The organism is Ramlibacter albus, assembly GCF_014297445.1.
Lineage (GTDB): Bacteria > Pseudomonadota > Gammaproteobacteria > Burkholderiales > Burkholderiaceae_C > Ramlibacter > Ramlibacter albus.
Genome location: NZ_JACORU010000012.1, coordinates 114,034 through 170,427 on the forward strand (window position 1 = coordinate 114,034; position 56,394 = coordinate 170,427).

General features: G+C 68.1%; 47 protein-coding genes, 1 tRNA gene and 1 riboswitch (2 of these 49 cut by a window edge). Of the genes, 12 read left to right on the forward strand and 36 right to left on the reverse strand.

Features of this window, described 5'->3' with window-relative positions; all coding sequences use genetic code 11:
* From pssA to H8R02_RS25030, 4 genes are all read left to right on the forward strand, one after another.
* Nucleotides 1-531 carry the 3' portion of a CDP-diacylglycerol--serine O-phosphatidyltransferase gene (gene pssA / locus H8R02_RS25015; RefSeq protein ID WP_187084233.1) on the forward strand. Its footprint begins 288 nt before the window's first position, so only the last 531 of its 819 coding nucleotides appear in the window; its start codon lies beyond the left edge, outside the window; the stop codon is at nucleotides 529-531.
* A 151-nt stretch (nucleotides 532-682) separates the two neighbouring features.
* On the forward strand, nucleotides 683-2,362 hold the full coding sequence (gene leuA / locus H8R02_RS25020; RefSeq protein ID WP_187084286.1) for a 2-isopropylmalate synthase: 1,680 nt from the start codon (nucleotides 683-685) through the stop codon (nucleotides 2,360-2,362).
* Nucleotides 2,347-3,885, forward strand: a complete 1,539-nt coding sequence (locus H8R02_RS25025) for a 2-isopropylmalate synthase (protein WP_187084234.1) — start codon at nucleotides 2,347-2,349, stop codon at nucleotides 3,883-3,885. The genes leuA and H8R02_RS25025 overlap by 16 nt, the downstream gene beginning before the upstream one ends.
* Before the next feature lie 113 nt (nucleotides 3,886-3,998).
* Nucleotides 3,999-5,036 (forward strand): serine hydrolase, encoded by a 1,038-nt coding sequence (locus H8R02_RS25030; protein ID WP_354004972.1) that lies wholly within the window; start codon nucleotides 3,999-4,001, stop codon nucleotides 5,034-5,036.
* Between the two features lie 46 nt (nucleotides 5,037-5,082).
* Here the strand turns inward: H8R02_RS25030 and H8R02_RS25035 are convergent, their stop codons facing one another.
* The 15 genes from H8R02_RS25035 to H8R02_RS25105 form a co-directional block, all read right to left on the reverse strand.
* Nucleotides 5,083-5,880 carry an IclR family transcriptional regulator gene (locus H8R02_RS25035; protein WP_187084235.1) on the reverse strand — a complete coding sequence of 266 codons (798 nt, stop codon included), beginning with the start codon at nucleotides 5,878-5,880 and terminating at the stop codon, nucleotides 5,083-5,085.
* A gap of 26 nt (nucleotides 5,881-5,906) precedes the next feature.
* Nucleotides 5,907-6,656 (reverse strand): arginyltransferase, encoded by a 750-nt coding sequence (locus tag H8R02_RS25040; protein ID WP_187084236.1) that lies wholly within the window; start codon nucleotides 6,654-6,656, stop codon nucleotides 5,907-5,909.
* Nucleotides 6,653-7,399, reverse strand: a complete 747-nt coding sequence (aat, locus tag H8R02_RS25045) for a leucyl/phenylalanyl-tRNA--protein transferase (RefSeq protein WP_187084237.1) — start codon at nucleotides 7,397-7,399, stop codon at nucleotides 6,653-6,655. Before aat ends, H8R02_RS25040 begins: the two co-directional genes overlap by 4 nt.
* Before the next feature lie 65 nt (nucleotides 7,400-7,464).
* A complete protein-coding gene (locus H8R02_RS25050) occupies nucleotides 7,465-8,505 on the reverse strand; it encodes a hypothetical protein (protein WP_187084238.1) in 1,041 nt (346 codons plus the stop codon).
* 68 nt (nucleotides 8,506-8,573) lie between these two features.
* The gene (locus H8R02_RS25055) at nucleotides 8,574-10,955 is read right to left on the reverse strand and encodes a type IV pilus assembly protein FimV (RefSeq protein WP_187084239.1); all 2,382 of its coding nucleotides are present in this window, start codon (nucleotides 10,953-10,955) and stop codon (nucleotides 8,574-8,576) included.
* A 1-nt stretch (nucleotide 10,956) separates the two neighbouring features.
* Nucleotides 10,957-11,352, reverse strand: coding sequence for a surface-adhesin E family protein (locus H8R02_RS25060; protein ID WP_187084240.1), 396 nt, complete (start codon nucleotides 11,350-11,352; stop codon nucleotides 10,957-10,959).
* Nucleotides 11,353-11,425: 73 nt separating this feature from the next.
* Nucleotides 11,426-11,501: transfer RNA gene (locus tag H8R02_RS25065), tRNA-Asn, on the reverse strand.
* Nucleotides 11,502-11,541: 40 nt separating this feature from the next.
* The gene (locus tag H8R02_RS25070; RefSeq protein ID WP_354004971.1) at nucleotides 11,542-13,668 is read right to left on the reverse strand and encodes a TonB-dependent siderophore receptor; all 2,127 of its coding nucleotides are present in this window, start codon (nucleotides 13,666-13,668) and stop codon (nucleotides 11,542-11,544) included.
* Nucleotides 13,669-13,701: 33 nt separating this feature from the next.
* Nucleotides 13,702-13,802, reverse strand: a riboswitch (TPP riboswitch).
* 25 nt (nucleotides 13,803-13,827) lie between these two features.
* The gene (locus tag H8R02_RS25075; protein ID WP_435531303.1) at nucleotides 13,828-14,898 is read right to left on the reverse strand and encodes an NAD(P)/FAD-dependent oxidoreductase; all 1,071 of its coding nucleotides are present in this window, start codon (nucleotides 14,896-14,898) and stop codon (nucleotides 13,828-13,830) included.
* Nucleotides 14,841-15,185, reverse strand: a complete 345-nt coding sequence (fdxA, locus tag H8R02_RS25080; RefSeq protein ID WP_187084242.1) for a ferredoxin FdxA — start codon at nucleotides 15,183-15,185, stop codon at nucleotides 14,841-14,843. The genes H8R02_RS25075 and fdxA overlap by 58 nt, the downstream gene beginning before the upstream one ends.
* A 93-nt stretch (nucleotides 15,186-15,278) precedes the next feature.
* Nucleotides 15,279-16,577, reverse strand: coding sequence for a sulfate adenylyltransferase subunit 1 (locus H8R02_RS25085; RefSeq protein ID WP_187084243.1), 1,299 nt, complete (start codon nucleotides 16,575-16,577; stop codon nucleotides 15,279-15,281).
* Nucleotides 16,577-17,509 (reverse strand): sulfate adenylyltransferase subunit CysD, encoded by a 933-nt coding sequence (cysD, locus tag H8R02_RS25090; protein WP_187084244.1) that lies wholly within the window; start codon nucleotides 17,507-17,509, stop codon nucleotides 16,577-16,579. The genes H8R02_RS25085 and cysD overlap by 1 nt, the downstream gene beginning before the upstream one ends.
* Entirely contained in the window at nucleotides 17,506-18,234 is a 729-nt protein-coding gene (locus H8R02_RS25095) for a phosphoadenylyl-sulfate reductase (RefSeq protein ID WP_187084245.1), read from the reverse strand. Before H8R02_RS25095 ends, cysD begins: the two co-directional genes overlap by 4 nt.
* Before the next feature lies 1 nt (nucleotide 18,235).
* A complete protein-coding gene (locus tag H8R02_RS25100; RefSeq protein ID WP_187084246.1) occupies nucleotides 18,236-18,622 on the reverse strand; it encodes a DUF934 domain-containing protein in 387 nt (128 codons plus the stop codon).
* A gap of 1 nt (nucleotide 18,623) precedes the next feature.
* Complete coding sequence (locus H8R02_RS25105; protein WP_187084247.1) at nucleotides 18,624-20,453, reverse strand: nitrite/sulfite reductase; 1,830 nt, start codon at nucleotides 20,451-20,453, stop codon at nucleotides 18,624-18,626.
* Nucleotides 20,454-20,582: 129 nt separating this feature from the next.
* Between H8R02_RS25105 and H8R02_RS25110 the strand changes: the two genes are divergently transcribed.
* Nucleotides 20,583-21,344: a response regulator gene (locus H8R02_RS25110; protein ID WP_187084248.1), complete on the forward strand. Its 762-nt coding sequence runs from the start codon at nucleotides 20,583-20,585 to the stop codon at nucleotides 21,342-21,344.
* A 4-nt stretch (nucleotides 21,345-21,348) separates the two neighbouring features.
* On the opposite strand, the gene mnmC is transcribed toward H8R02_RS25110, so the two are convergent.
* Complete coding sequence (gene mnmC / locus H8R02_RS25115) at nucleotides 21,349-23,178, reverse strand: bifunctional tRNA (5-methylaminomethyl-2-thiouridine)(34)-methyltransferase MnmC2/FAD-dependent 5-carboxymethylaminomethyl-2-thiouridine(34) oxidoreductase MnmC1 (protein WP_187084249.1); 1,830 nt, start codon at nucleotides 23,176-23,178, stop codon at nucleotides 21,349-21,351.
* Nucleotides 23,179-23,451, reverse strand: coding sequence for an oxidative damage protection protein (locus tag H8R02_RS25120; protein WP_187084250.1), 273 nt, complete (start codon nucleotides 23,449-23,451; stop codon nucleotides 23,179-23,181). It lies immediately after the preceding gene.
* Between the two features lie 80 nt (nucleotides 23,452-23,531).
* Between H8R02_RS25120 and H8R02_RS25125 the strand changes: the two genes are divergently transcribed.
* A complete protein-coding gene (locus H8R02_RS25125) occupies nucleotides 23,532-24,539 on the forward strand; it encodes a sulfate ABC transporter substrate-binding protein (RefSeq protein ID WP_187084251.1) in 1,008 nt (335 codons plus the stop codon).
* 55 nt (nucleotides 24,540-24,594) lie between these two features.
* Nucleotides 24,595-25,182 (forward strand): NADPH-dependent FMN reductase, encoded by a 588-nt coding sequence (locus H8R02_RS25130; RefSeq protein ID WP_255429547.1) that lies wholly within the window; start codon nucleotides 24,595-24,597, stop codon nucleotides 25,180-25,182.
* Nucleotides 25,183-25,216: 34 nt separating this feature from the next.
* Here the strand turns inward: H8R02_RS25130 and H8R02_RS25135 are convergent, their stop codons facing one another.
* Nucleotides 25,217-25,867, reverse strand: a complete 651-nt coding sequence (locus H8R02_RS25135) for an FMN-dependent NADH-azoreductase (protein WP_187084252.1) — start codon at nucleotides 25,865-25,867, stop codon at nucleotides 25,217-25,219.
* A gap of 104 nt (nucleotides 25,868-25,971) precedes the next feature.
* Between H8R02_RS25135 and H8R02_RS25140 the strand changes: the two genes are divergently transcribed.
* Complete coding sequence (locus H8R02_RS25140) at nucleotides 25,972-26,910, forward strand: LysR family transcriptional regulator (RefSeq protein WP_187084253.1); 939 nt, start codon at nucleotides 25,972-25,974, stop codon at nucleotides 26,908-26,910.
* On the opposite strand, the gene glgA is transcribed toward H8R02_RS25140, so the two are convergent.
* Genes glgA through glgB form a run of 6 tightly spaced genes read right to left on the reverse strand, consistent with a single transcriptional unit; the run spans nucleotide 26,858 to nucleotide 40,661 of the window.
* Complete coding sequence (glgA, locus tag H8R02_RS25145) at nucleotides 26,858-28,366, reverse strand: glycogen synthase GlgA (RefSeq protein WP_187084254.1); 1,509 nt, start codon at nucleotides 28,364-28,366, stop codon at nucleotides 26,858-26,860. The two genes, H8R02_RS25140 and glgA, sit on opposite strands and share 53 nt — an antisense overlap.
* A gap of 12 nt (nucleotides 28,367-28,378) precedes the next feature.
* Nucleotides 28,379-33,418, reverse strand: a complete 5,040-nt coding sequence (locus H8R02_RS25150) for a malto-oligosyltrehalose synthase (RefSeq protein ID WP_187084255.1) — start codon at nucleotides 33,416-33,418, stop codon at nucleotides 28,379-28,381.
* A complete protein-coding gene (gene treZ / locus H8R02_RS25155; protein ID WP_187084256.1) occupies nucleotides 33,415-35,250 on the reverse strand; it encodes a malto-oligosyltrehalose trehalohydrolase in 1,836 nt (611 codons plus the stop codon). The genes H8R02_RS25150 and treZ overlap by 4 nt, the downstream gene beginning before the upstream one ends.
* A gap of 2 nt (nucleotides 35,251-35,252) precedes the next feature.
* On the reverse strand, nucleotides 35,253-37,427 hold the full coding sequence (gene glgX, locus H8R02_RS25160; RefSeq protein ID WP_187084257.1) for a glycogen debranching protein GlgX: 2,175 nt from the start codon (nucleotides 37,425-37,427) through the stop codon (nucleotides 35,253-35,255).
* Nucleotides 37,424-38,710 (reverse strand): glucose-1-phosphate adenylyltransferase, encoded by a 1,287-nt coding sequence (glgC, locus tag H8R02_RS25165; RefSeq protein WP_187084258.1) that lies wholly within the window; start codon nucleotides 38,708-38,710, stop codon nucleotides 37,424-37,426. The genes glgX and glgC overlap by 4 nt, the downstream gene beginning before the upstream one ends.
* Nucleotides 38,697-40,661, reverse strand: coding sequence for a 1,4-alpha-glucan branching protein GlgB (gene glgB, locus H8R02_RS25170; protein WP_187084259.1), 1,965 nt, complete (start codon nucleotides 40,659-40,661; stop codon nucleotides 38,697-38,699). Before glgB ends, glgC begins: the two co-directional genes overlap by 14 nt.
* A 183-nt stretch (nucleotides 40,662-40,844) precedes the next feature.
* Here glgB and H8R02_RS25175 point away from each other — a divergent pair, with 183 nt between their 5' ends.
* Nucleotides 40,845-42,815, forward strand: coding sequence for a hypothetical protein (locus tag H8R02_RS25175; protein ID WP_187084260.1), 1,971 nt, complete (start codon nucleotides 40,845-40,847; stop codon nucleotides 42,813-42,815).
* A 3-nt stretch (nucleotides 42,816-42,818) separates the two neighbouring features.
* Here H8R02_RS25175 and H8R02_RS25180 read toward each other — a convergent pair whose 3' ends face one another.
* From H8R02_RS25180 to H8R02_RS25215, 8 genes are all read right to left on the reverse strand, one after another.
* Nucleotides 42,819-43,532: an ABC transporter ATP-binding protein gene (locus H8R02_RS25180; RefSeq protein WP_187084261.1), complete on the reverse strand. Its 714-nt coding sequence runs from the start codon at nucleotides 43,530-43,532 to the stop codon at nucleotides 42,819-42,821.
* Entirely contained in the window at nucleotides 43,525-44,280 is a 756-nt protein-coding gene (locus tag H8R02_RS25185; protein WP_187084262.1) for an ABC transporter ATP-binding protein, read from the reverse strand. The genes H8R02_RS25180 and H8R02_RS25185 overlap by 8 nt, the downstream gene beginning before the upstream one ends.
* A complete protein-coding gene (locus H8R02_RS25190) occupies nucleotides 44,273-45,265 on the reverse strand; it encodes a branched-chain amino acid ABC transporter permease (protein ID WP_187084263.1) in 993 nt (330 codons plus the stop codon). The genes H8R02_RS25185 and H8R02_RS25190 overlap by 8 nt, the downstream gene beginning before the upstream one ends.
* Entirely contained in the window at nucleotides 45,262-46,125 is an 864-nt protein-coding gene (locus tag H8R02_RS25195) for a branched-chain amino acid ABC transporter permease (protein ID WP_187084264.1), read from the reverse strand. The genes H8R02_RS25190 and H8R02_RS25195 overlap by 4 nt, the downstream gene beginning before the upstream one ends.
* A gap of 9 nt (nucleotides 46,126-46,134) precedes the next feature.
* Complete coding sequence (locus tag H8R02_RS25200; protein WP_187084265.1) at nucleotides 46,135-46,761, reverse strand: LysE family translocator; 627 nt, start codon at nucleotides 46,759-46,761, stop codon at nucleotides 46,135-46,137.
* Nucleotides 46,758-47,945 carry an ABC transporter substrate-binding protein gene (locus tag H8R02_RS25205; protein ID WP_187084266.1) on the reverse strand — a complete coding sequence of 396 codons (1,188 nt, stop codon included), beginning with the start codon at nucleotides 47,943-47,945 and terminating at the stop codon, nucleotides 46,758-46,760. The genes H8R02_RS25200 and H8R02_RS25205 overlap by 4 nt, the downstream gene beginning before the upstream one ends.
* Before the next feature lie 84 nt (nucleotides 47,946-48,029).
* Nucleotides 48,030-49,601, reverse strand: coding sequence for a benzoate-CoA ligase family protein (locus tag H8R02_RS25210; protein ID WP_187084267.1), 1,572 nt, complete (start codon nucleotides 49,599-49,601; stop codon nucleotides 48,030-48,032).
* 33 nt (nucleotides 49,602-49,634) lie between these two features.
* Complete coding sequence (locus tag H8R02_RS25215; protein ID WP_187084268.1) at nucleotides 49,635-50,108, reverse strand: flavodoxin domain-containing protein; 474 nt, start codon at nucleotides 50,106-50,108, stop codon at nucleotides 49,635-49,637.
* Nucleotides 50,109-50,206: 98 nt separating this feature from the next.
* On the opposite strand from H8R02_RS25215, the gene H8R02_RS25220 reads away from it, so the two are divergent.
* Genes H8R02_RS25220 through boxB form a run of 3 tightly spaced genes read left to right on the forward strand, consistent with a single transcriptional unit; the run spans nucleotide 50,207 to nucleotide 54,186 of the window.
* Nucleotides 50,207-51,070 (forward strand): helix-turn-helix transcriptional regulator, encoded by an 864-nt coding sequence (locus H8R02_RS25220; RefSeq protein ID WP_187084269.1) that lies wholly within the window; start codon nucleotides 50,207-50,209, stop codon nucleotides 51,068-51,070.
* Nucleotides 51,067-52,758: a 2,3-epoxybenzoyl-CoA dihydrolase gene (boxC, locus tag H8R02_RS25225; protein ID WP_187084270.1), complete on the forward strand. Its 1,692-nt coding sequence runs from the start codon at nucleotides 51,067-51,069 to the stop codon at nucleotides 52,756-52,758. Before H8R02_RS25220 ends, boxC begins: the two co-directional genes overlap by 4 nt.
* 3 nt (nucleotides 52,759-52,761) lie before the next feature.
* Nucleotides 52,762-54,186 carry a benzoyl-CoA 2,3-epoxidase subunit BoxB gene (boxB, locus tag H8R02_RS25230; protein ID WP_187084271.1) on the forward strand — a complete coding sequence of 475 codons (1,425 nt, stop codon included), beginning with the start codon at nucleotides 52,762-52,764 and terminating at the stop codon, nucleotides 54,184-54,186.
* Here boxB and H8R02_RS25235 read toward each other — a convergent pair whose 3' ends face one another.
* The 4 genes in view from H8R02_RS25235 to H8R02_RS25250 are tightly spaced (at most 39 nt apart) and all read right to left on the reverse strand, a layout consistent with a single transcriptional unit that may run on beyond the window.
* Nucleotides 54,187-54,519, reverse strand: coding sequence for a type II toxin-antitoxin system RelE/ParE family toxin (locus H8R02_RS25235; RefSeq protein ID WP_187084272.1), 333 nt, complete (start codon nucleotides 54,517-54,519; stop codon nucleotides 54,187-54,189). It lies immediately after the preceding gene.
* Complete coding sequence (locus tag H8R02_RS25240; RefSeq protein ID WP_187084273.1) at nucleotides 54,516-54,791, reverse strand: type II toxin-antitoxin system Phd/YefM family antitoxin; 276 nt, start codon at nucleotides 54,789-54,791, stop codon at nucleotides 54,516-54,518. Before H8R02_RS25240 ends, H8R02_RS25235 begins: the two co-directional genes overlap by 4 nt.
* A gap of 39 nt (nucleotides 54,792-54,830) precedes the next feature.
* Complete coding sequence (locus H8R02_RS25245; protein ID WP_187084274.1) at nucleotides 54,831-56,306, reverse strand: TRAP transporter large permease subunit; 1,476 nt, start codon at nucleotides 56,304-56,306, stop codon at nucleotides 54,831-54,833.
* Nucleotides 56,299-56,394, reverse strand: partial view of a C4-dicarboxylate ABC transporter substrate-binding protein gene (locus H8R02_RS25250; RefSeq protein WP_187084275.1) — the final stretch only. The gene runs 345 nt beyond the window's last position; only the last 96 of its 441 coding nucleotides appear in the window; its start codon lies beyond the right edge, outside the window — the gene reads right to left on this strand; the stop codon is at nucleotides 56,299-56,301. Before H8R02_RS25250 ends, H8R02_RS25245 begins: the two co-directional genes overlap by 8 nt.

Genomic DNA, 56,394 nt, shown 5'->3' on the forward strand with positions numbered 1-56,394 from the left:
GCGGCGCCGGCGCTCATCGCGTACGAATGGGCGCTGAAGGGCATCGGGCGCTGGGGGTGGATCGCGGCGTTCGTCTATTGCGCCTGCGCGGCGCTGCGGCTGGCGCGCTTCAACGTGAACACCGGGGTCGTGGACAAGCGTTACTTCCAGGGCCTGCCTTCGCCCGCGGCCGCCGCGCTCGTGGCCGGGTTCATCTGGCTCATGAACGACCTGGAGTTCAAGGGCTACGAGGTCGTGTGGCCGATGTTCTGCATCGCGCTGTACGCAGGGCTCACGATGGTCACCAACGTGCCGTTCTACAGTTTCAAGGACGTGCAGATGAAGAAGACGGTGCCGTTCGCGGTGATCGTCGCCATCGCGCTGGGCATCGCGGTGATCAACATCCACCCGCCCACGGTGCTGTTCGGGCTTTTCGTGGTGTACGGCCTGTCGGGGTACGCGGTGTATGCCTGGAAGCGCGCCCGCGGCAAGCCGGTGAGCATGATCGCAACCTCCACCGACGAACCGGACGAGCGCGGGTTGCACAAATAGTGTGATACATTGATCGCCATGAACATCCGTTCGCTGGCCCTTCTACTGCTATCCCCCCACGGGCGGAGACGGTAGCGCGCGCGCGAATTCCCGAATCACGGCCCGTTTGCACCCGCAACGGGCCGTTTTCTTTTGGAGCCCTGAAATGCCGATGTTGAAGAACCCCGCCGCCAAGTACCGCGCCTTCCGCCCGGTCGGCCTGAAGGACCGCACCTGGCCGGACGCGGTGCTGACGAAGCCCCCTGTGTGGTGCAGCGTCGACCTGCGCGACGGCAACCAGGCGCTGATCGAGCCGATGGACATCCCGCGCAAGCTGCGGATGTTCGAGGCGCTGGTGGACATCGGCTTCAAGGAGATCGAGGTGGGGTTCCCCTCGGCGTCCCAGATCGAATACGACTTCGTGCGCAAGCTGATCGAGGAGGACCTGATCCCCGCCGACGTGACGATCCAGGTGCTGACGCAGGCGCGCGAGGAGCTCATTCGCAAGACCTTCGATTCGCTGCGCGGCGCACGCCGCGTGATCGTGCACCTGTACAACGCGACGGCGCCCGTGATGCGCAAGGTGGTGTTGGGGCTGGACGAAGACGGGATCGTGCAGCTCGCCACGTCGCAGGCGAAGCTGTTCCAGGAACTGGCGGCGCAGCAGCCCGGGACCGAGTGGGTGTTCCAGTACTCGCCCGAAATGTTCTCCGGCACCGAGCTTACCTTCGCCAAGCGCGTGGTCGATGCCGTCACCGAGGTGTGGCAACCGACGCCGCAGCGCAAGTGCATCGTCAACCTGCCGTCCACCGTGGAGCATTCGACGCCCAACATCTTCGCGGACATGATCGAGTGGATGCACCGCAACCTCGAGCGGCGCGATTCGATCGTGCTCTCCGTGCACCCGCACAACGACCGTGGCACGGGCACCGCAGCAGGTGAATTCGCCGTGATGGCGGGGGCCGACCGCCTCGAAGGCTGCCTGTTCGGCAACGGCGAGCGCACCGGGAACCTCGACCTCGTGAACGTCGCGCTCAACCTCTACAGCCAGGGCGTCCACCCGGGCCTGGACTTCTCGGACATCGACGAGATCCGCCGCACGGTCGAACACTGCAACCAGATCCCCGTGCACCCGCGCCACCCGTATGTCGGCGACCTCGTGTACACGTCCTTCTCCGGCTCGCACCAGGACGCGATCAAGAAGGCTTTCGCCGCGCGCAAGGAAGACGACATCTGGGACATGCCCTACCTGCCGCTGGACCCGAAGGACCTCGGCCGCAGCTACGAGGCCGTGATCCGCGTGAACAGCCAGTCGGGCAAGGGCGGCATCTCCTACCTGCTCGAGGCCGAGTACGGGCTGGAGTTGCCGCGCCGGCTGCAGATCGAGTTCAGCCAGGTCGTGCAGCGTGCCATGGACGCGACCGGCAAGGAGTTCACGGCCGCCGACCTCTGGCAGGTGTTCGAGACCGAGTACGGGCTTGCCACCAACGGCGTGCCGCAGCATCACGTCACGGAAGAGGGCGGCGGGCAAGTCTCCATTGCCGCGCAGGTGCAGATGGGTGGCCGCGCCTTCGGCGTGCGCGGCATCGGCAACGGCCCGATCGACGCCTTCGTGGCCGGGCTGTCGCACGTCAGCGGCCAGCCGATCCGCGTGCTGGACTACCATGAGCACGCCATCGCGTCCGGCGCCAACGCGCGCGCGGTGGCCTACCTGGAACTGCGCATCGGCGAGCAGACGCTTTTCGGCGTGGGCACGGATGCGAACATCGTGTCGGCGTCCCTCAAGGCGATCGTTTCGGGCTTGCAGCGGGCGAGCGTGGAAAGCAAGGAGCAGGCATGGCAGACCAACTGATCATCTTCGACACGACGCTGCGCGACGGCGAGCAGTCCCCCGGCGCCTCGATGACCAAGGACGAGAAGCTGCGCATCGCGCGCCAGCTCGAGCGGCTGAAGGTCGACGTCATCGAAGCCGGCTTCGCGGCCAGCTCCAACGGCGACTTCGATGCGGTGCAGGCCATCGCCGCGGCGATCAGGGACTCGACGGTGTGCTCGCTCTCGCGCGCCAACGACAAGGACATCGCGCGCGCCGCCGAGGCGCTCAAGCCGGCGGCGCGGGCGCGCATCCACACCTTCATCGCGACTTCGCCGCTGCACATGGAGAAGAAGCTGCGGATGACGCCCGAGCAGGTGCTGGAGCAGGCGAAGCAGTCGGTGCGCTTCGCGCGCAACCTCTGCGGCGACATCGAGTTCTCGCCGGAAGATGGCTACCGCAGCGAGGTGGACTTCCTCTGCCGTGTGCTGGAGACGGTGATCGACGAAGGCGCCACCACGATCAACGTGCCCGACACCGTGGGCTATGCGGTGCCCGAGCTCTACGGGAACTTCATCAAGACGCTGCGCGAGCGCGTGCCGAATTCCGACAAGGCCGTCTGGTCCGTGCACTGCCACAACGACCTCGGCATGGCGGTGGCGAACTCGCTGGCCGGCGTGAAGATCGGCGGCGCGCGCCAGGTCGAGTGCACGATCAACGGGCTCGGCGAGCGCGCGGGCAACTGCTCGCTGGAAGAGATCGTGATGGCCGTGAAGACCCGCAAGGATTACTTCGGCCTCGACGTGCTCATCGACACCAAGCACATCGTGCCGGCCTCGCGCATGGTGAGCCAGACGACCGGCTTCGTCGTGCAGCCCAACAAGGCCGTGGTGGGCGCGAACGCGTTCGCGCACGCGAGCGGCATCCACCAGGACGGCGTGCTCAAGGCGCGCGACACCTACGAGATCATGCGGGCCGAGGACGTGGGCTGGTCTGCCAACAAGATCGTGCTGGGCAAGCTGTCGGGCCGCAACGCCTTCAAGCAGCGCCTGCAGGAGCTGGGTGTCCAGATGGATAGCGAGGCCGACGTCAACGCGGCCTTCGCGAAGTTCAAGGAACTGGCCGACCGCAAGAGCGACATATTCGACGAGGACATCCTGGCGCTGGTCAGCGACGAGAGCCTGGCCCACGAGCCGGACACCTACCACTTGATCTCCCTCAAGCAGCACAGCGAGACGGGGGAGCGGCCGCACGCCGAGGTGGTGTTTACTGTCGAGGGGCGGGAGGTCAAGGGTGCGTCGGACGGCAACGGGCCGGTGGACGCGTCCCTCAAGGCGATCGAGAGCCAGGTCAAGAGCGGGGCGGAGATGGTGCTGTATTCGGTCAATGCGATCAGCGGCTCGACCGAGAGTCAGGGCGAGGTGACCGTCCGGCTGCAGAACTCGGGCCGGGTGGTCAACGGTGTCGGCGCGGACCCGGACATCGTCGTTGCATCTGCAAAGGCTTACCTCAGTGCCCTCAACAAGTTACAAAGTAAAGCTGATCGGGTAGCTGCGCAAGGCTGAGGGTATCTACCTATAATTCGCGCGGTGGCTTAGGTTACCTTTCTAAGCTGTTGATTTTGTTTGTATCGCCTGCGTTCAGGACGTTGTTTGGGATTGAACGAGCTTTGAACCGCATCCTACATACCGTTGCACTGGGGGCCTTCGTTCTGGCGTTGCTGCCGAACGTGGCCGAGGCCGCCCCTGCCAAGCGCGTCGCGAAGAAGGCGGCCGTCACCAAGACGGCGCGCGTTTCGAAGACGTTCGCCAAGGGTGCCCCGCGCATGGTGGCCGCCGGCAAGCGCCGCTCGGTCATCGTGGCCGCGCCGCCCAAGCCCTCGTTCGGCCAGCTCGCCGGCCTGCACTCGGTGCAGGACGACCTGGATTTGAAGTCCAGCGTCGCTTTCGTGATCGACCAGGACACCCGCGAGGTGCTGGTGCGCAAGAACGACAGCGCCGTGCTGCCCATCGCCTCCATCACCAAGCTGATGACCGGCCTGATCGTGAGCGAGGCCAAGCTGCCGCTGGACGAGCAGGTCACCATCACCGAGGAAGACGTCGACACCGAGAAGCACAGCAGCTCGCGCCTGAAGGTGGGCACCACGCTCACCCGCCGCGACCTGATGCACCTGGCGCTGATGTCCAGCGAAAACCGCGCGGCGCACGCGCTGGGCCGCACCTACCCGGGCGGCATGAGCGCCTTCGTGAGCGCGATGAACAACAAGGCCCGCGAGCTGGGCATGCGCGACACGCAGTACGTCGAGCCGACGGGCCTGTCCAGCCGCAACCAGAGCAGCGCGAAGGACCTCGCCACGCTGGTCAACATCGCCTATTCCGACCCGATGCTGCGCGAGTTCTCCACCTCTCCCGGCACGCACGTCGAGGTGGGCAACCGGCTGCTGGCGTACAACAACACCAACCGGCTCGTGCACAACCCCAACTGGGAGATCGGCCTGCAGAAGACCGGCTACATCTCCGAGGCGGGCCAGTGCCTCGTGATGCAGGCCAAGGTGGCCGGCCGCAAGCTGATCATGGTGTTCCTGGACTCGGCCGGCAAACTGAGCCGCATCGGCGATGCCGAGCGCGTGCGCAAGTGGCTGGAAACGCATGGCGTGCCGACGCATGCGCCGGTGGTGCCCAGCGGCAACACGGTGATCCGGCAAGTGTCCGGCTAACGACTCTGCCCAAACAAAAAAGCCGGCTTCGAGCCGGCTTTTTGTTTTACGCCGCCAGGCGCTGCAGCGAGGGCTTGTGCCCCAGCGCCGACGAAATCTCGTTCGCCGTCGCCTGCAGCTTCGGCAGCCAGTTCTCGTCCAGCCGGTCAGCCGGCGCCGAGATCGACAGGCCGGCCACCAGCTTGCTCTGGTCGTCGTAGATGCCGGCCGCCATGCAGCGCACGCCCAGCTCCAGCTCCTCGTTGTCGCGCGCGATGCCGTACTGGCGCGCCTTGGCGAGTTCGCGCTCCAGCACCGGCAGCTGCGTGATGCTGTTGCGCGTGTGGCCCGCAAGGCCGGTGCGCGTCGCATACGCGCGCACGCGCTGTGGATCGTCCACCGCCAGGAACAGCTTGCCGGTGGACGTGAGGTGCAGCGGCGCCCGCCCGCCGATGGCCCGCACCACTTGCATGCCCGAGCGCTCGCTGTACGCGCGCTCCACGTAGACGATCTCATCGCCTTGCCGCACGCTCAGGTTCACCGGCTGCTGGATCTGCTTGTGCAGCTCGCGCATCGGCGTGAGCGCCGCGTCGCGCACGTTCAGCCGCGCCTTCACCAGGTTGCCCAGCTCCAGCAGGCGCATGCCCAGGCGGTAGCTGCCGGCCTCGGGCCGGTCGACGAAGCGGCCCGTGGCCAGGTCGTTCAGGATGCGGTGCGTGGTGGAAGGGTGCAGGCCGGTCTTCTCGCTGATTTCCTTCAGGGAGACCGCGTCCTCACGAGAGGCCAGGACGTCGATCAGCGCGAACATGCGCTCGATGACCTGGATGGTGGGCGTGGTGGGGGCGTTGGGGTCTGTTTTTCTCATGGCGCGAAATTTCCGGTCGCGCCATTTTACCTAGTGAAATGTGCTCCCGCCACCCACTGGCCGTCCACCAGGGTCTCGTGTGGGGTGAATCGCGCCTTGTAGCTCATCTTGGGGCTCTGGGCGATCCAGTAGCCGAGGTACACGTGCGGCAAGCCGAGCTTGCGGGCCTGCTCGATCTGCCAGAGCACGCTGTAGGTGCCGTAGCTCGCGTCCGGGTCCGGGTCGTAGAACGTGTAGACGGCGGAGATGCCGTCGTTGAGCACGTCGAGGATCGACACCATGCGCAGCGGGCCGGGCGAGCCGTCCGGCAGCGTCTCGCGGAACTCCACCAGCCGCGAGTTGACGCGCGTCTGCAGCAGGAACTGCGTGTACTGGTCGATGCTGTCGTGGTCCATGCCGCCGCCCGCGTGGCGGCCGGTCTGGTAGCGGAGGTACAGGTGGTAGTGCTCCGGCACGAAGCACAGCTTGAGCACGCGGGCCTGCAGGTTGCCGTGCTTCGCCCAGGCACGGCGCTGGCTGCGAGTGGGGCGGAACGGGTTCGCCAGTACGCGCAACGGCACGCACGCGCGGCAGCCGTCGCAGTAGGGCCGGTATGTGAACATGCCGCTGCGGCGAAAGCCGCTCGTGACGAGGTCCGAGTACGCGTCGTTGTGGATGAGGTGGCTCGGCGTGGCCACCTGCGAGCGCGCCTGCTTGCCGGGGAGGTAACTGCAGGGGTAGGGAGCCGTCGCGTAGAACTGCAGCGTCTGGAGCGGTAGGTCCTTGAGGTGCGTCACGCGTGCATCGAGGGCTGCAGGAGTTGCGTCCAGTATACGGGGTCGAAGCGCCACTGCGCTGGCGGCAGGGCCGCCGCGGCCGCGACATGTTGCACGAATTCCGCACGCGGGATCTCGCGCGCGCCCAGCGACGCGAGGTGGCGGGTGTTCTGCTGGCAGTCGATCATCGCCACGCCCTGCGCACGGCCGAGCGCGACGAGGGCGGCCAGGGCGATCTTGGAGGCGTCGGGTTGCCGGGTGAACATCGACTCGCCGAACACCGCGCGGCCGATCCCGACGCAGTAGAGGCCGCCCACGAGGCGCCCTTCGACCCAGGTTTCCACGCTGTGTGCGTAGCCGGCGCGGTGGAAGGCCTGGTAGGCCCGCACCATGTTCGGCACGATCCAGGTGCCCGACTGCCCGGGCCGCTCGCTCGACGCACACGCACGGATGACTTCGTCGAACGCGCTATCGATGCGGATCTCGCACCTGGGGTCCGCCGCGAATTTCGCGAGCGTCTTGCGCAGGGACCGGTGCAGCTTGAACTCGCGCGTGAACAGCACCATGCGCGGGTCCGTGCTCCACCACAGGATGGGCTGCCCTTCGCTGAACCACGGGAAGATGCCGCACGAGTACGCGCGGTGCAGCGTGTCGACGTCGAGCGCGCCGCCGGCCGCCAGCAGGCCGGGTGCGGGCTGGCGTGCGTCCCACGCGGTGGACGCATCGGGGAACGGGTCGCCGGGGTGCAGCCAGGGCAGATGCATGCAGCTAGGAGATTACCGTGCGGCGGCCTTGCCGTGCCGCGCGGCGTGCATGAACCTGGAGCGCCCTAGCTGGAGCGCCGCCGCATCTCGAGCGGTGCCGGTGCGGTCAGCGCATGCGCGCGCGCCTGCGGGCCGGAGGCCAGCGGGGCCGCGGAAGCGGCGGCCTCGCTGTCGAAGAGCGAAGGCGTGAGCACCGAATCAGGATTGCTCTCCGTCCGGGCCGCCTTGGAATGCGCTCGTGGCTCCCACGCCGTCTTGCCCGGGTGCGTGGTGATGCTGCCGCCCAGGTAGAGCGCGGCGAGCGCCTGCACGAGTTCGCGCTCGGACAGGCCCGTGTGTTCGAGCAGTTCGGGCAATGTCTGCGGCGCCGCGGCAAGCATGCTCAGGCAGAGCATGTGCGTGTCGCGGACGAGCCGCTGGTCCACGCGCGGCGCGCCGCGGAAGTAGATGGTGGCGTGGCGATAGCGCTCGGGCAGCAGGTCCTCGCCCGTGCGCATCACGTACTGCCACATGATCTGCGAGATGGGCGTGCGCGCGAAATGCTCGGGGATCGCGTGCGCGGCCGGCGGGCGCCCGCCCCATTCGGCCGCCGCGGCGTCCCGCGGCGTGAGGTTCGGGTGCAGGCCGACGTCGCCGTTGAGGTCGATCACGCCGACGAGCTGCCCCTGCAACTGCAGGTGGTAGACCGCCGACGTGAGCTGGTAGCGCCGCTGCGCGAGCGAGCGCGCGATGGAAAGCTCGGTCGCAAGCGGGCGCAGCCAGCCCTCGAAGTTGTCGAAGATGGCGGCAACGCCTTCGGGCGAGGCGGGGTTGAACAGGTACTGCGGCTGGATGTTGGGGCTGGGCAATGGCAGGGTGAACGCGATCGGGCGATCGACGTCCTTCAGGCTCAGCACCGTGGCCGGGCGGCCCTGCTCGTACGACGGGATGCGCACGATGCCCGGCCGCACGAGTTGCGCGTGCTCGCCGTTCACCCACAGCGCATCCGCCTCGGTGAACGGGCCGCGCTCCCAGGCGACGAGCCCCTTGCGATTCGAAAGAAGCGTGCACAGGTGGCTGTCGCTTTGAAAGCCGATCAGCCCCATGCGCATCACCGGATCCGCCATGACACCTCCGTCCCGCTCCTGCCTCATTTCAGAAACAGTTTGTCACAAGTCCGCTAGGCTTGCAACACCTACAGGATCGTCTGGCCACCGCCTTTGCGCGCCCGGGGTTCGAAGTCGAAATCGAACTCGATGCCTTCCGGGGCCGGGGTGGGCGCGGGCGCCGGGGCTTCGGGGTCGGCGGAAGGCGCCACTTCAGGAAGCGGCGCCGTGATGAACGACAGGTCGATGTCCGGGCTGACGGCCACGGGCGGAAGGTCCTGCGCGGGCTCGTCCAGCGTCGCCAGCGGAACCGGCTCGGTGCTGCGGCCGGGCTGCGCGGCGCCGCCCTCGGGGACTTCGGGGAAGTCGAGTGCCGCCGCCAGGTTCGGCATCGCCGGCACCATCGAAGTCCGGATGAACTCCGTGTAGTCGTCTTCCGGCGAAGGCACCGGGCCTTCGGCGCCGGGCACCGTTTCGCGCGCGATCACGTAAAGCAGCAACAGGTCCCGAGACGCGTGCAGGTCGAACGTGATCGAGCCGGGCGCATGGCCGTCCTCGGCGAGCGCGTCCTCGATGACCTGCAACACGCGCGGCGAGCCCCACAGCTGCTCGATGCGTGAGAGCGCGCGGGGATGGTCCTCGAGCCCGCCCGAGTCGGGCCGGTTGGCCTCGAACGCGGGCAGCCGCGCATTGAACTCGCGCTGGAACTCCTCGCGGATGCGCTCGTACTGCTCGCGCTTGCCGTGCTGGTGGCACAGGTCCAGCAGGTCCAGCCACAGCAGCGGGCTGCTGCCCAGGTAGTCGTGGACCTGCTGCTCCAGCAGCTCGATCGCGCGCTCGTGCTGGCCGATCGCGAGGAAGAACTCCACCTTCTGCTGGATGTCGATCAGCTCCTGCGGCTTGGGCAGGCGCGACTGGCCGACCTGGCTCTCCGCGAACTCCGACATCGGGCTCGACACGGCCGGCTTGTTGCGCCGCAGGTCCACGTCCTCGTCCGACGAATTGCCGCCGGAGGAGTTCACCTGCGAGATGCCTTCCCAGCCGCTGTCGACCTCGGACACCGGGCCGCCGTGCGATGCGCGCCCGGCCGATGCCGCGCCTTCACGTGCGCGCAGGTCCGCGGCTGCGGGCGGCGCCGCGGCCAGCTGGCGCCAGCGCGATTGCTGGTCGGTGCTTTCGCGCGAGCGCAGCCACAGCATCGCCACGCCCCCGGCAATCAGCAGGCCGGCGATGACCGCGAGCAGGGTGCTCGCGAAATCGCGCTCGCCGCGCACCTTGTCGAGCTGCTCGGCGAGTTGGGCGGTGGCCGCGGTGTGCTTTTGCATCGCCTCGCGCAGCGCCTTGACCTCGGCTTCCACCGCGGCGGAGCGCTGCACCTGGCCGGCCAATTCTTCCTGGGCCTTCGTCGCGAAGCGCTCGGGCATCGAGGTTTCCGCGCGCAGTTGCACGGGTGTGCCCGATGCAGCGGGGGCGGCGGCTGCGGCGGGGGCGGCGGACGCTGCCGATGCGGCGGCGACGGCGGCCGTCGCGGTCGAGCCTTCGATGGCGGGTTTGCTGCCGGGCACGGCGCCCACGACTTGCGTGCGCGACGCGCTGCCCAGGTTGGGCGTGAGCTTCAGCGGTGCTGCCTGTTCCACCGCGAAGTCGATCGAAGCGCCGGCCGCTTCCAGTCGCAGGCGTGGGGCGCCCGTGCGCGCGGCCTGCGCACGCGGTTCGCCGGCCACGCGCGGTTGCGCGCGCGCTTCGCCGGCAACGCGAGGCTGTGCGCGCGGGCGCGCAGCGGCCGCGGCTTCCCCCGTCCTCGCAGCCGTCCTGCCGGCCGCGGCCTGCCGCGCCGGTGCCGAAGGCTGCGCAGAGGGTGGCCGCGTCGTCGAGGCCGATGCTTGCGCGCCTCCACCCGGCTGCGGCGAGCCGCTCCAGGTCGACGACGTGGAAGGTTGCAGCGAAAGCGGTGCTTCGCCCGGTGTGGCGGGCGCCGTTGCCTGCTGCACCTGCTGCGCATCCGACAGCCGCGGCGCCATCGTCAACCCGGTGCTCGGCGCCAGTGCGATCGGGGACGAAGGCTGGTCGACAACCTGTTCGGCCAGCATCACGAAGCTGCGCGTGAACTGCTGCGCGCAACCCACCCGCAGGTAAATGGTGATGACGGGTTCGTCGACCGACGCGGGGGAAAGCACGCGGATCGCCCGCGCTCCCCCTTCGGCCTGCACGATCGACACGTCCAGCGGGCCGGTGCGCGTGTCGCCCTGGAAGAGTTCTGCCTGCACGCACGGCTCGGCTTCGCCGGCCTCGAGCGTGAGGGGGATGGTGACGGAAAGCGGCTTGCCGATGAGGACCGCCCCGCGCGGGCGGCCGAGCGTCATCGCGTCGGCGGAAAGCGAGCCGCAGAGCGCGGCCGCGCCAAACGCCAGCGCAGCAACAGTACGGCTGAGCCAGTGCGCGTTAGTCGTTTTGGGTACTGCCGGCGCCATGTCAGCACACCAGCTTGGCCAGGTGGCCGATCATCGTGCCGGGTGCCACGAACTCGGCGGCCTGCTCTTCGCCGCCGCCCAGGTAGGTGCCCTGGCCCATCGTGCCGGAGTATTGCAGCGTCTTGAGGTAACGGTACTTGCCGGCCTTGCAGTCGATCTCGATGAGCGCCTTGCCGGACTTGATGCCGTTGCCCACCTGTGAGCGCCGGTCGATGAGCCGCCACACGCGTTTGCGGTCGCCTTCGGCGCGGATGGAGGTGGGGTCGTAATAGTGGACCCCGACCTCGCTTTCGCCATAGTTCACCCAGTCCTGCGCAGCGGCATGCGGTGCCGCACACGCAAGCACGAGCCCCAACGCGACGATTGCCGGCCGCTCCAACTCCAACTGCGCCCCCATCTTTATGGTGGCAATCATAGGGCCGGGCACAAAGAAAAAGCCAGCAGGTTTTTGCCTGCTGGCTCTGGAGTTTTGGCTCCCCGACCTGGGCTCGAACCAGGGACCTACGGATTAACAGTCCGGCGCTCTACCGACTGAGCTATCGGGGAACAAGCCTTTGATTATAGCGTCTTTTTTCGGGCTGCTTTTCTACAGCGCGGCGCTCAGGCCGACGCGCAACGTGCGCGGTGCGCCCGGGTAGAGGTACACGTGCCCGAACTGGTAGGGCGACTCGCGCCAGTAGCGGCGGTCCAGCAGGTTGTCCACGCCGAGGGTCCACGTCGTGTCGACGCTGCCCATGCGGCGCTCGTAGCGCAGCGCGGCATCCACGCGCGTCCACGACGGCAACGTGATCGAGGCATCGGGCAACACGGGCCGCGAGCCTTCGTGCGAGACGCGGCCCTGCAGTTCGAGGCCCGGCACGCTCGCGATTCGGTATGCGGTGTTGGCACGTAGCACGAATTCGGGCACGTTGACCGGGCGCTTGCCGTTGGTGGCGGGCTCGGCCGTGCTGCCGCGGCGCTCGGCGTCGAGCAGCGTCACGCCGCCGTCGAGCCGCAGGCCGCCCTGCGACCAGCGGCCCGTGAGCTCCAGGCCGCGATGGCGCTGGTCACCGTCGTAAGCGCCAAGGCACGGCGTGATGAACAGGCGCGCGCATGCATCGAGGTTGCTCACCGGGCGCGTGACCTGGAACAGCGCGGCTTGCCAGCCGAGCGTGTCGGTGCCGCCCTTCGCACCCAGTTCCCACTGGCGCGACTTGAGCGCGGGCAGCGCGACGCCGGCATTCGTGTACTGCGAAGGACGGTTCGGCACCACCTGCGACTCGACGCCTTCGCCCCAGTTCGCATACGCCGTGACCGCCGGCGTGAGCTTGTAGCTGAGCGCGGCCCACGGCGTGGTGATGCCCTGGTCGTACGAGCTGCGGCGGGTGCCGTTGGTGCGCACGCTGTCGCGATCGAGCTGCGTGTGGCGCACGCCGAGCCATCCGGTGAGGCGATCGTTGAACCTGATCGCGTCCTGCACCGAGAACTCCAGCGATCGCTCGTCGCGGTTGGTGTTGGTGTCGGTGAGCGACGGATCAGCCGGCGTGAACAGCGTGCCCTGCACGCTGCCGGTGCCCACGTAATTGAACGCCGCATCCTGGAACCGGTTGCGCACGCGGCTTGCGAGCAGGCCGACGCCCAGGTCGTGCTGCACGCCGCCCGTGGCGAACTTGCCCTTCAGGTCGATGGCCGCGGCGTCCTGCCGGCGCTTCTCGTTCTCGCTGCGGAAGTCGTACAGGTCGTAGGTGCCGTCGCTGCAGTAGCGGTCGAAGTTGTTCTCCGCGCTGCAACCGAAGGGGAAGGCGATGCGGTCGTCGGTCTTGAGCTGCTGGGTGCCGAGCTTCGCGGACCAGCGCCATGCCGTATTGATCGCGCGCTCGTAGCGCAGCGTGCCGCTCGCGGCTTCGAACACATTGGGCAGCGACCACGGCTGGTTGTTCAGGTTCAGGCGCGGGTCGGGCGCGGCGGGCAACCGCGAGCCGAGCAGGCTGAAGCCGGCCTGGCTGGGCTGCGTGCGGCGGCTCAACTCGAATTCGCCTTCGAGCACCGAGCTGCGGTCGATGCGCCAGTCGGCCGCCACTGCAAACAGGTGGCGCTCGCCACCGAGGTTGCGCATCAGCGGGCGCAACTGCTCGTACGCCGCGTTGATGCGGTAGCCGAATGCGCGCTCGTTGCCGAAGCGGCCGCCCAGGTCCACCGCGCCGAGCAGGCTGGCGCGCTGCGTGGCCTCGATGCGTACCTTGCGCAGGTCGTTCTCCGTCGGGCGCTTGACGACGTAGTTCACCAGCCCGCCGGGCGCGCTGGTGCCGGCCTGGATGCCGCTCGTGCCCTTGAGGATCTCGACACGTTCCTTGTTGTCCAGCGGCACGGAAGTCTCCGCGCTGACCGGCAGGCCTTCGCGGCGGTAGTTGAAGCGGTTGTCGAGCGTGAAGCCGCGGATCGACAGGAAGTCCCAGTAGCCCGGCGAGTTGTACGCATCGGTCACCGACGGGTCGAACTGGGTGAGGTCCGCGAGGCGGCGCGCGCCCGACGACTCGATGCTGCGGCTGTCGATGACGGTGGCCGAGACGGGCACGTCTTTCAGCGGGACATCGCCGAAGCCGGTCACATCGGCCGTGGGGGCCGCGCTGCGGTCGGTGATGACGACAGGCCTGAGCATGGTCGTCGTCTGTGCATGCGCGGAGAGTGCGGCCACGAGGGCTGCGGCGAGAACGGAGGGCTTGAATGGCGCCACGACTTTTCCTTCGGTGTCATGGCGCAGGAAGGCGCGCTGTCATGCATGCTTCCCTGCGCGAGGATTACCTCAATCAGGTTCAAAGGGACTTTCTCAGTCGCCGCGGCAAAGCGGCAACACCCCTAGCGAGTGCGCTCCCGGACGGAACGCGTGTGGATTTTAACCGGACACGCCGAGCAGCCGATGCAGCTTCGTCGACGTGGTCGTGTATTGAAGGTGGATTTCCTTGCCGGGAAACACGATGGCCGCTGCGCCGAAGGCGGCGAGCGTGGCTTCGTGGAAGCCGCACAGGATCAGCTTCTTCTTGCCCGGGTAGGTGTTGATGTCGCCGACGGCGAAGATGCCGGGCACGCTGGTGGAGAACTGCTCGGTGTCCACCTTCAGCTGCTTGCGCTCGAGGTCGAGGCCCCAGTCGGCGATCGGGCCGAGCTTCGGGGAGATGCCGAGCATCACGAGCACGACGTCGGTGGGAAGCGCGCTCACGGTCGCGTCGGGCGCGGCGACTTCGACGGCTGCAAGGCGCCCGCCGGCTTCGCGCAGGCCGGTCACTTGCCCCACCTTGAATTGCATCCTGCCTTGGGCCACGAGCTCGCGCATCGCGGCCACGCGCGAAGGATCGGCGCGGAAGCCGTCCCGCCGGTGCAGCAGCGTCACTCGCGCGGTTGCGGCAAGGTCACAGGCCGCTTGCAGCGCCGGGTCTTCGTCGCCCAGCACCAGCACGTCGCGACCGGCGAACTGCGCCGGGTCCTCCACACGGTAAGCAACCTGCGACGCGAACTTCTCGATGCCATCGACCTTCAGCATGCGCGGCTGGAACGCGCCCACGCCCGCCGCGATGAACAAGGTCTTCGTGAGGAACTGCGTGCCCTGCGACGTGGCGACACGAAAGCGGCCGTCCGCCTGCCGTTCGACTTCCGAGACGACCTGGTTGAAGTGAAGCGTGGGGGAGAAGGGCTCGACCTGCTGGAGCAGCCGCTCGGTCAGTTCGCGGCCGGTTGCAACCGAGATGCCCGGGATGTCGTAGATCGGCTTGTCGCCATACAGCTCCACGCACTGCCCGCCGGCGTACGGCAGCGAATCGACGACGTGGGCGCGGATTTCCTGCAGCCCGAGCTGGAACACCTGGAACAGGCCCACCGGGCCTGCGCCGACGACGAGCGCGTCGGTCTCGGTCAGCCCTTGCTCCATTCCTTCTGGAGCTGCGGCAGCTTGTTCGGCTTGTCCTTCCAGTCGTCGGCGTCGGGCAGCGCCGGCTTGCGCTTGGTGATGCTCTTCCAGCCGGCCGCCTTGGCCAGGTCGGCGTTGATCTGGATGAACTGCAGCTGGTCCGGCGGCGTGTCTTCCTCGGCGTAGATGGCGTTGACCGGGCACTCTGGGATGCACACGGCGCAGTCGATGCACTCGTCGGGGTCGATCACCAGGAAGTTGGGGCCCTCGCGGAAGCAGTCCACCGGGCACACGTCCACGCAGTCGGTGTACTTGCAGCGGATACAGGATTCGGTGACGACGTGGGTCATGGGAATGCGGTTTGCGGGGAAACCGCCGATTTTAGGGAATTCAGCGCGGGGCCCGGGCGCACGCCCGCAAGACCCCGAGGGCTTTGATGCCGGTCAACGCACCAGGACGGCGGCAGAAGTCTTCTGCGTGGCGGTGTCGACGAGCACCAGCGAGCCCAGCGTGCGCGAGCGCGCGAAGGGCAGGGTGGCCAGCGGCTCCTGCAGCGCGAACTCCACGTGGCCGATGCCGTTGGGGTCCAGCTGCGTGGCCTCGTGCTCCTCGAGCGTGTTCACGTCCAGCTTGTGCACGATGCGCTTGACCCGCGCCTTCACCCAGCGGTGGCCATGCAGCGCCCAGTAGGCGCGGCCGGCCACGAGCGGCTCGTCGTCCAGCCACGCGACCGTGGCGGAGACTTCGCGCGAGGGCTCGATGGCGCCGGGCGCCAGCAGCCAGTCGCCACGCGACACGTCGACTTCGCGATCGAGCACGATGCCGGCCGAGTGGCGCGCGGGCACGGCCTTCGCCTCCCGCACGTGGTTCAGCACCTGCGCTACCTTTGCGGTCTGCCCGCTGGGCAGCACGGTGATTTCATCGCCGGGCTCGACCACGCCGGTGGCCACGCGGCCCCAGAACACGCGGCGGCCCTGCGAGGTGTCGGACGAAGACGAGAACTTTTCAACCCATTGCACGGGGAACGCGAACGCCTCTTCGGTCTCGGCAGGCGTCACGTCCAGCTGCTCCAGCAATTGCAGCAACGACAGGCCCTCATAGCCGCACCAGCCGGGTTGCGCCTCGACCACGTTGTGGCCCTTGAGCGCGGAGATCGGCACGATGGCCCGTGCTTCGACGCCGGCGGCGGCAACGAACTTCTGCAGCGCACCGCGGATGTTCTCGAAGGCGACCTTCGAGTCCTCCACCGCGTCGAGCTTGTTCACCGCGAACACGATCGCCGGCACGCGCAGCAGGTTCACCAGCAGCGTGTGGCGGCGCGTCTGCGGCAGCAGGTCCATGCCGGGGTTCTGCCATTGCAGCTTGGTGGCGTCCACCAGCACCACGGCGGCATCGGCGCTCGAAGCGGCCGTGACCATGTTGCGCGTGTACTGCTCATGGCCGGGCGCGTCGCCGATGATGAACTTGCGCGCGGGCGTGGCGAAGTAGCGGTAGGCCACGTCGATGGTGATGCCTTGCTCGCGCTCGGCGGACAGGCCGTCCGTCAGCAGCGCCAGGTCGGCCTCGCCGGACTTGGAGACGGACGCCAGCTGGTCCTGCAGCACCGCGCGGCTGTCCACCAGCAGGCGGCCGATCAGCGTGCTCTTGCCGTCGTCGACCGAGCCGCACGTGATGAAGCGAAGCGCGGCCTCGTGGTCGTGCTGCGCGTGCGCGCGGATGTCTTGCGTGTCGGCCAGCGTCATCAGAAATACCCGTCCTTCTTGCGCTTCTCCATGGAAGCGTCGGATGTCTTGTCGTCCATGCGCGTGGCGCCGCGCTCGCTGACCTCGGCCAGCAGCGTCTCGGCCACCACGTCGCTCGCGTTGGCGGCAGGGCTGGCGACCGGGCAGGTGCAGGTGATGTCGCCGACGGTGCGGAAGCGCACGGTGCGCGTGACGACCTCTTCACCGGCCTTCGGCGGCGTGAGCTCGGTCACCGGCACCAGCAGGCCCTTGCGCTCGATCACTTCGCGCTCGTGAGCGTAGTAGATCGACGGGAGCTGGATGTTCTCGCGCTCGATGTACTGCCAGACGTCCAGCTCGGTCCAGTTGGAGATGGGGAACACGCGGAAGTGTTCGCCGGGCTGCAGGCGCGTGTTGAACAGCGTCCACAGCTCGGGGCGTTGCGCCTTCGGCTGCCACTGGCCGAAGCTGTCGCGGTGCGAAAAGATGCGCTCCTTGGCGCGCGCCTTTTCCTCGTCGCGGCGGGCGCCGCCTATCAGCGCGTCGAAGCGGAATTCCTCGATGGCTTCGAGCAGCGTCACCGACTGGTGGGCATTGCGGCTCTCGCCGGGGTGCGCGAGGCGCACCGTGCCGCGGCGCATGGAGTCTTCCACGCTGCGCACGATCAGCTCGGCGCCCAGCTCCTGCGCGCGGAAGTCGCGGAAGTCCGTCACCTCGGGGAAGTTGTGCCCCGTGTCGATCATCAGCAGCGGGTAGGGGATGCGGCCCTTGCCGAACGCCTTCTCGGCGCACTTCAGGATGACCAGCGAGTCCTTGCCGCCCGAGAAGAGCAGCGCGGGGCGCTCGAACGCACCGGCGACCTCGCGCAGGATGAAGATCGCCTCTTCCTCCAGCGAGTCGAGGTGGCGGTTGCTGACCTGCCGCAGCAGCTGCGGCTCCGTACGGGCGTTCATGCCGTCTCCCCGAGCGTTTGTTCCTTGACGTGCAGGCCGCATTCCTTGGCCTTCTCGTCCTCCCACCACCAGCGGCCCGAGCGGAAGTCCTCGCCCACCGCGATGGCGCGGGTGCACGGCTCGCAGCCGATGCTGGGGTAGAACTCGTCGTGCAGCGGGTTGTAGTCGACCTTGTGCAGCTTGATGTAGTGCCACACGTCGTTCCAGGTCCAGTTCGCCAGCGGGTTGAGCTTGACACGCGGCTCGCTCTTGTCCACCAGCGGCACGTCGGCACGCGCGGCGGACTGTTCGCGGCGCAGGCCGGTGATCCACGCCTTCTTGCCTTCCAGCGCGCGCTGCAGCGGCTCCACCTTGCGGATGTGGCAGCAGGCCTTGCGCAGCTCGATGCTGCGGTACATCGGCTCCTTGCCTTCGCGGGCGACGAAGTGCACCACCTGCTCGCGCACCGGGCCGTAGACGTGGATGGGCGCGCGGGAAGTCGCCTTCGTGCGCTCCAGCAGTTCCAGCGTCTGCTGGTGCAGCATGCCCGTCTCCAGCACGAACACCGGGATGTCCAGCTCGAGCGAGTTGATGATGTGCGTGATGACCACGTCCTCGGCGCCGAGGCTGGAGGCCTGCGTGATCGGGTAGTGCTCGCGCGCGGCGCGGATCAGCAGCGCCTGCGTCTCCGCGAGCTTCGCGTCGAAGTCCTTCGAGGGACGGGCGTACAGGTCGATGGCACCCATGTCACGCCACCTCGAGGAAGCGGGGCTTGGAAGCGACGTCGCCCTGGTAGTAGTGCGCGTAGCGCTCGAACTGGCGCGGGATGTCCGCGGCGTCCTTGCCGTCCTTCAGCACGGCGCTGGAGAAACCGGTGCGCTGCATCTGCACGACCTGGTCCACCAGCACGTCGCCGGTGGCGCGAATGTCGCCCTTGAAGCCGCGGCGGCGGCGCAGCAGGTAAGCCTGGCTGTACGCACGCCCGTCGGTGAACTTCGGGAAATTCAACTCGATGCGCTCCACGCCTTCGAGCGACACGCCCAGCGGGTCCGCGTCGTTGCCCAGTTGCAGCACGTTGGCCGCGGCCTCGGCCGCATGCGCCTCGGCGCTCAGTACCTTGATCGTCTGCTGCATGTCAGGCGACTTCCTTCTCGACGAAACGCGCGGCGTTGGCAGCCGCCTTGAACGGGTCATGGCCGACGCGGCGAAGCGTGGCGATGAAGGTCTCCTGCTTGCCGCCTTCGGTTGCAGCGCGTAGCTTGCGGTACGTGTCGATGATGGCCTCGATCACGCCGGCGACCTCTTCCTTGGCGAAGGAAGGCCCCACGATCTTGCCCGGCGTCGCGGGGCCCGAGAGGTCGGAGCCGTTGGAGCCGCCCAGCGTGATCTGGTACCACTCCTTGCCGTCCTTGTCGACGCCGAGGATGCCGATGTGGCCCGCGTGGTGGTGGCCGCAGCTGTTGATGCAGCCGGAGAAGTTGAGGTCCACCTCGCCGATGTCCCATTCCTCGTCGAGGTCCTGGAAGCGCTCGGTGATGGCTTCGGCGATCGGCAGCGAACGCGCGTTGGCCAGCGAGCAGAAGTCGCCGCCCGGGCAGGCGATCATGTCGGTGATCAGGCCGATGTTGGGGCGCGCGAGGCCCAGCTTGCGCGCGGCGGCCCACAGCTCGGGCAGGTCGTCCTGGTGCACCCAGGGCAAGAGCAGGTTCTGTTCGTGCGTCACGCGCGCTTCGCCCGCGGAGAAGCGCTCGGCGAGTTCGGCGGCGGCGTCGAGCTGGTCGGCCGTCGCGTCGCCGGGGTTCTGGCCGAGGCGCTTGAACGACAGCAGCACGGCGCGCAGCTCGGGGTTGCGGTGCGGCTGCACGTTGCGCTGCAGCCAGCGGTCGTACTGCGGGTCGGCCTCCGCGTCGGCGCGGATGATCTCGTGCACGCCCTTGCCGGCGGCGTCGCGCGGCTGGCGTGCGACGGCGGGCGGCGCGAACTGCGCGGCCACGCGGTCGAACTCGGCCTGCGTGATGGTGTGCGGCGCGCCGTCCACCTCGACGATCTGGCGGAACTCTTCTTCCACCTTGTCGATGTATTTCTGCCCCTCGCTCTTCACGAGGATCTTGATGCGCGCCTTCCAGATGTTGTCGCGGCGGCCGTACTGGTTGTAGACGCGGATGCAGGCCTCGATGTAATGGAGGATCTGGTCCCACGCCACGAACTCGCTGACCACCGTGCCGATGATCGGCGTGCGGCCCATGCCGCCACCCACCTGCACGCGGAAGCCGACATCACCGGCGTCGTTGCGCACCAGTTGCAGGCCGATGTCGTACCAGCCGATCGCGGCGCGGTCTTCCTTCGCGCCGTTGACGGCGATCTTGAACTTGCGCGGCAGGAAGCAGAACTCCGGGTGCAACGCGGCCCACTGGCGGATGATCTCGCAGTAGGGGCGCGGGTCCGCGACCTCGTCGGCCGCGATGCCGGCCAGGTGGTCGGCCGTGATGTTGCGGATGGCGTTGCCGCTGGTCTGGATGCCGTGCATGCCCACGGACGCCAGCAGTTCCATCACCTCGGCGCTCTTCGCGAGCGGGATCCAGTTGAACTGGACGTTGGTGCGCGTGGTGAAGTGGCCGTAGCCGTAGCCCAGCTTGGTGTGGACCTGCCGGTTCGTCCCCGGCACGGGCACCGGGCCCAGCGCGGTTTGCTTTTCCTGCGCGTCTGCAAGCAGCTGCTCGTCCGGGCGGTCGTATTCGCGGGCAATCTTCGCCAGCACGCGCAGCTGCGCGCTCGACAGCTCGCCATAGGGCACGGAGATGCGCGCCATGGGCGCATAGCGCTGGATGTACCAGCCGTTCTGCAGGCGCAGCGGGCGGAATTCTTCGTCGCTGAGCTTGCCGGCGAGGTATCTTTCCAGCTGGTCGCGGTACTGCGCCGCGCGGTTGCGCACGAACTGGCTGTCGAACTCGTTGTACTGATACATAGGCCGCCGAATCTACGGCCCTCCCTTATGGAACCAAACTATTTTTTAATTCGGGCGTTATGCGGATAAGCTTATGCACCAGTGTTGATGCGGCCCGCCGGGCCGTTCGGTGAGGAACGCGGATAAGGCATGTCGCGACGGGTTTTCATCAAGGTGGTGGGGTTCTCGGACGTGGAGCGCCATGCGCTGAACACCGTCTTCCGCCTTTCCGAGGAGCGCGATACCGCCTACACCCTCTGGGCGCCCGAGGCGCCGACCAAGCCCGAGCTGGCCCTGCTGGACGGCCTGACCTACGAGGCGCGGCTCGAGGCGGAGTCGCCGGCCAACCGCAAGCTCAGCATCGTGTGGGTCGGCGACGACGCACCCGCCAACACCTGGCGCGTTTTCCAGCGGCCCATCGTGTGGACCGAGGTGGTGCAGGCGATGGACCAGCTCTTCGCGCCGGCCGACCTGGACTTCGACCTCGAGATCGGGGGCAGCGACGAGGCACCGGACAACGGCCCCGACACGCAGCCGTCGCAACTGGAGGAGCCGGGCAAGCGCGCCCTCATCGCCAGCCCGGACCTGAACGACCGGCTCTACTACCGCGCCAAGCTCGCGCTCGCCCGCATGCCGATCGCCGACGAGGCCGAGACGGCGGCGCAGGCCCTGGAGCTTTTGCGCTCCAACGCGTACCAAGTGGCGCTGGTCGACTTCGCGTTGCCGGGCGGCGCAGGCTGGGCTTTCGTGCGGCAGCTCAAGGCCGGTGACCACCCGGTGCCGCACGTGATCGTGACGATGGCCGATGCTTCGTTGCCCGAGCGCTTCCGCGCGAAGCTCGCGGGTGCGACGGCGCTGTTCCCCAAGCCGCCGGACCCGGAGAAGCTGGGCGAGGCGCTCGACCGGGTCTAGCCTTTCAGCCTTGCCGGAATTGGCGGGCTACGTCCAGCGCGCCGGCGAGCTTGCGCTCCACCGGCAGCGGCTCGCCGTGCAAGCGAGCCGCGAGAAGCTCGGCGCACAGCCAGGCGAAGGTCAGCCCGCGTGACCCCATCGCGGTGCTCACGGCTAGCCCGTCTTCCACCAGGCCCACGAGCGGCCGCCGGTCCGAAGAAGCGCAGCGAACGCCGGCCCACGCGTGCACTGCCCCGCGTTCGAACACAGGCGACAAGGCCCGCGCGGTGTCCGGCAGCAGCGTGCGAAGCCGCTCCAGGTTGGCGCGATGGTCTTCGGCGCGCTCGCCGCGGTCGGTGTCGCCGCGCCCATAGGTGGACCCGGTGAGCCATGCCATGCGCCCTTCGACCGGCACGCGCGGCACGAAGTGGCCGTTGCCGTTCACGGGTTGCGAAATACCGGGTTCACCTTCGTGCGACCAGCTCACCTGCCCACGCACCGGGTGCAGCGTGATGCGGCCGCCCAGCAGCGGGCCGGAGTCGAACGCGGCTGTCACGATGACGAGAGGCGAGCGGGCGAGTGGCGTGCCCGAGTGCCGCGTACCTGCAAGTTGTGCCTGCGGGACCTGCGCGTCGCCGAGCACCCGCCATGCATCGCCGTCGCGCTCGAGCGAGCGCACGCGCGCGCCCATGCGCCGCGTGATGCCAGGCGTCTGCAGCCAAGCCTGCACCAGCGCGGAAGGGCGCGCCCACCCCGCGGCTTCGTGCCACCAGTTGCCGCCGGCCACGACGCGGGTCCACGGCAGCAATTCGTCGCCGAGCGCGGGCGGCGCACGTTCGTCGCCGAGCCGCATCTCCAGCACGCCGCTGCGCTGCCACGCGTCGCCCTGCGGCAGCAACGCAGCGAGCTCCTGCAGCGTCGCGCGCACGCCGGCGCGCGAGAGGCGCGACAGCAGGTTGTCGTCGGGCGACTGGTGCGGCGCAAGCAGGCCGGCCGGCAGGCTCGATGCTCCGGAGGCGGGGCGTGCCGCCGCATCGAGCACCTCCACCTCCCAGCCGCGCCGCGCCAGTGCGGCAGCCACGGCGGCGCCCGCAAGGCCGGCGCCGATCACCACGCAGTGCGAGCGAGTCACTGACGCCTCGTCCACCGGCCCCTTGGTTTCCCATGCGGGGTCGTACACGCCGCGCAGGCACTCGCGCTTGGGCGGCAAGCCTTCGACCTTCTCCACCACGAACCCGCACTGCGCAAGGTCGCGCCGCACTTCGCCCGCCACGGTCCACGTGGCGACGGCTGTGCCGCGCCTGCACAGGCGCGCAATGGCTTTCAGCGTGGGCAACTCCCACATCGCCCCGTTGCGCTTCGGCTCGAAGCCGTCGAGCAACACCGCGTCGGCGCGAAACGCCTGCTCGCGCAGCATGTCGTGCACGTCGCCCACGCAGAGCGTGAGCAGCACCTGCCCGCCTTCGAAGCTCATTCGATGGAACCCCGGCACGAGGCCCCACCACTGCCGCGCGAGTTCGCGCGCCAACGGCTGCAGCTCGGGGTGCGCTTCGGCGCTGCGCAGGATGTCTTCGCGGCCGACTGGATAGGCCTCGATCGACACGAAGTGCAGCATGCGCGGGCGCTGCGGATCGTCCCGCCAGGCTTGCCACGCCGCGAGGAAATTGAGGCCCAGCCCGAAGCCGGTTTCGAGGATGCGCCACTGCGGCTTGCCGGCCCACGCCTGCGGCAGCCCGCAGCCCTGGAGGAACACATGGCGGGCCTGCTGCAGCCCACCGGAAGCCGTGCGGTAGATGTCGTCGAAGCGGGCGCTGCGCGGCGTGCCGTCAGGGCCCCACTCGACGGGTTCGGCCATTTATTCCGTGGGAGGGACGTAGCCGGCGGCCTGGTCGGCACCGCTTCCGAAGAAGTGGTTCTCCATCTGGCGCTTGAGGTACTCGCGCGCACGCTGGTCGGCCAGGTTCAGGCGGTTCTCGTTGACGAGCATCGTCTGGTGCTTCAGCCAGCCGGCCCATGCCTCCTTGCTGACGTTCTCGTACAGGCGCTTGCCCAGCTCGCCCGGATAAGGCGGGAAGTCGAGGCCCTCGGCTTCGCGGCCGAGCTTGATGCAGTTGACGGTGCGGGGCATGGTATTGATTAGCTTATGCGTATGAGTTACTGAGAATTCAGTCGTTCGCATTCGGAAGGCGGCCTTCCAGAATGCGCCGCATGAACCTTCGTCGCCACTTTATCAAGTTCGCCCTGGCCCTGGCCGCAACCCCGATGCTCGCGCAGGCCCAGCCCGTCACGCTGCTGAACGTCAGCTACGATCCGACGCGCGAGCTCTACGTCGAGTTCAACCAGGCGTTCGCGAAGTACTGGAAGGGCAAGACCGGCCAGGACGTCGCCGTCAAGCAATCGCACGGCGGCTCGGGCAAGCAGGCCCGCTCGATCATCGACGGGCTGGACGCCGACGTGGCCACGCTGGCGCTGGCCGGCGACACCGACGCACTGTTCAAGCACGGCGGCTGGGTGAAGGAAGGCTGGCAGAAGCGCCTGCCGCACAACTCCTCGCCCTACCAGTCCACCATCGTGCTGGTCGTGCGCAAGGGCAACCCCAAGGGCATCAAGGACTGGGACGACCTGGCCAAGCCCGGCGTGAGCGTCATCACGCCCAACCCCAAGACCTCCGGCGGCGCCCGCTGGAACTATCTCGCGGCGTGGGAGTTCGCCAAGCGCAAGTACGGCGGCGACGCGAAGGCGAAGGAGTTCGTCGGCAAGCTGTACGGCAACGTGCCCGTGCTCGACACCGGCGCCCGCGGCTCCACCATCACCTTCGCGCAACGCGGGCAGGGCGACGTGCTGATCGCGTGGGAGAACGAGGCCTTCCTGCTGGACAAGGAGTTCGGCGCGAAATTCGACGTGATCGCGCCGTCGGTGTCGATCCTCGCGGAGCCCGCGGTCGCCGTCGTCGACAGGAACGTGGACCGCAAGGGCACACGCAAGGTCGCGGAAGAGTACCTTCAGTTCCTCTACAGCGAAGAAGGCCAGGACATCATCGGCAAGAACTTCTACCGCCCCGCGGTCTCCGCGAAGGCGCAGGCCAAGTACGCCAAGCAGTTCCCCAAGATCAACCTCTTCACCATCGACCAGGCCTTCGGCGGCTGGGGCAAGGCGGACAAGGACCACTTCGCGGACGGCGGCAGCTTCGACCAGATCTACGCGAAGAGCAAGTAATCGTTCGAAACATCAGCTTTCCGACATGCGCGTGCGCGGGGTTCTCGCAGAATTCATGGACATTTCCGCGAGGTACTTCATGAGCTACAAGATCGCCGTCGTCGTCGGCAGCATCCGCAAGGAGTCGTTCAACAGGAAGCTGGCGCAGGCGCTGCAGAAGATGGCGCCGCAGGGCGCGCAGTTCGAGCTCTTGCGCATCGACGACCTGCCGCTGTACAACCAGGACGAAGACGCCAACCAGGCGCCGCAGGTCAAGCGGCTGAAGGAGCAGGTCGCCGGTTCGCAGGGGGTGATCTTCATCACGCCGGAATACAACCGCTCGATCCCCGGCGTGCTGAAGAACGCCATCGACCACGCGTCAAGGCCCTACGGGCAGAGCGCATGGGCGGGCAAGCCGGCCGGCGTGATCGGCATGTCGGTCGGCGCCATCGGCACCGCGCTCGCGCAGAAGGACCTGCGCACCGTCCTCGCGTACCTCGACATGCCGACGCTCGGCCAGCCCGAGGTCTACCTGCAGGCCAAGGACGGTTTCTTCGCGGCCGACGGCAGCATCGCCGAAGGCTCGCGCGACTTCATCCAGAAATGGCTCGACGCGTACCTCGCGTTCGTTGCCGAACACGCGGGACGCGTCGAGACGGTGTAGTTTCGTCATCCCCGCGGAGGCGGGGATCCAGGACTCACGCGACGGCAGCGGCAGTCGCCTCGTTCGCAGCCACCGCGGCGTGCGCCTTGATCTCGACGTCGGCGGCGGCGAAAGCCTTCGCCTTCGCTTCGTCACCCATTGCCACACCTTCGGCGCGCACGAAGCGCACGTCGGTGATGCCCAGGAAGCCGAACACTGCCTTCAGGTAGCTCTCCTGGTGGTCCAGGAAAGTCAGCGCCGGGTTGGTGGAATACACCCCGCCGCGCGACGAAGCGACGATCACGGTCTTGCCCTTGGCCAGGCCTTCGGGGCCGTTCGCCGTGTACTGGAACGTGCGGCCGGCTTGCGCCACGCGGTCGATCCACGCCTTCAGCTGGCTCGGCACGGAGAAGTTGTACATGGGCGCGCCCACGACGATCACGTCGGCGGCGAGGAACTGCGTAACGAGCCGCTCGGAAACCACGTTCTCCTTGCGCTGCACGTCGCTCAGGCCTTCGGCGTCGGGGCCGAGGCGGAAGCCCAGCGAATCGATGTTCAGGTGCGTCGGGGCGTCCTGGGCCAGGTCGAGGTACTCGACCGCGGTGCCCGGGTGCGCGGCGCGCCACTGCTCGACCGTGCGCTTGGTGAGCTCACGGGAGACGGAGTTCGTGCCCAAGGGGCTGGAGTCGATGTGGAGCAATTTCATGGTGTTGACCCTTTGCGTTTGCGTGGGAATGATTGTGTGGGTGCACCGATCCGTTGATAAGACGGCAAAATCGCGATAGATTGTTCCAACCATAGGACAGCGCCATGCAAGACCTGAACGACATGCTCTACTTCGCCGAGGTGGTGGACCGCGGCGGTTTTGCGGCCGCAGGCCGTGCGCTGGACGTCCCGAAGTCGAAGCTCTCGCGCCGCGTCGCCGACCTCGAGACGCGCCTGGGCGTGCGCCTGCTGCAACGCACGACGCGCAAGCTCTCGCTCACGGAAGCGGGCGAGGTCTATCACCGTCATGTCATCGCGATGCGCGAAGCGGCGGAGGCCGCGAACGAGGCCGTGGAGATCGTTCGCAACGAGCCGCGCGGCACGATCCGCGTCACTTGCCCCGTCACGCTCGCACAGACCACGGTGGGCCCGCTGATCCCGCTGTTCCTCGCGAAGCATCCGCAGGTGCGAATCGACATGCAGGTGACCAACCGCGTGGTCGACCTCGTGCAGGAGGGCATCGACGTGGCGCTGCGCGTGCGCTCCTCGGTGGACGACAGCGGCTCGCTGGTGGTCAAGCGCATCGCGATGAGCCAGACGCTGCTGGTGGCGACCCCGGCCTTGCTGCAACGCTTCGGCACGCCCGAGTCCGTCGACGACCTGCACCGCATCCCCACGGTCGCGATGTCCGCAGCGGCCGACGGCCGCGCGAGCTGGAAGCTGCTCGGCCCCGGCGAGCGCGAGTTCGAGCTGCAGCACCGGCCGGTCTACACCGCCGACGACATGTTCACGGTGCGCTTCGCCCTCAACCAGTCAACCGGGATGACCGTGCTGCCCGACTACCTCGTGGCGCACGAGTTGAACAGCGGCGAGCTCGTGCAGGTGCTGCCCGGCTGGGCGCCGGCGCGCGGGATCATGCACGCGGTGTTCCCGTCGCGGCGCGGCCTCGTGCCGGCCGTGCGCCGCTTCCTCGACTTCCTCGGCGAGCACGTCAAGGAAGAAGGGTTCGCGTGCCCGAAGCCTGAGACGACGCGGAAGAAGTAGGCGTGCGCCCGAGCACGCGCTCGTACACCTCGACGTACTGCGCGGCGCTTTCCTCCCAGCCGAAGTGCCGCGCCATGCCGTTGGCCATGATGCGGCGCCAGAAGGCCGGTTCCCGATACGCCTTCATCGCGCGGGTGAGCGCGTCGCGGAAGCCCTCGGGCGTGCCGGCCCGCATGACGAATCCGGTGCCGTGCCCCGGGTCCCGCGTTGCGTCGGTGACGGAGTCGGCAAGGCCGCCCACGTTGCCCACGAGCGGCGGCGTGCCATACGCCTGCGAGTACATCTGGTTCAGCCCGCACGGCTCGAAGCGCGACGGCATGAGGAAGCAGTCCGCGCCGGCCTCGATCCAGTGCGCCTGTGACTCATTGAACCCCACCGTCACCGACACCTGCCGCGGGAAGCGCTCGGCGGCTTCGCGCAGGGCGTTCTGCAGGCCCGCGTCGCCCTGGCCCAGCACCACGAGCTGCCCATCGGCCGCCAGGATGGCATCGAGCGCGCCGAGCACGAGGTCGATGCCCTTCTGCGGCGTGAGCCGGCTCACCACGCCGAACAGCATGGCCTGCGGGTTTTGCGCGAGGCCGCAGCGCTGCTGCAGTTCGGCCTTGTCCTGCGCCTTGGCGCCGGGGTACGCCGCGCTGTAGTTGTGCGGGATCAGCTTGTCCTTCTCCGGGTTCCAGACGTTCGTGTCGATGCCGTTGAGGATGCCCGAGAGCTTGCCCCGTTGCGCGCGCAGGACGCCGTCCATGCCGACGCCAAATGCCTCGGTCTGGATCTCGCGCGCGTAGGTCGGGCTGACCGTCGTCACCGCATCGGCGAACTGCACGCCCGCCTTCAGCATCGACAAGCCGCCCCAGAACTCCACGCCGTCCATGCCGCGCCAGATCGCGGGCACGCCCAGCAAGTCGGCCGTGTGCATGGGGAACACGCCCTGGAACGCGATGTTGTGGATGGTGAGCACGCTGCGCGCGACGTGTTCATGCGGCGCGAGTGCGCGCGCTTCGGCCAGGTACATCGGCGCGAGCGCCGTCGGCCAGTCGTTGACGTGCACGACGTCCGCCTGCCAGTCCTTGCAGGGCGAATGCACGGTGCCCAGCAGCGACGCGATGCGCGAGAGGAAGCCGAAGCGCAGCACGTTGTCGTGATAGTCGCGGCCCTGCGGGTCCACGTACGGGCCGCCGCTGCGCTGGTAGAGCGCGGGGCAGGCAAGCAGCAGCATCGTCACGCCGTTCTCCGTGTGCACCGGCAGCAGCTGCGCGGCGGGGAAGGGGCCGTACGGCGGCAATTCCACGGTGTCGCCGAGTTCGCCGCTAACCTTCATGTTGCGGTAGGCCGGCAGCAGCACGCGCACGTCGTGGCCCATCGCGGCGAGCGTGGCGGGCAGGGCGCCGCTGACGTCGCCGAGGCCGCCGGTCTTGACGTAGGGCGCGCATTCGGGCGTTGCGAAAAGGATCTTCATGTTCGTTCTCCCTCAGGGCGTCGCGACGAGCACGACGAAGGGCAGGCCGCCGTTGTCCGTGAAGAGTTGTTCGAGCCGCATGGGCTCGTCGGGTGACGTGTCGACGGCAGCGCCCGTGAACCAGTTGCGCCAGCGCGCGAAACGCCGCAGCGCCGGCTCTGCCTGCAGCTGCGTGTCGCCCCACAGCGAAGGCGACCACGCGCTGTCGTCCCCGCCGCAAAGGGTGTAGGTGAGCCGGGTCGCGATCACGAGCACGGCTTCGCTGTCGATCGTGCGGGCAAAAGCGAGTGCGTGGTCGGCCGCGCCGCCTTCGACACCCAGCGCGATGTAGTTGCCGTCGCGGAACAGCTGCGCGCGTTCGCTGCGAAGCTGCAGCAGGCGCCATGTCGCGAGCTGCTTGACGCGGCCGTCCGCGCTGCCCGTGTGCAACCGGTGCCAGTCTTCGCGGGAAGGCCAGCGGTCCGCGTACAAGGGTTGCAGCGAAGCGAGGTCGGTTGCGAGCCGGCTGAAGTCCACGGGCCGCCGGTTGTCCGGGTCGACGAGGCTGAAGTTCCATTGCTCGCAGCCCTGGTACACGTCGGGCACGCCGGGCACCATCATCTTCAGCACGAGCTGCGACAGGCTGTTGCGGAACCCGAAAGGCGCGATCCGGCTCGTGAAGCGCTGCAGCTCGTCGACGAACGGGCCGGCGCGCAGGACGGCATCGACGTAGCGTGACAGTGCGTCTTCGTAGGCGGTCTCGGGGCAAGTCCAGCTGGTGTGGCGCTTGGCTTCGCGGACCGCCTTGAGCATGTACGCCTGCACCCGCTCGCGCAGCGAGTCGAGCTCGCCGGCGGCCGGTTCGGCCACCGGCCACACGCCCGCGAGCGTCTGGAACAGCAGCCAGATGGCGTTGTTGTCGGGCCAGCTGCGGCCCTCGGCTTCGGTCAAATACAGCTCGGCCCAGCCGGCCCAGCGGCGCAGGCACTCTTCCCACAGGTCCGGGTCTTCGGAAAGCACGTCGATGCGCGCGCGCAGGTCTTCGGACCGTTTGCTGTCGTGCGTGGACGTCGCCAGCAGGCAGTGCGGCCGGAACCGCAGTCGCCCCGCGTTCGCCGCGTGGAACGCGGAGACGCTCACGCCGAAGCTGCGAGGCTCGCCCCCCACGTCGTTGAGCGACACGAGGCGCAGGTAGCGGTAGAAGACCGTGTCCTCCACGGCCTTGGCCATCACCGGCGCGGTGAACTGCTGCCAGCGGGCGATGAAGCGGCGGCGCAGCTCGATCGGCACCTCCACGGCTTCGCCTTCGCCGAGCAGCACCTCGCGGAGGTACTCGAGCACGGTGGCCTGCGCGCCGCCGAGCCGCCGCCGGGCCGCTGCGATGGCCCAGTCGGTGTGCTGGCGGTCCATGGTGCTCGGGGGCTCACCCGCGCGCAGGTAGGTGCGGTACACGGGGAAGGTCGCCGCCACTTCGGCAAGCGCGACGTGGAGGCGGTTGCGCGTGAAGTCGGTGCGGCGCCGGTTGGCCAGCGCGATGCGGTGCAGCGCGTTGGTCAGCCAGTTGAGCTCGGAGAACAGCGAGTTCTCGATGATCAGCTTCTTGCAGCGGTAGACGACTTCCTCGTAGTCGAGCGTCTCGCCCGTGAACGCCTGGTAAGCATCGTCCATCGCGGCTTCGTTGCGGCCGTCGACGAACAGGCCGTTGACAAGGCTCGCGAAGCGGTAGCCGGTGTCGCCGTGAACGGGCCAGTCGTCCGGCAGCTGCTCGTGCTCCGCAAGGATCTTCTCGACGGTGAGGTAGAGCGCGCGGGCTTCCTGCCCGGCCACCGTCGCCTGCTGCGCATAGCGCCGCTGCAATTGGGTGAAGTACTGCTGCGGGTCCGACAGCCCGTCGGGATGGTCGATGCGCAGCCCGGTGAGCCAGCCGTCCTGCAGCCAGTGCAGCACCTTCTGGTGCGTGGCCTCGAACACTTCCGGCCGCTCCATGCGAAGCGCGGCCAGCGTGTTGACGTCGAAGAAGCGGCGGTAGTTGACGTCGTCGCTCGCCACGCGCCAGTCGGCGAGGCGATAGGCCTGGCGCGACACCAGCGCGTCGAGCGCGTCGAACGACGCGGCTTCGCCCGGCTGGCCGTTGTGGCGCTGCACGCAGGCCGCGATCCATTGCGCGAGCCACTCGTGTCGCTGCACGAGCCGCGCGAGCGTCTTCTTGTACACCGCGGTGTCGCGTGCGCGCGCACGCCGCGCGTTCTCGACACTGTCGTCGCGCGAGGGCAGCCGCCCGAACGCGTCGAGCAGCGCGGACACCACCGCGTGGCTGTCGCTTTCGCCTTCGTCGCGCGCCGGCGGCGGCGCGAGCACGCCGAGGATCGAGGGGTAGTGCGCCGGGTCCACCGGGAAGCGGTGGTTCCAGTAGCGCAGGCCGAACTCGCCGGCCTCCGCGTTGAAGTGCAGCTGGATCTCGCCCGCTTCCAGCACGCGCCCATAGTGGTCGCCCAGCACCGGCAGCAGCACGCGGCCCGCCATCTCGGGCGCGGCCGGGTTCCACTCGATGTCGAAGGTTTCCGCATGCACCGACGCGCGCCCGTGTTCGAGCACGTCCAGCCACCACGCGTTGTCGGCTTCCAGCACGCCCATGTGGTTGGGCACGATGTCCAGCAGCTGGCCCATGCCGTGGCGGCGCAGCGCCTCGCACATGCGCGCATGTTCCACCGCGTCGCCCACTTCGGGGTTCACCGAGCCGTGGTCGATGATGTCGTAGCCGTGCGTGCTGCCCGGCCGCGCGCGCAGGTAGGGCGAGCTGTAGAGCGTGGAGATGCCCAGCGCGCGCAGGTAGGGCAACGCCGCCGTGACCTGCGCGAACGTGCAGCCCTTGTGGAACTGGACGCGGTAGGTGCTGCCCGGCACCTGCGCGGTGTCCAGCGGGGGGAGTTGCGCTTCCTCGATCGTGGCCGGTGCCGGCCCGGTGCGTTCGGCGCGCAGTGCCGCGGCCACCGACGCCCAGCGCGGCTCGGCGGCGAGGTCCTCCACGTTCACCGACAGCTTGCGCCGCCAGTTGGGGAAGCGGTCCTCGGTGGTGCCGGGCACGTTGACGTGCAGCACCTGGCCGGTCACGTCCTCGAGTTGCAGGCCCACCAGCCAGCAGGGCGTGCGCGCGAGGTACGAGTAGACCGCGTCGACGAACGCCGGCGTCGCATCGGGCAGCGACGTGGGCTGCACCGTCACGCCCTCGGGCAGCAGCCCTTCGTGCTGCAACGCGAGCAGCAGCCGCGCGCGGTCCTGCGCGCGCGAGAGCACCTGCTGCTCGTGCGCGGCGGCATCGGGGTAGAGCGAAAGCCGCGAAGCCAGCTCGATGTCCTCGCCGAGCCAGAAGCCGCGCAGCGTCGGGAGGTCGTGCGTGCTGACCACGGCGAGCGCCTGCGGGTGCCACTGCGCGGGCGGGCGGAAGCCGCCGTCCTCGTTGCGCTCGAACAGGAGCGGCCGGTAAGACAGCAGCCGCCCTTCGCGCATCGCCTCGCGCATGCGCGGCGCGACGTTGCCGAGGTCCTCGCCGATCACCATGCAGCGGTGGCGGTGGCTCTCCAGCGCAAGGATGCCGAGCAGGTCGCCCTGCGGGTAGCTCACGTACGTGCCGCCGTGCGGGCCGGTCCAGAACAACCGCATCAGCGCCATCACGTGGTCCAGCCGCAGCGCGCCGCAGTGGCGCATGTTCGCGCGCAGCGTGTCGATGAAGGGCTGGTAGCGGCTGGCGCGCAGCTGCACCGGGTTCCAGGGCGGCAGGCCCCAGTCCTGGCCGAGCGGCGCGAGCGGGTCGGGCGGCGCGCCCACGTGCATGCCGAGCGCGAACAGATGCGGCTGCTTCCACGTCTCCGAGCCGCCTTCATTGACGCCGACCGCGAGGTCGCAGTACAGGCCCAGGCCCATGCCGCGGCTCTTCGCGTAGCGCTGCACGGCTTCGAGCTGCACTTCGGCGAGCCACTGCAGCCAGAAGCGGAACTGGATTTCGGAGTCATGCGAGGCCTCGAACGCGCGCACCGCCGCGCCATCCGGGTCACGGTATTCCTCGGGCCAGGCCGGCCAGCCCCACACGCTGCCGTCCTGCGCGTGCAGGTGGTCCTGCAGGGCCTCGAAGAGGGCGTGGTCGCGCAGCGTGGTCTCGCGCTGGCGCATGTAGGTTTCGAAGTGCACGCCGCGTGACGTGTGGTGGCCCAGCTCCTGCTCGTCGAAGTGCTGCCACAGCAGCCGCAAGACCTCGGTCTTCGCGGCGGCGACGCCCTCGTAGTCGACGAGCTCCGCATCGCGCAGCGCGCGCAGCCGCTCCTGAAACGCCTCGGACTGCACGCGCTGCCGCGCGGCTTCGCTGCCCGCAAGCTCGACGAGCGCCTGCACGTCGAGGTAGATCGGGTTCAGCGCATTGCGGCTGCTCGGGCTGTAGGGGCTCGCGACATCCGGCCGGTGCGGGAAGAGGGCGTGCAGCGGCGACAGGCCGATGAAGGACGCGCCCTGCTGCGCGGCAGAGTCGACGAGGCGCCGCAGGTCGCCGAAGTCGCCGATGCCCCAGTTGCGCGAGGAGCGCAGCGCATAGAGCTGGATGGTGCAGCCCCACCAGCGCTCGCCGTGGAGGAGCTCGTCGGGGGTCCAGCAGGCGCGGGGTGCGACGGCGACAACGCAATGCGCGTGTTCGGGTTGGCCATCCAGCGCGAGGTGGTAGTAGCCGGGCGAAAGCGTCGCGGGCAGCGCGATGATCCGCGAACCGTGGTCCCAATGCGCTTCCCCGCGGTGCAGCGGCTCCTGCGAGGTGCCATCGACGCGCAGCGACCAGTGCGCGCTTTCGTGCTCGCGCGGCCGCCAGCGAACCACCGCCGCATCGCCTTCACGCAGCACGACCACCGGCGGGAACCCATCTTCCGCTTCGCGCGGCGCGTGCGGGTCGATGCCCATCGCGCCCAGGGCCTGCCGAAGCGCCTCTTCGGTGACGGCGGTGTCCTCGCCCCAGAAGCTGTGATAACGCTCGGCCACGCCGTGGCGCGACGCGAGGTCCGCGAGCGTGCTGCGCGGCAGGTCGGCGAGGTTCACAGCGTCACCTCGCCGCCCAGGGTCCAGCGCGCGGCCCACGCAGGCCAGGTGCCGCGCGGCGCATCGCCCCAGCGATGGCTGAACACGAGTCGCGCTTCGACCGGGCCGAGGTGCTCCTCGGGCACTTCCAGCAGCTCGGGCCCGAGGTTCAGCTCCAGCGAGAGCATCTGGCCGTCGTCATAGCGCCATTGCACGTTGATGCCGGTGGCGCCCACGCGCTGTGACGTGTGCTGTCCGTGCAGCAACTGGCCCTGGCGCGGCGTGATGTGGTCGCGGCGCGCGTGCAGCGCCGCCTGCACCATCTCGCGCCAGCGGCGGCCGGCGCAACGGTCGCCATTCGCGGCATCCGGCCGGCTCGTCTCGAAGGTGTCGATGCTGCACGCGTCGGGCAGCGGCTTGCCGGCATCCGCGCCGGCCAGGGGGCCGAACTCGCGCAGGCGCCCGGCCCGCACGGCCTCGCGCAGCTCGCCGTCCCAATCGGCGAAGTAGAGGAAGGGCTCCGAAGCGCCTTGCTCCTCGCCGAAGAACAGCATCGGGATCGCGGGCGTCAGCAGGGCCAGCAGCGTCGGCAGCTCGCGCGCTTCGCTCGGCACCAGCTCCGAGAGGCGCTCGCCGAACGCGCGGTTGCCGACCTGGTCGTGGTTGTGCGCGAAGTTCACGAGCGTGGTCAGCGGTTGCGCCGGCGCGGCCCGCACGTCTTCACGCGCACCGCCCGGCTTGCGCGGCGAGCCCTCGTACAGCATGCCGTGCGCGAGCGAGCGGGCGAGCTGGCCCAGCGGCTCGTCGCCGTAGTCGTGGTAATACGCGCGCGTCTCACCGGTGAGCGAGACGTGCAGCGCGTGATGGAAGTCGTCGTTCCACTGCGCATCGAAACGCCCCGGCCGCGGCTGGGGCGCGAGGTGGTGGTAGCCGTTGTGCTCGTTCTCCAGCACGAGGTGCACGTGGCGGCCATGCGTGGCCGTGCGCACGGCCGAGGAGAGCTCCTCCAGGAAGTGCGGCGAGCCGTCGTCGACGATCGCGTGCACCGCATCCAGCCGCAGGCCGTCGAAGCGGTATTCCTGCACCCAGTACAGCGCGTTGTGGATGAAGAAGTCGCGCACCGTGCGGCTGCCTTCGCCGTCGAAGTTGATGGCCTTGCCCCACGGACTGTCGTGCGTGGCCGAGAAGAACTGCGGCGCGTAGCGGGGCAGGTAGTTGCCCTGGGGCCCGAAGTGGTTGTAGACCACGTCGAGGAAGACCATCAGCCCCAGCCGGTGCGCCTGCTGCACGAAGTGCTTCAGCTCGTCGGGCGTGCCGTACTCCGACTTGGGTGCGTACGGCAGCACGCCGTCGTATCCCCAGCCGAAGCGGCCCGGGAAGTCCGCGATGGGCATCAGCTCCACGGCCGTGACGCCGAGGTCGGCCAGCTGCTTCAGGCGCCCGGCCGCCGCATCGAACGTGCCTTCGGGCGTGAACGCGCCGACGTGCATCTCGTACAGCACCGTTTCGCGCCAGGGCCGGCCGGTCCACGTCGGGTCCCACTCGAACTGCAGCGGGTCCACCACGGCGCTCGGTGAATTCACGCCGCGCGGGTTCTGCCGCGACGCCGGGTCGGGCACCAGCAGGTCTTCGTCGATGCGCCACTGGTAGAGCGTGCCGGCCGTCGCCTCGTCGACGTGGCAGCTCCACCAGCCGTCCTTGTCGGCTTCAGCGGCGACGAACACGGGCCGGCCCGCGAGGCCCGGATAGAACGCCAGTTCGGCGCGCTCGGCGGCGGGTGCCCACAGGCGGAAGTCCACGCCGCCGCCCGCAGCCAGCTCGGCGCCGAAAGGCATCGAGTGTTTGCAGCGCATGATCAAGCCTCGGTGCGTTGCGTCAGGAGCGCCATCGAGTGCGCCGGCAGCTCCAGCTTGTCCTGCGCGCCGAAGCGCTGCGCCTGCGCTTCCTCGAAATGCCCTTCGCTCGTGAGCACGCGCAGGGCCCACTCGCCCTCGTGCCCCGGCACCTCGGGCAGCGTCTGGATCACGGCCTCGGGCGTGGCATTGAAGATCATGAGGACCGAAGGCGTGACCTGCTCGTTCACCTTGGCGAAGCGGCCGTCCAGCAACACGGCCACGCAGCGCACGGCCGGGTTCGTCCACTCCTCCTCGGTCATGGGCAGGCCCCACACGCTGTACCAGCCGACGTCGCGCCGGCCGTCCGCGTCCGCCTCGCCGTCGGGCCAGCAGTCGCAGCGCAGCACCGGCAGCTCGTTGCGCAGCCGGATCATCGCCGCCGTGAACCCGATGAGGGGGTCGCTGCGTTGCTGCTCGGTCCACGCGAACCAGCTGATCTCGTTGTCCTGGCAATACGCGTTGTTGTTACCGCCCTGCGTGCGGCTCATCTCGTCGCCGCCCAGCAGCAGCGGCACGCCGCGCGACGCGAAGAGCGTGGCGAGGAAGTTGCGCTTCTGCCGCTCGCGCAACGCCAGGATGTCGGGGTTGCGCGTCGGGCCCTCGACGCCGCAGTTCCAGCTGCGGTTGTGGCTCTCGCCGTCGCGGTTGTCCTCGGCGTTGCTGTGGTTGTGCTTCTCGTTGTAGCTGACGAGGTCCTGCAGCGTGAAGCCGTCGTGCACGGTGATGATGTTCACGCTCGCGGTCGGCCGGCGCCGCGCCCACTGGTACAGGTCCGAGGAGCCGACCAGGCGCGAAGCGAACTCGGGCAGCTGCCCCTCCTGACCGCGCCAGAAGTCGCGCACGCAGTCGCGGTAGCGGCCGTTCCACTCGCTCCAGCCCTGCGGGAAGCCGCCGACCTGGTAGCCGTAGTCGCCGATGTCCCAGGGCTCCGCGATCATCTTCACGCGCTTGAGCACGGGGTCCTGCGCCACCGCCGAGAAGAACGGGCTGCGGTGGTCGAAGGCGCCGCTGCCGTCGCGGCCGTTGGCGGGCGCGAGGTCGAAGCGGAAGCCGTCGACGTGCATCTCCTCCACCCAGTAGCGCAGGCTGTCCATCACCATGCGCAGCACCGCCGGGTGGCTGCTGTCCACCGTGTTGCCGGTGCCGGTGAAGTCCATGCAGTAGCGCCGGTCTTCCGCGAGCCGGTAGTAGGCCTGGTGGTCCAGGCCCTTGAACGACAGCGTGGGGCCGAGGTGGTTGCCTTCGCAGCTGTGGTTGTAGACCACGTCCAGCAGCACTTCGATGCCGTGGGCATGCAGCTTCTTCACCATCTGCCGGAACTCGTCCAGCGCGTCGCGCACCGCATAGCGCGGCTCCGGCGCGAAGAAGGCGACGGAGTTGTAGCCCCAGTAGTTGGCCAGGCCCATGTCCACGAGCCGGCGCTCGTCGTTGAAGGCATGGATCGGCAGCAACTCCACCGCCGTGACGCCGACGCGCTTGAGGTGCGCGATCGCCGCGTCGCTCGCGAGCCCGAGGTAGGTGCCGCGCAGCTCTTCCGGCACGTCGGGCATCAGCTTCGTGAAGCCCTTGACGTGCACCTCGTAGATCACGCTCTCCGAAAGCGGTGTCGCCGGCGAGCGGTCGTCGCCCCATTCGAAGGCGTTCTCCTCGACGACGATGCACTTCGCCGCTTCGGGGCCGTTGTCCGCCGTGTCCATCGCGAGGTCCAGCTCCTCGCCGCCGAGCTTGTACGCGTACTGCCAGGCGGCGCCACGCAGCACCCGGTCGATGGCGCGCGCGTACGGGTCCAGCAGCAGCTTGTGCGGGTTGCAGCGCAGCCCGTTGCCGGGGTCATAGGGCCCGTGCGCGCGCAGCCCGTAGCGGGCGCCGGCCTTCAGGCCCGGCACGAAGCCGTGCCAGACGTCGTCGCTGCGGCAGGGCAGGTCGATGCGCTGGATCTCGGTGGTGCCGTCGGCTTCGTAGAGGCACAGCTCCACGCGCTCGGCCGCGCTGGAGAAAACGGCGAAGTTCACCCCGCCGCCCTGGACGGTGGCACCCATCGGCCACGGGCGGCCCGCCTCGCACCCGTAGGGCGCGGCCGGGGTCGGGGTCGGCGATTGGGCGGAAGGACGTTCGGCGACGGCCTGCGCCGTCATGCAAGCACCTCCATGCACGGCTCGCCGCGGACCACGTCGCGCACCGCCGCGAACGGCGAGCGGCCCTCGCGCGGCTTGAAGTAACCCGCGGGCACCACCACGATGCCGCTGGGCGTGACGTGGAAGCGGCGGCTGTCCTCGGCCGCGTCGAAGCCGATGCGCTCGCCCGGCGGCACGTCGTTGTCCTGGTCGATGATGCAGCGCTTGACCTGCGCGCCACGGCCGATGCGCGAGCGCTCCATGATGATGCAGTGCTCCAGCTTCGCGCTGCGCTCCACCAGCACCGAGCGGCGCAGCATCGCGTGGTCCAGCGTGGCGCCGTCTATGATGCTGCCCGAGCCGACGACGGAGCGGTTGATGACGCCGTTCTCGATCTGAGCGGATTCCGCCTGGTCGGGCGACGCATAGATCGGCCAGCGCTTGTTGGTCATGCGGAACTTCGGCGCGGCGCCGAGCGTGTCGAAGTGCGCTTCGTAGTACGCGTCGATCGTGCCGACGTCGCGCCAGTAGCCGTGCTCTTCGTAGGGCTCGGTGCCGGGGATGTGGTTGGTGTCGAAGTCGTAGGCGACGAGGCGGTGGCTCTTCACCATCGAGGGCAGGATGTGCTTGCCGAAGTCCGTCTCGCCGTTCTCGTGCATCTTGCGCAGCTGGGTGAGCAGCACGTCGGCGTTGAAGATGTAGTTGCCCATCGACGCCAGCGCATGCGTCTTGCTGCCCGGCATGGGGCGCGTGGACAGCGGTTTTTCCTTGAAGTCGTGGATGCGGTGGCTGTCGTCGATCTCCACCATGCCGAACTGGTCGCATTGCGAAAGCGGCACGGGCAGGGTGGCGACGCTCGCGTGCGCGCCGCTCTTGATGTGGAAGTCGATCATCTGCCGCACGTCCATGCGGTAGATGTGGTCCGCGCCGAAGACGGCCACGATGTCCGGCTGCATGTTCTCGATCAGGTGGATGTTCTGGTACACCGCGTCGGCCGTGCCCTGGAACCACTCGGGGCCGTTGCGCATCTGCGGCGGCACCACAGTGATGAAGTGCTGCTGGATGAAGCGCGCCATGGTCCACGACTGGCGCACGTGCTCGATGAGCGACTGGCTCTTGTACTGCACCAGCAGGTAGATGGAATAGATCTCCGAGTTGACGAGGTTGGACAGCACGAAGTCGACGATGCGGTGCTTGCCGTTGAACGGCACGGCGGGCTTGCAGCGGTTGGCGGTGAGGGGGTGCAGGCGCGAGCCTTCCCCTCCGGCCATCACGAACGCGAGGACGTTTCTATTGGCGGGCATGGACTTCTCCCGGAGTCTGTAATGGTTTTGGATCGGGCCGGTTCGAAAGGAGGAGCGTGCCCAGGGGCGGCACGGTGACGGTTGCGCTGGCGGGCTGGCCCGCGAGCGGTGTGTCGGCCGCCATCACGCGGCCCAGGTTGCCCACGCCGCTGCCGCCGTAGCAGGGCGCGTCGCTGTTGAGCACTTCGTACCAGGTGCCCGCGGCGGGCAGGCCGATGCGCATGCCCTGGCGCACTTCGGCCGTGAGGTTGCAGATGGCCACCACGAGCGCGTCGTCGTCGTCGCCGCGCCGCACCCAGGCGAGCACGGTGGGTTCGTAGCGCTCGAAGGGCAGCCAGTGGAAGCCGCGGCTCTCGAAGTCGTAGCGGTGCAGCGCCGGCCAGCGCCGGTAGGCCGCGTTCAGGTCCTGCACCCAGCGGGCCACCATCGCGTGCGGCGGGCGCGCCCACAAATGCCAGTCGAGCGTGCGCTCGTGGTGCCACTCGTCCACCTGCGCGAACTCGCCGCCCATGAAGAGCAGCTTCTTGCCGGGGTGGGCCCACATCATCCCGTACAGCGTGCGCAGCCCCGCGAACTTCTGCCAGTCGTCGCCCGGCTGCTTGTTCAGCAGGCTGCCCTTGCCGTAGACGACCTCGTCGTGCGACAGCGGCAGGATGAAATTCTCGTGGAAGGCGTAGACCGAGGAGAAGCGGATGTCGTCGCCATGCCAGGGCCGGTAGAAGTGCGCGCGCGACACGTAGCGCAGCGTGTCGTTCATCCAGCCCATGTTCCACTTCATGCCGAAGCCGAGCCCCCCCCAGTGCACAGGGCGCGAAACCGCGGGCCACGCGGTGGACTCTTCCGCGATCATGTGCACGTCGGGGTGCGCCCCGTAGACCGCGGAGTTGAGGTCCTGCAGGAAGCGCACCGCCTCGTAGTTCTGGTTGCCGCCGTGCTCGTTGGGGATCCACTGGCCGGGGCCGCGCGCGTAGTCGAGGTACAGCATCGAGGCGACGGCGTCCACGCGCAGGCCGTCGAAGTGGTACTTCTCGAGCCAGAAGAGCGCGTTGCCGATCAGGAAGTCGCGCACCTCGTAGCGGCCGTAGTTGAACACCATGGTGTTCCACTCCGGGTGGAAGCCCAGCCGCGGGTCTTCATGCTCGTACAGCGCGGTGCCGTCGAAGCGCGCGAGTGCGTGCGGGTCCGAAGGGAAGTGCGAGGCGACCCAGTCGAGCAGCACGCCGATGCCGTGCTGGTGCAGCGTGTCGATCAGGCACATCAGGTCCTGCGGCGAGCCGTAGCGTGCGGTGGGCGCGTAGTAGCCCGTGCACTGGTAGCCCCAGGAGCCGTAGAACGGGTGCTCGGTGATCGGCATCAGCTCCACGTGCGTGAAGCCCATTGCCTCGCAGTGCGCGACGAGCCGCTGCGCGATCTCGCGGTAGTTGAGGAAGCGGCCGTCCTCCTCGCGCTGCCACGAGCCCAGGTGCACCTCGTAGATGGAGATCGCGTCGCGGTGCGACTGGCGCTTGCCCCGCGTGGCCATCCATTCCTGGTCGTGCCACTCGTACGAGAGGTCCCACACCTGCGACGCCGTGCCGGGCGGGTGTTCGCAGCGGAAGGCGAAGGGGTCGGCCTTGTCCATCCAGTGGCCGTGCGCATCCTCGATGCGGTACTTGTAGCAGTGGCCCGGTTTCGCTTCCTCGATGAAGCCGGCCCAGCGCCCGCTGCCGTCGGGCACGCGCTGCAGCGGCTCGCAGTGCCAGCGGTTGAACGCACCGATGACGCCGACGTTGCGCGCGTTGGGCGCCCACACGGTGAACCAAGTGCCCTTGTCGGTGGGGTGGGCGCCCATCACTTCGAACTGGCGATAGTGGTGGCTGGCCGCGCGCGCGGCGCGCTGCTCCTCCTGCGCTTGCTGCGCGGCTTCCGGGTTCCGTGGCTGTTCAATCCCCGTCGGGTCGAGTTGCTGCATGGCCTCGTTTCTTGTAGGAACTGGCCATTCTGGAAGTGCGGTGTGCTCCGCCGTGCAGGAGCGGCCGTACTGGTGCCGTAGGTGCTTGCCTACACGCGCAACGGGCGGCGGCGGGCCAGCCGTTGCAGGGAACCGAACAGTCCGGCTTGCAACTCAGCCATCGCAGATCATGGAGGCAAGCTGATGAAAGTGACCGGTGCGCAGAAATCCCCCCAGACCACGCGAACCCACGGCGAGGACAAGGCAGACAAGCCCGCGCCGAAGGCGCACGAAGCAGGCTTTTCCCGGCCGCCCGCAAGGGAACCAGCGCCGTTGGCGCCATTGAGGATTTGGCCGCGCGACGACACGGCGCCGTCGGCCAGCGCGCATAAATATTCGCTCGCGCAAATGGAGGCGGTTGTCCAGGAGGCGTTCAGGACCGGGAAGCACTACATCGACTTCGTCGACGGCATCGTCAGCTGCGGCTCTGAAAAGCGTCTCGACCTGAACTCGCCGCTGCACATGGATCGCCTCTACCAGAACCTCTTCCAGCACCTGCTGCACAATCGCCCACCGCAGGCCTGGCGCCCGCGGGACCGGCTGGCCTGGCAGGACTGTGCAACGCGCTACGTCACCGCGCTGGTGGTCAGGTGCACTCACAGGTGCAGGGCCGACAAGACCGCCTGTGGCGCACTGAAGCTGGGCGAGTTCATGGTCCTGAAAAAGGACCTCGCGGCGGCCACCGGGCTGCCTTGCGCAGAGTTCCGTGCGCAGGAGGACAAGTTGAGCCTCGGTCTGCCCGCCGGCACCGATACGTCGACCGAGATCGGGATCACACTGCAGAGACTCCGCGCGATGCAGGCCAACCTGGACGCGGCCCACATGGCGAATCTCGACTGCTGGATGTGCGCCATCGACCAGGCCTTTTACGAGATGGTGACGACGCAAGAGCCCCCGCACTCACCTCCCTTCACGCGGGAAGACCTGCAGGAGGTTCTGGGGCGCATGGCCTGCAACGAAAAGCTGCTGGAGGCTGCACCGACCGGCATGATGCGCGCGCTGCGGCGCGACCCGTCGCTGTCGGACGATCTGCTTGCCCATCTGGACTGGGTGCTCGACTGCTACGAGAATGTCGATCTCACGAGCATCGGTGTGGCGTCCTTCATGCCTGCCGCTTCCGCAACCGCCTTGATGCTTCTCCTGCCACCCGGCAAGCTGCAGCAACTGGTCGTCAGCCATGACGACGTGAACTGGATCGTGAAACAGGTATTCCTGTTCCTGGGTCACCTCTCGCGCTGCCGCTGGGGCGCCGAACACAATGCGGCGGTTCAGTCGGGGGACGACGTCATGCTGGGAATCGCCCGGCTTGCAGTGAGGTTCACGGAAGAGGGAAGAAGGGACTTCTTCGACTGCCTGATGGAGCCTGCGCTTGCGCTGCGAGCCAATGCCGACCGCCTTGAAGAGCTCCTGCGCGTGAGGGACCAGCTGCGGCTTGCCGGAGAGGACGCGGGTTTCGACGATGAGCCGATCGGTGAACTGCTGGACCACTTCGTTCCACAAGCGCCCCTGGCGCTCGGAGTCGGCAGCCCCGTCCGGGCCGCGCTGATCGAGTGGCACGCCTCGGCTGCCGCCCTGGCGGCCACACCGGCTGCAGCCACAGGGACGAGGACCTCAGCTTTGGGCGCCATGGGTGAGCCGGTTGCAACTGCAACTGCAACTGCAACGGCAGCGGCATCGACAGCGGCGTCGACAGCGGCAACATCAACGGCAGCCACAGGTGCAACGCCCGTGGCGATGGCCCCGGGCCTGAAAAAGAAGTGGCAGCAATTCAAGGTGGCGAAGGCCGCGAGAGAGCGGACGGCCGCGGCAGCGGGTGATTCGCAAACCGCGCGCCCGGTGGAGACAAAGGCGCCCGCCAAAGGCACGCCCAGGGAAAAAGCCAAGGGCAAGGCCGGGCTGCCCGAGAAGTACGCGCCGCAACCCGGCGCGAAGAAGCGCTTCGACGCAAAGGACCACAACCATCCGCAGAACCTCAAGGCCCTGCCGAAGAGCGAAGCCAGGCGCCGCCTGCAGTCAATGCGCGACCGGACGGGCCGCTTTGCCGACAACGAGCGCGTGCATGCCCACCAGACGAAGCACAAACCCAACAATTCGAGCGTGCCCGACGTCGACTGACGCTCACACGCCGAGGTACTGGTCGAGCAGCATGGGCTGCGACCGCAGCGCCTTCGACGTGCCTTCGTAGGCCACTTCACCCTTGACGAGGATGACGTTGCGGTCGGTGACCTGGGTGACGTGCTTCCAGTTCTTGTCGACGATGACGCTGGAGATGCCGCTCTCGCGGATGAGCGAGCAGATGCGCCAGATCTCGCGCGCGATCAGCGGCGCGAGGCCCTCGGTCGCCTCGTCGAGGATGAGCACGTCGGGGTTGGTCATCAGTGCGCGGCCGATGGTCAGCATCTGCTGCTCGCCGCCGCTCAGCTGCTGGCCGCCGTGGTGGATTCGCTCGGCCAGGCGCGGGAAAGTGTCGAGCACGCGGTCATAGGTCCAGTCGCGCTGGCCCCTCGTGCCCGGCCGCGCGGCCATCACGAGGTTTTCCTTCACGCTCAGGTTGCCGAAGATGCCGCGGCCTTCGGGCACGTAGGCAATGCCGAGCTGGGCGATTTCGTACGACGGCCTGCTGGTGACGTCCTTGCCGGCAACGGTGACCGTGCCCTCCCTTGCGGGAACGAGCCCCATGAGCGTCTTGAGCAGCGTGCTCTTGCCCATGCCGTTGCGGCCCATCAGGCCGATGGTCTCGCCGCGGTCGACGTGGAAGTCGATGCCGCGCAGGACGTGGCTCGAGCCGTAGTAGGTGTGCAGGCCCTTCGCGTCGATGAGCCGTTCAGCCATGCTCTTCCTCACCGAGGTACGCCGACTGCACGGCCGCGTCGTTGCGCACCTGCGACGGGGTTCCACTGGCGATCACCTGCCCGTTGACCATCACGGTCAGGTGATCGGCAAGGGCGAACACCGCATCCATGTCGTGCTCGACAAGCATCATCGCGTGCTGGGGTTTGAGCTTCAGCAGCAGCTGTACCATCCGCTCCGCTTCGGCGGTGCCCATGCCGGCCAGCGGTTCGTCCAGCAGCAGCACCTGCGGATCCGTCGCGAGCGTCATGGCGATCTCGAGCTGGCGTTGCTCGCCGTGGCTTGCTGCGCCTGCGATCGAGTCGCGGCGAGAAGTCAGGCCCGCAAGCTCCAGCGCCTTCTCGGCCCGCTCGTTCGACTCGCGCACGCTCGATGCAAGCGACAACCAACGCGCCGCGTGCGGCGTACGCGACTGCGCCGCCAGCCGCACGTTCTCCCACACGGTGAACGGCAGGAAGATGTTCGTCTTCTGGTAGCTGCGCCCCAGCCCCGCGCGCGAGATGCGCTCGGGGTTCCAGCCTGTCACGTCCTGCCCGCCGAGCGTCACGTTGCCGGAGGTCGGCGCGATGTCGCCGGAGAGCAGGTTCGTCAGCGTCGACTTGCCCGCGCCGTTGGGGCCGATCACGGCATGGATGCGATCGCGCCACAAGTTGAGCGACACGTCGTTCACAGCGGCCAGGCCGCCAAAACGCTTGGTGAGGTTCTTCGCTGAAAGAAGCACCTCACTCATCGCGCTTCCTCCGCAGCACCCGCTCCGCCAGGCCGAGCAGGCCGCGCGGCGCGAGGACCACCACGCCGACGATGAACAGGCCCATCCACAACTGCCAGTGCTTGCCCGTGTTGAAGCCGCCGATCGAAGGCAGGTCCTTGAACTCGTGCAGCACCCACTCGAACGCGAACGACCCCGCGATCGCGCCGGCGAAATTGCCCATGCCGCCGAGGATCACCATCATGATCGCGTGCGCGCTCATGTGGAAACCCATCAGCTCCGGGTTCACGAAGCCCGTCTGCGCCGCCCACAGGAAACCGGCAAGTCCCGCCAGCGCACCCGCGAGCGTGAACGCGGCGAGCTTGTAGCCGAAGGTGCCGAACCCCATCGCGCGCATGCGGTGCTCGTTGACGCGGATGCCCGCGAGCGTGCGGCCGAAGGGGCTGAAGAGCAGGCGGCGCAGGAACAGGTACACGAGCAGCAGCACCGCCAGCGTGAAGTAATAGAAGACGAGCTTGTTCTCCAGGTCGAACAGGTGGGCGTTGGGCTTGAAGTTGATGTACAGGCCGTCCGAGCCGCCCAGCACCTTGTTGTCGAAGAACAGGTAGAACACCATCTGCGCGAACGCCATGGTGACCATGATGAAGTAGATGCCGTGCGTGCGCACCACGAAGAAGCCGATGACGAGCGCCGCAAGCCCTGAAGCCGCAACGGCCGCGGGCAGCGTCCACAACAGGCTCACCGCCTCGCCCTGCGGCGTGAGGAAGGCGATGGCATAGCCGGCAAGGCCGAAGAACGCCGCGTGCCCGAGCGACACGAGGCCGGTCACGCCGAGCAGCAGGTCCAGGCTCATCGCGAAGATCGCGAGGATCATCATCCGCGCAACCATCTGCGCGTAGAAGTCGGTCGCCATCAGCGGGAACGCCGCGAGCGCGACGAACGCCAGCCCCAGCACGATCTGGAGACTGCGCGGGAGCGTCTCGAGGTTGGCTTTCGCGGCGCTCATTGCTTGAACAGGCCTTCAGGTTTCCACAGCAGGACAGCGGCCATAAGCATGTAGACCAGCATGCCCGCCACCTGCGGCAGCAGCACCTTGCCGAAGGTGTCGACCAGGCCGACGAGCAGCGCGGAGATGAGCGCGCCGCGCACCGAGCCGATGCCCCCGATCACCACCACCACGAAGCACATGATCAACACCTGCGAGCCCATGTTCGGGTACACGCTGGAGATCGGCGATGCGATCATCCCCGCCACGGTGGCCAGGCCCACGCCCAGCGCAAACACGATGGCGTGAATGAGCTTGATGTTCACGCCCAGCGCCTCCGTCATGTCGCGGTTGAACGCGCCGGCACGGATCTTCATGCCCAGCCGCGTCTTCGAGATCAGGAAGTACAGGCCCAGCGCGAGCACGATGCACACGCCCGACATGAACAACCGGTACACCGGGTAGGAGAGGTTGTCGGTGAGCGGGATCGAGGCCGAGAGCACGTCCGGGATCTTCACGCCGTGGACGTCGTCGCCCCACAGGATCGAGCGCATTTCCTCGAAGATGTAGATGAGGCCGAACGTCAGCAGCACCTGGTCGAGGTGGTCGCGGTGATAGAAGTGGCGGAACAGCACGCGTTCGAGGAGCAGGCCGAACACCACCGACAGCGCCGCGCCGCCGACGATCGCGAGCGCGAGGCTGCCGGTCATCGACGACAGCGACCACGCGAGGTACGCACCCAGCATGTAGAAGCTGCCGTGCGCGAGGTTCACGACGCCCATGATCCCGAAGATGAGCGTCAGCCCGGCCGCCAGCATGAACAGCAGCAGCCCGTACTGCACGCTGTTGAGGATCTGGATGAGGAAGTTGGCGACGTCCATTCGCTGTTTTCAGGCGCTCCGGCGCGAGAACAACAGCAACCCGCCCATCAAGGTGAAAAGCCCGCCGCAAACCCGGTTGATCCAGCGCACCACGTGCGCCTGCCGCAGCTTCGGCGCGACGTAGCCCACGCCGAACGCGCAGGCGGTGAGCATCAGGAAGTCGCCGAAAACGAACGTGCCCGAGAGGATGGCGAACTGCGCGAAAACGGGCTGGGTGGGATCGATGAACTGCGGGAAGAAAGCCGCGAAGAAGAGCAGCGCCTTCGGGTTGCTCGCGCCGACGAGGAAGCCTTGCAGGAACATGGAGCGTGTCTGCACCGGCACATCGCTTGCAATTTGCAGGCCCGCGCCGCCGCCACTGCGGAACGTCCTGATCCCGAGCCAGATGAGATAGGCCGCGCCGATCGCTTTCAACACGGTGAACGCGGCCTCCGACGCCGCGAGCAGCGCACCGAGGCCGAGCGCCGACAGCGCCATGATGCACACGCTCGCCGCCAGTGCACCGAAGGAAGACGCCATCGCGGCCCCCCGGCCATGGTTGATGGCATTGGTCATGCACATCAGCATGGTCGGCCCGGGGGCCAGGATGAGCAGCACCACGGCTGCGAGGTAAAGGAGATACGTCGAGGCCGTCACGCCATCTTGCACCCGGCGCCCGAGTCCGCCAGCGCCTTGGCCGCGATGCCGACCACCTTGTTTTCCTTGTTCTCGACGCGGCGCAGGTAGATGTCCTGCACGGGGTTGTGCGACTTGCTCATCGTCCACTTGCCGCGCGGGCTGTCGATGGTCTGGGTTTCCAGCGCCTTGTACAGCGCCTGCTTGTTGCCGATGTCGCCCTTGACCGCGGCCACGCCCTGCGCCAGCAGCAGGCCCGTGTCGTAGCCCTGCACGGCGTAGACGTCCGGCTGCATCTTGAACGTGGTGGCGTAGGCCGTGCGGAACTGCTTGTTGCGCGGCGTGTCCAGCGAGTCGCTGTAGTGCATCGTGGTCATGATGCCGTCCGCGGCCGGGCCGGCGGCGTCGAGCACGCCCTCGGTCAGGAAGCCCGAGCCCCACAGCGGGATCTTGTCCTTCAGGCCGGCGGCCGCGTAGTCGCGGATGAACTTGGCCGCGCCGCCGCCCGCGAAGAAGCAGGCCACCGCGTCGGGCTTGAGCGAGGCGATCTCGGTGAGCAGCGCCTGGAACTCCACGTTGGGGAAGGGCAGGCCGAGCTCCTTGACGATGGTGCCGCCGGCCTTGGTGTAGCTGTCCTTGAAGCCCTCGAAGGCTTCGTCGCCCGCCGCGTACTTCCACGTGATCCACGCGGTGCGCTTCAGGCCCTTGTCCATCATCGGCTTGCCCAGCGCCAGCGTGGGCTGCGAATTGGTGAACGAGGTGCGGAACACGTTGGGTGCGCACTGCGCGCGCGTGGCGGCGTGAACGCCGGCATTGGGGATCAGGCTGAGGACGCCGCTTTCGCGGGCGACGCGCTGGATGCCCATCTGCACGCCCGAGTGCACGGTGCCGATCAGCACGTCGACCTTGTCGCGCTGCACGAGGCGGTTGGCGTTCTCGACGCCCTTGGACGGCTCGGACTCGTCGTCCACCTTGAACCACTCGATCTCGCGGCCGCCCAGCTTGCCGCCCTTCTCGTTGATGGCCATGCGCACGCCGTTCTCGATGGCCACGCCCAGCTGCGCGAACGTGCCGGTGTAGGGCAGCATGAAGCCGACGCGGATCCTGTTGGACTGCGCCCGCACGATCTCGGGCAGCAGCAGGCCGGTGGACGCGGCGCCGACGACGGCGGCACCGCGGGCGAGGACGAGGCGGCGGGTGGTCATTGCGTTTCTTCCTTCGTGGGTGATTTAGTTTAGGCTTAAAGCATTTTTACCCGAAGTCGCGCGCCCGCGCCACATGAATAACCCTCAACCGGCCAAGGCGCGCAGCTTGAACCGCTGGATCTTCCCCGTGGCGGTCTTCGGCAGCTCGGGCACGAACTCGACCCACCGAGGATACTTGTACGGCGCGAGCCGGCTCTTCACGTGCGCCTGGATGTCCTCGGCCGAGGCCTGCTGGCCCTGCTTGAGCACCACGTAGGCCTTGGGCTTGGTGAGGCCCTCGCTGTCGTTGACGCCGATCACGGCCGCTTCGAGCACGGCGGGGTGGGTCATCACGCAGGCTTCCACCTCGAAGGGCGAAACGTAGATGCCGCCCACCTTGAGCATGTCGTCGGTGCGGCCGCCGTAGGTGTAGTAGCCGTCGGCGTCGCGCGTGTACTTGTCGCCGCTGCGGGTCCAGTCGCCGGCGAACGTGGCCTTCGTCCTGGCGCGGCTGTTCCAGTAATAGAGCGCCGAGCTCGGGCCCTTGATCTGCAGCTCGCCGATCTCGCCATCGGCGCATTCCTTGCCGTCGTCGCCGACGATGCGCAGCTCGTAGCCCGGGACGGCCACGCCGGTCGTCCCGTAACGCACCTGGCCGGGCCGGTTGGACAGGAAGATGTGCAGCATCTCGGTGGAGCCGATGCCGTCGAGGATCTCGCAGCCGTATTCCTCGGTCCAGCGCTTGCCGATGTCGGCGGGCAGCGCCTCGCCGGCGCTGGTGCACACGCGCATGTTCACCTCGGCGCGCTTCGGCCGGTTCGGGTCCGCGAGGAGGGCGGCGAAGAGCGTGGGCACGCCGTAGAAGATCGTGGGCTTCAGCTCCTTGAGCACCTTGAACACGTCCGCAGGCGTCGGCCGCACGGGTAGAAGCAGCGCGGTGGCGCCGACCGCCAGCGGGAAGGTGAGGGCGTTGCCCAGCCCGTAGGCGAAGAACAGCTTGGCCGCGGAGTAGACGACGTCGTTCTCGCGGATGCCGAGGATGGGGCGTGCGTAGAGCTCGGCGGTCTGGACGAGGTGGCTGTGCAGGTGCACCGTGCCCTTGGGCGTGCCGGTGGAGCCGCTAGAGTACAGCCAGAAGCAGGCGTCGTCGCTGCAGGTGGCGGCCACTTGCTGCTGCGCGCTGCCGGATTTCACGAGCGCGGCCACCGAGTTGTCGCCGTCGCCACCGGCGACGAACACGTGTTTCAGCGTGTCGATCGTGCCGATCAGGGGCTCGAAGGTGGGCAGCAGCGGCCTGGAGACGAACAGCGCCTGCGCGCGCGAGTCGCGCAGCATGAACTCGAAGTCCTTGGTGGGCAGCAGCGTGTTGGCCGCGATCGGCACGACGCCGGCGAGCATGCAGCCGAGGAAGACGACCGGCCATTCGAGCGTGTCGAGCATCGCGACCATCACGCGCGTCTCGGGGCCGAAGCCGCGCCCGCGCAGGGCGTTGGCGAAGCGGTGGGACTGTTCGGTGAGCTCGCCGAAGGTGAGTTGCGCGCCCGTGGTGGCGTCGACGAATGCGGCCTTCGATGAGCGCGATGCGTTGCGCGAGAGGAGGTCGTGCGCGGCGTTGTAGTCGCGGGGGATGTCCACGCGCGGTGGCGAGACGGTGTGGTCGGCTTGGCTCAGGTGCATCCGGTTGTCTCCTCGTGATGCCGACGTCTGGGTTTACGCCGGTGTCTTTGTCATTGCGGCCAGCGCCGTCGGCAGCCACTCCCTGCACCATGCAGTCCCCAATTCTTCCGGCATCGTCCCCGCGCTCGCGTCGTGGATGAACACATCGCCGATGCGCTGCGCGCCGAGCCCTTGCAAGCGCTCATCGAACTTCTTGCCGCCGAACGCGAACGTCTGCGTGTAGGTGCGATCGCCCAGCGCGATCACACCGTACTTCACGTGGCCCAGGTACTTGGGCTGCAGATCGAGCGAGTCATAGAGGTTGCGCGCGTTGTCCGGCACGTCCCCGGAGCCGTACGTGGATGTGCAGATGAGATAAAGTGCATCTTCGTCGAACACGTTGATGTCCAAACCGTCCATCAGCACGATCTCGATCTCGTCCACCAGGTCGGCGCAATCCATCTGGATCGCCTGTGCGACGAAGTCCGCGGTGCTGGTCATGGTGCCGACGAGGATCTTGAGCTTCATGGGATCGTATTCCTGCAGTAAACTGCTTGACAGTCGAATTAGCGGAAGTATACTGCAATCTTGATCCACGTCAAACATTGCACGGAACGATGCCGCTCATGACCGAGAACGAGGAACGCGCCACGCTCGCCGAGCTGGGCGGCCGCGTCCGGGCCTGGCGCGCACGCCGCGGCATGACGCGCAAGCAGCTCGCCAACGACTCCGGCCTGTCCGAGCGCTTCCTCGCCGACGTGGAAACGGGCAAGGGCAACGTCTCCATCAACTCGCTCGAAGCCGCGGCCCGCGCGCTGAACATCACCATCCTCGACCTGCTGCAGGACGCGCCCAAGCCGGCGCTGGCGCGCGTGCACTCGCTGCTCGCGCGGCTGGACGACGGCCAGCTCGACCAGGCGTACACGCTGCTGGCCACCAGCTTCGGCCTCGCCGATGCGAAGGGCCGCGAGAAGCGCATCGCGCTCGTGGGCCTGCGGGGCGCGGGCAAGTCGACGCTGGGCGAGCAGCTGGCGAAGGACCGCGGCGTGCCCTTCATCGAGCTGGACCGCGAGATCGAGCGCGAAGCCGGCACCAGCATGAGCGAGATCCTGCTGCTGCACGGCCAGGCCGGCTACCGCCGCTACGAGCGCCGCGCGCTGCTGCGCATCGCCGAGGAGCATGCCGACGGCGTGGTGATGACCACCGGCGGCAGCATCGTGAGCGAGCGCGAGACGTTCGATTTGCTGCAGAGCCACTTCTATTGCGTGTGGGTCAAGGCCAGCCCCGAAGAACACATGACCCGCGTCGTCGCGCAGGGCGACATGCGGCCGTTCGATTCCACGCGTGGCGCGACGAACGAGGCGCTGGACGACATCCGCCGCATCCTCGCCAGCCGCGAACCCCTTTATGCGCGCGCCGACGCCGTGGTGGACACCGCGGCGCGCACCGTCAAGCAATCCCTGAAAGACCTCGAAAGGGCAGTTCCATGAACGCCGTCACCGAACCCTTGCTGTTCAAGCAGGGCGAGCGCGAGCTCGTGAGCTTCGCCACGCACCCCTCGCAGTACCGCCACTGGAAGCTCTCGGTGGAGGGCGACGTCGCGCGCCTGAAGCTGGACATCGACGAGGACGGCGGGATCAAGCCCGGCTACAAGCTCAAGCTCAATTCGTACGACCTGGGCGTGGACATCGAGCTGAACGACGCGCTCAACCGCATCCGCTTCGAGCACCCCGCGGTGAAGGTGGTGGTGTTCGAAAGCGGCAAGGACCGCATCTGGTGCTCCGGCGCCAACATCTACATGCTGGGCCTGTCCACGCATGCGTGGAAGGTGAACTTCTGCAAGTTCACGAACGAGACGCGCAACGGGCTGGAAGACTCTTCGCGCCACGACGGCCTGAAGTCCGTGGCGGCCGTCACCGGGGCGTGCGCGGGCGGCGGCTACGAGCTGGCTCTCGCCTGCGACCGCATCGTGATGGTGGACGACCGCTCCTCCACCGTCAGCCTGCCCGAAGTGCCGCTGCTGGGCGTGCTGCCCGGCACCGGCGGCCTGACGCGCGTGACCGACAAGCGCAAGGTGCGCCGCGACCTCGCGGACATCTTCTGCACCACGAGCGAAGGCGTGCGTGCGGACCGGGCCAAGGACTGGAAGCTGATCGACGCGCATGCCAAGCCGCAGCAGTTCCCGCAGCTCGTCGCCGCGGAAGTGGAGGCGCTGAAGAAGCAGTCCACGCGCGGCGGTGCCGACAAGGGCATCGAGCTCACGCCGGTGCGCGCGCGCATCGACGAGCAGGGCTACCACTACGACGTCGTCGACGTGCAGGTGGACCGCGGCACGCGCATCGCCACGCTGACGGTGAATGCGCCGTCGAAGGCCATCGAGAACGCGCCGGATGCGATCGTCGCCGCCGGCGCGAACTGGTGGCCGCTGAAACTCACGCGCGAGCTCGACGACGCCATCCTCAACCTGCGCACCAACGAGCTGGAGATCGGCACCTGGGTGATCAAGACGCGCGGCGATGCCAACCTCGTGATGCAGGCCGATGCCACGCTCGAATCGCTCAAGTCGCACTGGCTGGTGCGCGAGACGCTGGGCGCGCTGCGCCGCACGCTGGCACGTCTCGACGTGACGAGCCGCTCCCTGATCGCGCTGGTGGACGAAGGCTCCTGCTTTGCCGGCACGTTCTACGAGCTCGCGCTGGCCTGCGACCGCATCTACATGCTGGACCTGCCGGATTCGCCCGATGCCGCGCCCGTGCTGCGCCTGTCGCCCGCGAATTTCGGCCGCTACCCGGAAGTGAACGGCCTCACGCGCCTGCAGACGCGCTTCAACGAAGACGCGGACACCGTCGCGCAGCTGCAAGGCCTGCAGGACAGCCCGATCCGTGCCGACCAGGCGCTGGAACTGGGCCTCGTCACGCTCACGCCGGACGACATCGACTGGGCCGACGAGATCCGCCTGATGCTCGAAGAGCGTGCGTCGCTCTCACCGGATGCGCTCACCGGCATGGAAGCCTCGCTGCGCTTCCCCGGCAAGGAGACGATGGAGACGCGCGTTTTCGGGCGCCTCTCCGCATGGCAGAACTGGATCTTCATCCGCCCGAATGCGGTGGGCGAAGACGGCGCGCTGAAGCTGTTCGGCACGGGCAAGAAAGCAAAGTTTGACTGGAAGCGGATTTAAGACATGAGCACCATCGACCTGCAGGCCAAGATCCCCAACAACGTCAGCCTCGGCGACAACCGCCAGCTGCAGCGCGCACTCGAACACTGGCAGCCCGCCTTCCTGCGCTGGTGGGACGAGATGGGCCCGAGCGACTTCAACGCGAAGGACGTGTACCTGCGCACCGCCGTCGGCGTCGATGCGTCCGGCTGGGCGCAATACGGGTACACGCCGATGCCCGACTACCGCTGGGGCATCTTCCTGGCGGACCGGCAGGCCGAGCGCAAGATCGGTTTCGGCGACTTCATGGGGCAGGACGCCTGGCAGGAAGTGCCGGGTGAGTTCCGCTCCACCTTCCGCCGCCTCATCGTGACCCAGGGTGACACCGAGCCCGCGTCCGTCGAGCAGCAGCGCCTGCTCGGCCACACCGCACCCTCGCTCTACGACCTGCGCAACCTCTTCCAGGTGAACGTGGAGGAGGGCCGCCACCTCTGGGCTATGGTGTACCTGCTGCACGCGTACTTCGGCCGTGACGGCCGCGAGGAGGCCGAGGAGCTGCTCGAGCGCCACAGCGGCGACCCGGACAAGCCGCGCATCCTGGGCACGTTCAACGAGCCCATGGACAACTGGCTGTCGTTCTTCATGTTCACGTACTTCACGGACCGCGACGGCAAGTTCCAGCTCAAGTCGCTGGCCGAAAGCGCGTTCGACCCGCTCTCGCGCACCTGCCAGTTCATGCTGACCGAGGAAGCCCACCACATGTTCGTAGGCGAGACGGGCGTGGGCCGCGTGATCAAGCGTACGCTGGAAGTGATGAAGGGGCTGGACACAGACGACTGGAAGAAGATCCGCGAGCACGGCGCCATCGACCTGCCCACCATCCAGCGCTTCATGAATTTCTGGTTCACGTCGTCGCTGGACCTGTTCGGCAGCGAGGCTTCGTCGAACGCGGCCAACTATTTCAGCAACGGCATCAAGGGCCGGCCGGACGAATCGAAGTTCGCCGACCACGTGGAAGCCGACACGTCGATGACGATCCAGGTGTCCGACGGCAAGGGCGGCGTGAAGGACGAGACGATCTCCGTGCGCAACGGCATCAACGAGATCACGCGGCTGGAGTACGTGAAGGACTGCAACGTCGGCGTGACGCGCTGGAACATGGCGATCAAGCGCGCGGGCGTGCCGTTCGAGCTGAAGTTGCCGTCCATCCGCTTCCGCCGCAACGTCGGCGCGTGGGCCGGCCTGCACACCGACCCGCAGGGCAACCCGATCACCGCCGCGGAATTCGAGGCGCGCAAGCACGAGTGGCTCTTCACCGAAGAGGACCTCAAGTTCGTCAAGAGCCTGATGCAGCGCGTCACCGAGCCCGGCAAGATGGCCGCCTGGATCGCGCCGCCGGACCGCGGCATCAATGCGCAACCGGTGGAATACGAGTACGTGAAGCTCTGATCAGGGGCGCAGCAGGCGCTTCTCCAGCAGCGTCGCCATGTCCCTGCGTCCATCGGCGATCAGGTAAACCTCGACTTGCTGTGCGATCACCTGGTAGACGATGCGATAGGGCTTGAAATATGTCTCGCGATGATCGCGGACGCCCAAGGCGGCGAGTTCCTTGACGGGTGCGCCGCGCTGCGGCAACCGCTCGAGGCCCATGACGGCCTCTTCGATCTTGCCAAGCACGTGGTCCGCTTTCGCTGGGGCATCGTGCGTGGCGATGTACTCGTGGATCTCCTCGAGATCTGCGGCCGCGTCGGGTGTGAGGATGACTGCGTACCTCGCGGTCATCGCGCAGCGCGCCGGCGGCGAACTGCTGCAAAGGCTTCCTTGGCGGGGATGCCTTTTCCTTCCTCGATCTGCTTGCGGCCCAGCGCGATGATCTTGAGCAAGGCGAATGCTTCCTGGTCCGACTCGTAGGACGCGATGTCCTGCAGCACGGCCGCAGGCTCCCCGTTCTGCGTGATCACGAGCGGCTGGCGCGTCTCGTTGAGGCGCTCGATGACCTGGGCCGCGTTGGCCTTCACATAGCTGATGGGCCTGACCTGGCTGGAATATCGCATGGACCGAATATAGTCTTTTTCCGGTCCGATGCCAAACGGCTACTTTTTTTCGTCCTCCACCGGCTTCGACATCTCCAGCATCTGCCGGGTGACTTCGTCCTCGCTGGGCGCAGCCGAGGGCGCGGCCGCAGCGGCGTCGAGGTGGTGCACCGCCGAAGGCCAGGAGAACACCGCCACGAGAACCAGCAACTGCGCCGCGATGAAGGGAGCCAGGGCCGGCACGAGGTCGCGTGTGCGAACCGGCGGCAGCTTCGATTGCGCGCGGGCCATCAGCACGGCGTAGCCGAGCGGCGGGAGCAGGAAGCTCGCCTGCAGCACCAGCAGCAGCAGCACGGCGACCTGCTGCGCATCGCCCATCTGCACCACCAGCAGCGGCGCGACGATGGGGATGATGACGAAGATCATCTCGAACGCGTCGAGCACCCACGCACACAACGCCGTGCCGGCGAGCACGACTGCGGCCGTGGCGAGCGGCGGCCACGGCGAACCGAGCACGGCCGCGGCCAGCCAGCGGTCGGTGCCGAACAGGCGGAACACGAGGCTGAAGGTCGTTGCGCCGACGAGCAAGGCGAACAGGGCACCGCTCAGGGCGAGCGTGTCCTGCAGGACGGATGACCACTGCGCCGCGCCAAGGGCACGCCACGCGAGCGTGCATGCGACGAGCACGCATGCGCCGGTCGCCGCGGCTTCGACGGCGAACAGCCGGCCGGTGAAGACACCCGCGAGCAGCGCGAAGATGCCCAGTGTGGCCGCGGCAGCAAGGAGCCATTCGCGCGAGGTCGGCTGCGCGGACCGGGGTGCGCCCGACGCCCGAGCGGGGTCAGCCTGCGCACCGGCACTCGCCTGCGCCACCACCCGCCCCTGCCACCACGCAACCACCGCCCACAGCAGCAGCACCGCGCACGCCGGCAGCAGCGCCGCATGCAGCACATCCTGCGTGTTCACGATGCGCTGCGTGCCCTGCGTGTAACCGGGCAGGTTACTCGCCTCGGTGTGCGCGCGCAGCATCGCGTCACCCAGCAGGATCAGCACGAGCGAGGGCGGCACCACCACGCCGATGGTCGCGGCGACGCTTGCCAGCGTGATGGCGCGTGCGGGCGGCATCGCGGCGAGTTGCGGCCCGACCAGCCGAGAAAGCAGGGCGGAGCTCGCCGCGACCGAGCCGTTCATGGGCGCAACGAGCGCACCCACGGCCAGCGCGGACAGCGACGGCGCCGCGCCGGTGCCCCGCAGCAGGCGGCGCCCGCAGGCGAACAGCGCATCGCCGAGCGGCAGGCGCTGCAGCAGCACGCCGATGAACACGTACAGCGGCATCGCCTGCAGCAGGTCGTGGTCGAGCAGGTTCAGCAGGCGGCCGGGCACGGTGAAGAGCACCGCGCTGCCGAAGGCGCCGGCTGCAAGGCCGCCAAGCGCGAAGGCACTCGCCACGCCGACGAGCAGTGCCCAGACCGGCAGGCCGCTGGCCACGGTCAAGGCGCCCAGCGCCACGAGCATCCACAGCCCGGCGCTAGCCATGGCCGCGCGCCCGGCCGACCGCCGTGGCGGCGTCCGCGAGCGCGAGCAACAGCATCAAGGCCAGCGCGAGTTTGATGACGAAGTAGCC

What these genes read in the sequence shown, in the direction of transcription:
- aat (WP_187084237.1), bottom strand. Translation starts at nt 7,399, where the DNA reads ATGCATCTGCCCTGGCTGCACCCCGGCGACCCGTTCCCCGATGCGTCC.
- leuA (WP_187084286.1), top strand. Translation starts at nt 683, where the DNA reads ATGTTGAAGAACCCCGCCGCCAAGTACCGCGCCTTCCGCCCGGTCGGC.
- H8R02_RS25055 (WP_187084239.1), bottom strand. Translation starts at nt 10,955, where the DNA reads ATGGCGCCGGCAGTACCCAAAACGACTAACGCGCACTGGCTCAGCCGT.
- boxC (WP_187084270.1), top strand. Translation starts at nt 51,067, where the DNA reads ATGAACGCCGTCACCGAACCCTTGCTGTTCAAGCAGGGCGAGCGCGAG.
- H8R02_RS25100 (WP_187084246.1), bottom strand. Translation starts at nt 18,622, where the DNA reads ATGCAGCAGACGATCAAGGTACTGAGCGCCGAGGCGCATGCGGCCGAG.
- H8R02_RS25130 (WP_255429547.1), top strand. Translation starts at nt 24,595, where the DNA reads ATGGACATTTCCGCGAGGTACTTCATGAGCTACAAGATCGCCGTCGTC.
- fdxA (WP_187084242.1), bottom strand. Translation starts at nt 15,185, where the DNA reads ATGACCCACGTCGTCACCGAATCCTGTATCCGCTGCAAGTACACCGAC.
- H8R02_RS25125 (WP_187084251.1), top strand. Translation starts at nt 23,532, where the DNA reads ATGAACCTTCGTCGCCACTTTATCAAGTTCGCCCTGGCCCTGGCCGCA.
- glgA (WP_187084254.1), bottom strand. Translation starts at nt 28,366, where the DNA reads ATGAAGATCCTTTTCGCAACGCCCGAATGCGCGCCCTACGTCAAGACC.
- H8R02_RS25190 (WP_187084263.1), bottom strand. Translation starts at nt 45,265, where the DNA reads ATGAGCGCCGCGAAAGCCAACCTCGAGACGCTCCCGCGCAGTCTCCAG.
- H8R02_RS25220 (WP_187084269.1), top strand. Translation starts at nt 50,207, where the DNA reads ATGACCGAGAACGAGGAACGCGCCACGCTCGCCGAGCTGGGCGGCCGC.
- H8R02_RS25110 (WP_187084248.1), top strand. Translation starts at nt 20,583, where the DNA reads ATGTCGCGACGGGTTTTCATCAAGGTGGTGGGGTTCTCGGACGTGGAG.
- H8R02_RS25245 (WP_187084274.1), bottom strand. Translation starts at nt 56,306, where the DNA reads ATGGCTAGCGCCGGGCTGTGGATGCTCGTGGCGCTGGGCGCCTTGACC.
- H8R02_RS25205 (WP_187084266.1), bottom strand. Translation starts at nt 47,945, where the DNA reads ATGACCACCCGCCGCCTCGTCCTCGCCCGCGGTGCCGCCGTCGTCGGC.
- H8R02_RS25095 (WP_187084245.1), bottom strand. Translation starts at nt 18,234, where the DNA reads ATGGGTGCCATCGACCTGTACGCCCGTCCCTCGAAGGACTTCGACGCG.
- treZ (WP_187084256.1), bottom strand. Translation starts at nt 35,250, where the DNA reads ATGCGCTGCAAACACTCGATGCCTTTCGGCGCCGAGCTGGCTGCGGGC.
- glgC (WP_187084258.1), bottom strand. Translation starts at nt 38,710, where the DNA reads ATGCCCGCCAATAGAAACGTCCTCGCGTTCGTGATGGCCGGAGGGGAA.
- cysD (WP_187084244.1), bottom strand. Translation starts at nt 17,509, where the DNA reads ATGAACGCCCGTACGGAGCCGCAGCTGCTGCGGCAGGTCAGCAACCGC.
- H8R02_RS25025 (WP_187084234.1), top strand. Translation starts at nt 2,347, where the DNA reads ATGGCAGACCAACTGATCATCTTCGACACGACGCTGCGCGACGGCGAG.
- H8R02_RS25135 (WP_187084252.1), bottom strand. Translation starts at nt 25,867, where the DNA reads ATGAAATTGCTCCACATCGACTCCAGCCCCTTGGGCACGAACTCCGTC.
- H8R02_RS25035 (WP_187084235.1), bottom strand. Translation starts at nt 5,880, where the DNA reads ATGAGAAAAACAGACCCCAACGCCCCCACCACGCCCACCATCCAGGTC.
- H8R02_RS25185 (WP_187084262.1), bottom strand. Translation starts at nt 44,280, where the DNA reads ATGAGTGAGGTGCTTCTTTCAGCGAAGAACCTCACCAAGCGTTTTGGC.
- H8R02_RS25105 (WP_187084247.1), bottom strand. Translation starts at nt 20,453, where the DNA reads ATGTATCAGTACAACGAGTTCGACAGCCAGTTCGTGCGCAACCGCGCG.
- H8R02_RS25140 (WP_187084253.1), top strand. Translation starts at nt 25,972, where the DNA reads ATGCAAGACCTGAACGACATGCTCTACTTCGCCGAGGTGGTGGACCGC.
- glgX (WP_187084257.1), bottom strand. Translation starts at nt 37,427, where the DNA reads ATGACGGCGCAGGCCGTCGCCGAACGTCCTTCCGCCCAATCGCCGACC.
- glgB (WP_187084259.1), bottom strand. Translation starts at nt 40,661, where the DNA reads ATGCAGCAACTCGACCCGACGGGGATTGAACAGCCACGGAACCCGGAA.
- H8R02_RS25240 (WP_187084273.1), bottom strand. Translation starts at nt 54,791, where the DNA reads ATGCGATATTCCAGCCAGGTCAGGCCCATCAGCTATGTGAAGGCCAAC.
- H8R02_RS25235 (WP_187084272.1), bottom strand. Translation starts at nt 54,519, where the DNA reads ATGACCGCGAGGTACGCAGTCATCCTCACACCCGACGCGGCCGCAGAT.
- H8R02_RS25120 (WP_187084250.1), bottom strand. Translation starts at nt 23,451, where the DNA reads ATGCCCCGCACCGTCAACTGCATCAAGCTCGGCCGCGAAGCCGAGGGC.
- H8R02_RS25050 (WP_187084238.1), bottom strand. Translation starts at nt 8,505, where the DNA reads ATGGCGGATCCGGTGATGCGCATGGGGCTGATCGGCTTTCAAAGCGAC.
- H8R02_RS25175 (WP_187084260.1), top strand. Translation starts at nt 40,845, where the DNA reads ATGAAAGTGACCGGTGCGCAGAAATCCCCCCAGACCACGCGAACCCAC.
- H8R02_RS25215 (WP_187084268.1), bottom strand. Translation starts at nt 50,108, where the DNA reads ATGAAGCTCAAGATCCTCGTCGGCACCATGACCAGCACCGCGGACTTC.
- H8R02_RS25180 (WP_187084261.1), bottom strand. Translation starts at nt 43,532, where the DNA reads ATGGCTGAACGGCTCATCGACGCGAAGGGCCTGCACACCTACTACGGC.
- boxB (WP_187084271.1), top strand. Translation starts at nt 52,762, where the DNA reads ATGAGCACCATCGACCTGCAGGCCAAGATCCCCAACAACGTCAGCCTC.
- H8R02_RS25210 (WP_187084267.1), bottom strand. Translation starts at nt 49,601, where the DNA reads ATGCACCTGAGCCAAGCCGACCACACCGTCTCGCCACCGCGCGTGGAC.
- mnmC (WP_187084249.1), bottom strand. Translation starts at nt 23,178, where the DNA reads ATGGCCGAACCCGTCGAGTGGGGCCCTGACGGCACGCCGCGCAGCGCC.
- H8R02_RS25060 (WP_187084240.1), bottom strand. Translation starts at nt 11,352, where the DNA reads ATGGGGGCGCAGTTGGAGTTGGAGCGGCCGGCAATCGTCGCGTTGGGG.
- H8R02_RS25085 (WP_187084243.1), bottom strand. Translation starts at nt 16,577, where the DNA reads ATGACGCTGGCCGACACGCAAGACATCCGCGCGCACGCGCAGCACGAC.
- H8R02_RS25195 (WP_187084264.1), bottom strand. Translation starts at nt 46,125, where the DNA reads ATGGACGTCGCCAACTTCCTCATCCAGATCCTCAACAGCGTGCAGTAC.